General features: G+C 56.6%; 55 protein-coding genes and 1 pseudogene (2 of these 56 running past the window's edge). 33 read left to right on the top strand and 23 right to left on the bottom strand.

The features are described from left to right. The 3 genes in view from FHW17_RS11955 to FHW17_RS11945 are tightly spaced (at most 48 nt apart) and all read right to left on the bottom strand, a layout consistent with a single transcriptional unit that may run on beyond the window. A protein-coding gene (locus FHW17_RS11955) for a methyltransferase (RefSeq protein WP_182509930.1) crosses the window boundary here: on the bottom strand, positions 1-475 show its 5' portion. It extends 299 nt beyond the left edge of the window; only the first 475 of its 774 coding nucleotides appear in the window; the start codon lies at positions 473-475; its stop codon lies off the left edge, out of view. Between the two features lie 3 nt (positions 476-478). Further along, a complete protein-coding gene (locus FHW17_RS11950) occupies positions 479-700 on the bottom strand; it encodes a DUF2007 domain-containing protein (RefSeq protein WP_112525125.1) in 222 nt (73 codons plus the stop codon). A gap of 48 nt (positions 701-748) precedes the next feature. After that, positions 749-1324: a chorismate mutase gene (locus tag FHW17_RS11945; protein WP_182509929.1), complete on the bottom strand. Its 576-nt coding sequence runs from the start codon at positions 1322-1324 to the stop codon at positions 749-751. 200 nt (positions 1325-1524) lie between these two features. Between FHW17_RS11945 and FHW17_RS11940 the strand changes: the two genes are divergently transcribed. From FHW17_RS11940 to glyS, 5 genes are all read left to right on the top strand, one after another. Further along, a complete protein-coding gene (locus tag FHW17_RS11940; RefSeq protein ID WP_112525087.1) occupies positions 1525-2541 on the top strand; it encodes a polyprenyl synthetase family protein in 1017 nt (338 codons plus the stop codon). Positions 2542-2697: 156 nt separating this feature from the next. Continuing rightward, positions 2698-4509: a tetratricopeptide repeat protein gene (locus FHW17_RS11935; RefSeq protein ID WP_182509928.1), complete on the top strand. Its 1812-nt coding sequence runs from the start codon at positions 2698-2700 to the stop codon at positions 4507-4509. Positions 4510-4687: 178 nt separating this feature from the next. Then, positions 4688-5653 (top strand): glycine--tRNA ligase subunit alpha, encoded by a 966-nt coding sequence (locus FHW17_RS11930; protein WP_182509993.1) that lies wholly within the window; start codon positions 4688-4690, stop codon positions 5651-5653. A 9-nt stretch (positions 5654-5662) separates the two neighbouring features. After that, positions 5663-6217: a DUF559 domain-containing protein gene (locus FHW17_RS11925; protein WP_182509927.1), complete on the top strand. Its 555-nt coding sequence runs from the start codon at positions 5663-5665 to the stop codon at positions 6215-6217. Further along, positions 6210-8504, top strand: coding sequence for a glycine--tRNA ligase subunit beta (gene glyS / locus FHW17_RS11920; protein ID WP_182509926.1), 2295 nt, complete (start codon positions 6210-6212; stop codon positions 8502-8504). Before FHW17_RS11925 ends, glyS begins: the two co-directional genes overlap by 8 nt. A 41-nt stretch (positions 8505-8545) precedes the next feature. Here the strand turns inward: glyS and FHW17_RS11915 are convergent, their stop codons facing one another. The 3 genes from FHW17_RS11915 to FHW17_RS11905 form a co-directional block, all read right to left on the bottom strand. Further along, positions 8546-8803 carry a hypothetical protein gene (locus tag FHW17_RS11915; protein ID WP_113094851.1) on the bottom strand — a complete coding sequence of 86 codons (258 nt, stop codon included), beginning with the start codon at positions 8801-8803 and terminating at the stop codon, positions 8546-8548. A 40-nt stretch (positions 8804-8843) separates the two neighbouring features. Beyond that, positions 8844-9635 (bottom strand): thioredoxin family protein, encoded by a 792-nt coding sequence (locus tag FHW17_RS11910; protein ID WP_112525123.1) that lies wholly within the window; start codon positions 9633-9635, stop codon positions 8844-8846. Between the two features lie 188 nt (positions 9636-9823). Then, a complete protein-coding gene (locus FHW17_RS11905; protein WP_182509925.1) occupies positions 9824-10222 on the bottom strand; it encodes a hypothetical protein in 399 nt (132 codons plus the stop codon). Between the two features lie 166 nt (positions 10223-10388). Between FHW17_RS11905 and FHW17_RS11900 the strand changes: the two genes are divergently transcribed. Beyond that, positions 10389-11381, top strand: a complete 993-nt coding sequence (locus tag FHW17_RS11900; RefSeq protein WP_182509924.1) for an L-threonylcarbamoyladenylate synthase — start codon at positions 10389-10391, stop codon at positions 11379-11381. After that, entirely contained in the window at positions 11378-12793 is a 1416-nt protein-coding gene (locus FHW17_RS11895) for an FAD-binding oxidoreductase (protein ID WP_182509923.1), read from the top strand. Before FHW17_RS11900 ends, FHW17_RS11895 begins: the two co-directional genes overlap by 4 nt. Here FHW17_RS11895 and FHW17_RS11890 read toward each other — a convergent pair. Then, positions 12749-13807, bottom strand: coding sequence for a MerR family transcriptional regulator (locus tag FHW17_RS11890; RefSeq protein ID WP_182509922.1), 1059 nt, complete (start codon positions 13805-13807; stop codon positions 12749-12751). The genes FHW17_RS11895 and FHW17_RS11890 overlap by 45 nt on opposite strands. Before the next feature lie 318 nt (positions 13808-14125). On the opposite strand from FHW17_RS11890, the gene FHW17_RS11885 reads away from it, so the two are divergent. After that, positions 14126-14698, top strand: a complete 573-nt coding sequence (locus FHW17_RS11885) for a DUF6101 family protein (RefSeq protein ID WP_182509921.1) — start codon at positions 14126-14128, stop codon at positions 14696-14698. 90 nt (positions 14699-14788) lie between these two features. Next, positions 14789-16081, top strand: a complete 1293-nt coding sequence (locus FHW17_RS11880) for an aminotransferase class V-fold PLP-dependent enzyme (protein ID WP_182509920.1) — start codon at positions 14789-14791, stop codon at positions 16079-16081. A 4-nt stretch (positions 16082-16085) separates the two neighbouring features. On the opposite strand, the gene ubiA is transcribed toward FHW17_RS11880, so the two are convergent. Further along, positions 16086-17096, bottom strand: a complete 1011-nt coding sequence (gene ubiA / locus FHW17_RS11875) for a 4-hydroxybenzoate octaprenyltransferase (protein ID WP_182509919.1) — start codon at positions 17094-17096, stop codon at positions 16086-16088. 405 nt (positions 17097-17501) lie between these two features. Here ubiA and purD point away from each other — a divergent pair, with 405 nt between their 5' ends. The 3 genes from purD to FHW17_RS11860 all read left to right on the top strand — a co-directional run bounded on the left by purD (position 17502) and on the right by FHW17_RS11860 (position 20945). Beyond that, positions 17502-18785, top strand: a complete 1284-nt coding sequence (gene purD, locus FHW17_RS11870) for a phosphoribosylamine--glycine ligase (RefSeq protein WP_182509918.1) — start codon at positions 17502-17504, stop codon at positions 18783-18785. 164 nt (positions 18786-18949) lie between these two features. Continuing rightward, positions 18950-20281 (top strand): TolC family outer membrane protein, encoded by a 1332-nt coding sequence (locus FHW17_RS11865; protein ID WP_246706815.1) that lies wholly within the window; start codon positions 18950-18952, stop codon positions 20279-20281. A gap of 226 nt (positions 20282-20507) precedes the next feature. Beyond that, positions 20508-20945 carry a VOC family protein gene (locus FHW17_RS11860; RefSeq protein WP_113094844.1) on the top strand — a complete coding sequence of 146 codons (438 nt, stop codon included), beginning with the start codon at positions 20508-20510 and terminating at the stop codon, positions 20943-20945. Here the strand turns inward: FHW17_RS11860 and FHW17_RS11855 are convergent. From FHW17_RS11855 to FHW17_RS11835, 5 genes and pseudogenes are all read right to left on the bottom strand, one after another. After that, positions 20942-21301, bottom strand: a complete 360-nt coding sequence (locus FHW17_RS11855) for an SH3 domain-containing protein (protein WP_112525119.1) — start codon at positions 21299-21301, stop codon at positions 20942-20944. The two genes, FHW17_RS11860 and FHW17_RS11855, sit on opposite strands and share 4 nt — an antisense overlap. A 12-nt stretch (positions 21302-21313) precedes the next feature. Beyond that, positions 21314-21946, bottom strand: coding sequence for a LysE family translocator (locus FHW17_RS11850; RefSeq protein ID WP_091881200.1), 633 nt, complete (start codon positions 21944-21946; stop codon positions 21314-21316). A 98-nt stretch (positions 21947-22044) separates the two neighbouring features. Beyond that, complete coding sequence (locus FHW17_RS11845) at positions 22045-22443, bottom strand: VOC family protein (RefSeq protein ID WP_113094863.1); 399 nt, start codon at positions 22441-22443, stop codon at positions 22045-22047. A 15-nt stretch (positions 22444-22458) separates the two neighbouring features. Beyond that, entirely contained in the window at positions 22459-24000 is a 1542-nt protein-coding gene (locus FHW17_RS11840; RefSeq protein WP_112525061.1) for a cation:proton antiporter, read from the bottom strand. Positions 24001-24181: 181 nt separating this feature from the next. Further along, positions 24182-25795: pseudogene (locus tag FHW17_RS11835) on the bottom strand (penicillin-binding protein 2); the annotation flags it as partial. A gap of 606 nt (positions 25796-26401) precedes the next feature. Between FHW17_RS11835 and FHW17_RS11830 the strand changes: the two are divergent. From FHW17_RS11830 to FHW17_RS11820, 3 genes are all read left to right on the top strand, one after another. Beyond that, positions 26402-27463, top strand: a complete 1062-nt coding sequence (locus tag FHW17_RS11830) for a calcium-binding protein (protein WP_113094843.1) — start codon at positions 26402-26404, stop codon at positions 27461-27463. A 90-nt stretch (positions 27464-27553) separates the two neighbouring features. After that, entirely contained in the window at positions 27554-29245 is a 1692-nt protein-coding gene (locus FHW17_RS11825) for a calcium-binding protein (protein WP_182509916.1), read from the top strand. Between the two features lie 228 nt (positions 29246-29473). Further along, entirely contained in the window at positions 29474-29836 is a 363-nt protein-coding gene (locus tag FHW17_RS11820) for a TfoX/Sxy family protein (RefSeq protein ID WP_113094841.1), read from the top strand. Positions 29837-29857: 21 nt separating this feature from the next. On the opposite strand, the gene FHW17_RS11815 is transcribed toward FHW17_RS11820, so the two are convergent. After that, positions 29858-31096, bottom strand: a complete 1239-nt coding sequence (locus FHW17_RS11815; protein ID WP_182509915.1) for a GH25 family lysozyme — start codon at positions 31094-31096, stop codon at positions 29858-29860. A gap of 292 nt (positions 31097-31388) precedes the next feature. Between FHW17_RS11815 and FHW17_RS11810 the strand changes: the two genes are divergently transcribed. Both FHW17_RS11810 and FHW17_RS11805 read left to right on the top strand, forming a co-directional pair. Continuing rightward, positions 31389-33161 carry an acyl-CoA dehydrogenase gene (locus FHW17_RS11810; RefSeq protein WP_182509914.1) on the top strand — a complete coding sequence of 591 codons (1773 nt, stop codon included), beginning with the start codon at positions 31389-31391 and terminating at the stop codon, positions 33159-33161. A gap of 9 nt (positions 33162-33170) precedes the next feature. Beyond that, on the top strand, positions 33171-33923 hold the full coding sequence (locus FHW17_RS11805; RefSeq protein ID WP_112525045.1) for a crotonase/enoyl-CoA hydratase family protein: 753 nt from the start codon (positions 33171-33173) through the stop codon (positions 33921-33923). An 8-nt stretch (positions 33924-33931) separates the two neighbouring features. On the opposite strand, the gene pdxH is transcribed toward FHW17_RS11805, so the two are convergent. Next, on the bottom strand, positions 33932-34555 hold the full coding sequence (gene pdxH / locus FHW17_RS11800) for a pyridoxamine 5'-phosphate oxidase (protein ID WP_112525043.1): 624 nt from the start codon (positions 34553-34555) through the stop codon (positions 33932-33934). Between the two features lie 144 nt (positions 34556-34699). On the opposite strand from pdxH, the gene FHW17_RS11795 reads away from it, so the two are divergent. From FHW17_RS11795 to FHW17_RS11780, 4 genes are all read left to right on the top strand, one after another. Beyond that, positions 34700-35050 carry an RT0821/Lpp0805 family surface protein gene (locus FHW17_RS11795; RefSeq protein WP_112525113.1) on the top strand — a complete coding sequence of 117 codons (351 nt, stop codon included), beginning with the start codon at positions 34700-34702 and terminating at the stop codon, positions 35048-35050. Positions 35051-35196: 146 nt separating this feature from the next. After that, on the top strand, positions 35197-36117 hold the full coding sequence (locus FHW17_RS11790) for a J domain-containing protein (RefSeq protein WP_182509913.1): 921 nt from the start codon (positions 35197-35199) through the stop codon (positions 36115-36117). Positions 36118-36227: 110 nt separating this feature from the next. Next, entirely contained in the window at positions 36228-37046 is an 819-nt protein-coding gene (gene fabI, locus FHW17_RS11785) for an enoyl-ACP reductase FabI (RefSeq protein WP_091880942.1), read from the top strand. Between the two features lie 13 nt (positions 37047-37059). Then, complete coding sequence (locus FHW17_RS11780; protein ID WP_112525111.1) at positions 37060-37650, top strand: histidine phosphatase family protein; 591 nt, start codon at positions 37060-37062, stop codon at positions 37648-37650. A 32-nt stretch (positions 37651-37682) separates the two neighbouring features. Here FHW17_RS11780 and FHW17_RS11775 read toward each other — a convergent pair whose 3' ends face one another. After that, positions 37683-37937 carry a DUF1344 domain-containing protein gene (locus FHW17_RS11775; RefSeq protein WP_091880941.1) on the bottom strand — a complete coding sequence of 85 codons (255 nt, stop codon included), beginning with the start codon at positions 37935-37937 and terminating at the stop codon, positions 37683-37685. A 171-nt stretch (positions 37938-38108) separates the two neighbouring features. Between FHW17_RS11775 and aroC the strand changes: the two genes are divergently transcribed. Both aroC and ribB read left to right on the top strand, forming a co-directional pair. Next, positions 38109-39203, top strand: coding sequence for a chorismate synthase (gene aroC / locus FHW17_RS11770; protein ID WP_112525040.1), 1095 nt, complete (start codon positions 38109-38111; stop codon positions 39201-39203). Positions 39204-39218: 15 nt separating this feature from the next. Beyond that, positions 39219-40322, top strand: coding sequence for a 3,4-dihydroxy-2-butanone-4-phosphate synthase (ribB, locus tag FHW17_RS11765; RefSeq protein ID WP_091880937.1), 1104 nt, complete (start codon positions 39219-39221; stop codon positions 40320-40322). A gap of 185 nt (positions 40323-40507) precedes the next feature. Here the strand turns inward: ribB and FHW17_RS11760 are convergent, their stop codons facing one another. Continuing rightward, the gene (locus FHW17_RS11760) at positions 40508-40834 is read right to left on the bottom strand and encodes a hypothetical protein (protein WP_112525038.1); all 327 of its coding nucleotides are present in this window, start codon (positions 40832-40834) and stop codon (positions 40508-40510) included. Positions 40835-40928: 94 nt separating this feature from the next. On the opposite strand from FHW17_RS11760, the gene FHW17_RS11755 reads away from it, so the two are divergent. Next, the gene (locus tag FHW17_RS11755; RefSeq protein WP_112525036.1) at positions 40929-41150 is read left to right on the top strand and encodes a helix-turn-helix transcriptional regulator; all 222 of its coding nucleotides are present in this window, start codon (positions 40929-40931) and stop codon (positions 41148-41150) included. A gap of 185 nt (positions 41151-41335) precedes the next feature. Here the strand turns inward: FHW17_RS11755 and FHW17_RS11750 are convergent, their stop codons facing one another. Continuing rightward, positions 41336-41794, bottom strand: coding sequence for an Lrp/AsnC family transcriptional regulator (locus FHW17_RS11750; protein WP_112525034.1), 459 nt, complete (start codon positions 41792-41794; stop codon positions 41336-41338). A gap of 137 nt (positions 41795-41931) precedes the next feature. Here FHW17_RS11750 and FHW17_RS11745 point away from each other — a divergent pair, with 137 nt between their 5' ends. Next, complete coding sequence (locus FHW17_RS11745) at positions 41932-43215, top strand: cystathionine gamma-synthase family protein (protein WP_112525032.1); 1284 nt, start codon at positions 41932-41934, stop codon at positions 43213-43215. Positions 43216-43352: 137 nt separating this feature from the next. Here the strand turns inward: FHW17_RS11745 and FHW17_RS11740 are convergent, their stop codons facing one another. Genes FHW17_RS11740 through FHW17_RS11730 form a run of 3 tightly spaced genes read right to left on the bottom strand, consistent with a single transcriptional unit; the run spans position 43353 to position 45759 of the window. Next, positions 43353-44009 carry a hypothetical protein gene (locus tag FHW17_RS11740; protein ID WP_182509912.1) on the bottom strand — a complete coding sequence of 219 codons (657 nt, stop codon included), beginning with the start codon at positions 44007-44009 and terminating at the stop codon, positions 43353-43355. Beyond that, positions 44006-44704: a hypothetical protein gene (locus FHW17_RS11735; RefSeq protein ID WP_182509911.1), complete on the bottom strand. Its 699-nt coding sequence runs from the start codon at positions 44702-44704 to the stop codon at positions 44006-44008. Before FHW17_RS11735 ends, FHW17_RS11740 begins: the two co-directional genes overlap by 4 nt. Next, the gene (locus tag FHW17_RS11730; RefSeq protein WP_182509910.1) at positions 44701-45759 is read right to left on the bottom strand and encodes a hypothetical protein; all 1059 of its coding nucleotides are present in this window, start codon (positions 45757-45759) and stop codon (positions 44701-44703) included. The genes FHW17_RS11735 and FHW17_RS11730 overlap by 4 nt, the downstream gene beginning before the upstream one ends. Before the next feature lie 251 nt (positions 45760-46010). Between FHW17_RS11730 and FHW17_RS11725 the strand changes: the two genes are divergently transcribed. From FHW17_RS11725 to FHW17_RS11700, 6 genes are all read left to right on the top strand, one after another. Further along, positions 46011-46937: a histone deacetylase family protein gene (locus FHW17_RS11725; RefSeq protein WP_182509909.1), complete on the top strand. Its 927-nt coding sequence runs from the start codon at positions 46011-46013 to the stop codon at positions 46935-46937. Positions 46938-46941: 4 nt separating this feature from the next. Continuing rightward, positions 46942-47196, top strand: a complete 255-nt coding sequence (locus FHW17_RS11720; RefSeq protein ID WP_112525024.1) for an exodeoxyribonuclease VII small subunit — start codon at positions 46942-46944, stop codon at positions 47194-47196. A gap of 64 nt (positions 47197-47260) precedes the next feature. Then, on the top strand, positions 47261-48184 hold the full coding sequence (locus tag FHW17_RS11715; RefSeq protein ID WP_112525022.1) for a pirin family protein: 924 nt from the start codon (positions 47261-47263) through the stop codon (positions 48182-48184). A 91-nt stretch (positions 48185-48275) separates the two neighbouring features. Beyond that, complete coding sequence (gene dxs, locus FHW17_RS11710; protein WP_182509908.1) at positions 48276-50195, top strand: 1-deoxy-D-xylulose-5-phosphate synthase; 1920 nt, start codon at positions 48276-48278, stop codon at positions 50193-50195. Between the two features lie 6 nt (positions 50196-50201). After that, positions 50202-50948 carry a TlyA family RNA methyltransferase gene (locus tag FHW17_RS11705; protein ID WP_182509907.1) on the top strand — a complete coding sequence of 249 codons (747 nt, stop codon included), beginning with the start codon at positions 50202-50204 and terminating at the stop codon, positions 50946-50948. Between the two features lie 7 nt (positions 50949-50955). After that, a complete protein-coding gene (locus FHW17_RS11700) occupies positions 50956-52185 on the top strand; it encodes a class I SAM-dependent RNA methyltransferase (RefSeq protein ID WP_182509906.1) in 1230 nt (409 codons plus the stop codon). Between the two features lie 13 nt (positions 52186-52198). Here the strand turns inward: FHW17_RS11700 and tldD are convergent, their stop codons facing one another. Next, positions 52199-53611: a metalloprotease TldD gene (gene tldD / locus FHW17_RS11695; RefSeq protein ID WP_162700343.1), complete on the bottom strand. Its 1413-nt coding sequence runs from the start codon at positions 53609-53611 to the stop codon at positions 52199-52201. 80 nt (positions 53612-53691) lie between these two features. Next, a complete protein-coding gene (locus FHW17_RS11690; RefSeq protein ID WP_105736999.1) occupies positions 53692-54231 on the bottom strand; it encodes an invasion associated locus B family protein in 540 nt (179 codons plus the stop codon). Positions 54232-54593: 362 nt separating this feature from the next. Between FHW17_RS11690 and coxB the strand changes: the two genes are divergently transcribed. Next, on the top strand, positions 54594-55436 hold the full coding sequence (coxB, locus tag FHW17_RS11685; protein WP_112525109.1) for a cytochrome c oxidase subunit II: 843 nt from the start codon (positions 54594-54596) through the stop codon (positions 55434-55436). A 39-nt stretch (positions 55437-55475) separates the two neighbouring features. Next, a protein-coding gene (gene ctaD / locus FHW17_RS11680) for a cytochrome c oxidase subunit I (RefSeq protein WP_112525012.1) crosses the window boundary here: on the top strand, positions 55476-57045 show its 5' portion. 83 nt of this gene lie beyond the right edge of the window; only the first 1570 of its 1653 coding nucleotides appear in the window; its start codon is at positions 55476-55478; its stop codon lies beyond the right edge, outside the window.

The raw sequence follows: 57045 nt of genomic DNA, 5'->3' as shown, positions 1-57045 counted from the left end.
CCATCATGCCATCGGTCATGACATGCGCCTCCGCCTTGACCGGATCAGGCGTAGCGCGATCCGTTGGACGGTTGAATGGCGGGTTCATGATAACGAAGTCAAAACTGTTATCGGCAAGCCCTGCTGCAACCCGCGCCTTGCCGGTCAGGCTAACATCTGCCTGCAAAAGTTCGGCCCGTGCGGCAATATCCGCATTCTCGGGCAGGGCGAGAGACCGGCGGGCGAAATCCGCCATGAAATCCGAACGCTCGATCAGCACCGCTCTGGCTTTGGTGCAGCGGGCAAGCACTGCAAGTCCGGCAGCTCCGGCTCCGGCGCCAAGATCAGCGACACGCCCGGAAAAGTCATTGGGCACCGTGCTGGCCAGCACCATTGCATCAACGCCGGAGCGATGGCCCTTCAGCGCTGGCTGGAGCAGGTGGAACCTGCCGCGATGGAATGCATCCAGCGTGTGGGGTGTTTCCATCGATGACATGGATCAGCCGCGCAGCTCGCGTTCAAGGCATGCATCTTTCAACAGCTTGCGGGCTTCCTCTTCGCGGTCGGCATCAACAAGCACGCGGCGTGCGATGATACCGACGGAGCCTTCCAGGATGCTCATATTGGAATCCGCAATAAAATGGCTGATACGCGCATCCTTCAACAATGATTCGACAAAGGAGATCAGCACCGGGTCGTTCGTGCGCATGATTTCGATCATGAAGGTGCCCATTCCGTTCGGGGTTACGAGGATTCTTATATAGTCTCCTTATTGTTTTTTTACAGCTGTATCGGCGGCACATATACCTGCCAGTGCCCGATCAAGTGCGATTGCGTGAAGCACATCAAGCTTTTGCGCCTTCACCACATTGCCAGCCGCCTTCGCCAGATCGGCAGGGCAATCCTTGCTGCCCCGCAGGCTGGAGACGACTTCCAGTTCATGGACAAGGGTTTCCGTATAGCGGGCAAGGGTAGGGCGGATTTCCTTGACCAGATCGGGTCTTTCGGTTTTCGGAGCCTCGCCATTGCGGTGCCATTCGGCCAGAAGCTCATATTGGACAAGCTTGTTGGCTTCGATCTGATTGGCGAAGAAGGTTTGGATAAGGGCCGGGTCGAGTTTTTCCGCATTGGGCAGCGCTGCCACGCCTGCAATAACCTTTGCTTCCTGCTCCTTGTCCTCAACCGGCTTGCCGCTATCCCATTTTGACAGGGCAACCTTGTCGGCAAATTGCAACCGTCCGGCGACCGCCTGTGCAAGTGCGTCAAAAGATGGCGTTTGGGCAAAAGCGGGGATGCTCGGCAGTGCCAGAACAAGAGCGATCAAGCTGTAAGTTGCGATTTTCATGAAAAGAATCCTTTCAAAATCAGGATGGTCACCCCATCTGCATTACATCGACTGGTGGACAATGTTCGTAGAGGTTATAGCGATGCCCTATCACGAATTTGTAACCCGTGCCATTTCTGCGCGCCAATTCGCCGCTTGCGGGTTATAGCCTGTCAAAATAAGGTGTCGCCGCATTACGCGAGAAGTTTAGGAGTTTCGTTTTGGGCGTTGTTGTCAGTCTGGACGATAAGAAGAACAGCACGGGATCAGTGCAACCGCTGGTCGATCTCACCAAGGCGGACATGGCCAGGGTGAACGAATTGATCCTGTCCAAGGCAGGTTCTGACGTCGAGATGATTCCCGAAGTGGCGAACCATCTGATCTCATCAGGCGGCAAGCGCCTGCGCCCGATGATCACGCTCGCCGCAGCCCGCATGTTCGGTTATCAGGGCGATGGACACGTCAAACTCGCCACCAGCGTCGAATTCATGCACACGGCAACGCTGCTGCACGATGATGTGGTTGACGAGAGCGATCTGCGCCGTGGCAAGAGCACGGCCCGCATGATCTGGGGCAATCAGGCCAGTGTTCTGGTTGGCGATTTCCTGCTGGGTCAGGCCTTCAAGATGATGGTGGATGTTGGCTCGCTCGAAGCGCTTGACGTTTTGGCAACCTCCGCTTCAGTGATTGCCGAGGGCGAAGTCATGCAGCTTGCAGCTGCAAAAAATCTCGAAACAACTGAAGATGAATATCTGGCTGTTATCAAGGCCAAGACCGCGGCGCTGTTTTCAGCGGCTGCCGAAGTTGGTCCGATCATCGCGTCCACCTCGCGCACGGACCGCCAGGCACTGCGCTCCTATGGTCTCAATCTCGGTCTTGCCTTCCAGCTGGTTGATGATGCGCTGGATTATGGCGGCAATGCCAAGGATCTCGGCAAGAATACCGGCGATGATTTCCGCGAAGGCAAGATTACCCTGCCAATTATCCTGACCTATCGCCGTGGCACGGCAGAAGAGCGCCTGTTCTGGAAACAGGCCCTTGAAAACGGTGCCAATGATGACAAGGCGCTGGAAAAGGCAAAGGGCCTGATGACGCGCTACGGAGCGCTCAGCGACACAATTCAGCGTGCCCGGCATTTTGGCGGCATTGCCCGCGATGCACTGGCCCCGCTTGACCAGTCGCCGCAGAAGGATGCGCTTCTGGAAGTCATCGATTTTTGTATCAGCCGGGTTAATTGATAAATCTTGGATGAAATCCCGCCACGCTCTGAAGCGCTGCGGGCCTGCCTCGAATTCTTTCGATCAAACTTGAGCGAGGACCGTAAAAAGGCCATGCTTTTCTTGAGGATTCGGGCAATCATTTCATAATGACGACAATGAAGAGGGATTTTGCACATGCAGCGCAGTAAATTGCTTGGCTCCGTTATGGGCGCAACACTCGCTGCCTTGGCCATCGGTGTCGCTCCCGCACCCGCTTCTGCCGGTAAAGATCCCATTTTAGCAACCGGTTCATTGTCAGGTGCTTTTCTCTCGGCCCGCACCGCTGAGCGCAGCAATGACTTCGACAGCGCCATTTCCTTTTACCGGCAGGCTCTTGCCTATGACCCGAAGAACCAGGAACTGCGCCAGAGCCTTCTCCTTGTGCTTTTGACCGATGGCCAGTTCAAGGAAGCTTTGCCGATTGCCGAAGAGTTGAAATCCGTTCCGGAGATCGAACGCTTTTCGCGTCTGGCACTTGGCATCGATGCGATGAACAAGAAGCAGTATCAGAAGGTCGATACCCTGATGATGCTGTCGCTGCAGTCCGATCTCGACAAAATGATCACGGGATTGGTTTCGGCCTGGGCCAAGGCCGGGGCAGGCAAGCCCAATGAAGCGCTGGCCATGATCAGCAAGCTGCAGGGGCCGGATGGCTTTGCGCTGTTCAAGATTTACAACTCTGCGCTCATTGCCGATATGGCCGGACAGAAGGACAAGGCTGCGGCTTTCTATCAGAGCGCGCTTGATGACCGCCCCAGCCTTGCGGCTGCGCCTGATACCTATGAGCGGCTGGTTCAGGCCTATGCCTCTTTCAAGGTGCGCAATGGCGACAAGGCAGGTGCGGAATCCATGATCAAGGATGCATCGGAAGCTCTTTCCGGACGCATGGTTCTGGCTGAATTCGGCAAGCAGCTTTCGGCGGCCAAAGCGGTCAAGCCATTGGTGCAGACGCCGCAACAGGGTGCCGCGGAAGTGCTCTATACACTCGCGACGGCTATCAATCGCGGTGGCGCGGAAGCGTTCTCCAAACTCTATCTGCAAATGTCGCTGCCGCTGCGCCCGGAACATGACGCGACGCTTTTCCAGATTGGCGATATCAACGCCAAGCTTGAACAGCCCGAGAAAGCCGTCGAATACTTCAAGCGCATTCCAGCTGACTCGGCCTATAGCCGTGATGCGGAAATGCAGATTGCCATCAACCTTGCCATCCTGAAGCGCAATGACGAAGCGATCACGCATCTCAACGGTCTTCTGGCTGCCGATCCGAAGGATATCCGTACATATCTTGCCATTGGCAGTATTTACGCGCAGGACAAAAACTACGCCAAGGCTGCCGAAACCTATGACAAGGCAGTTGCGGCTATCGAGAAGCCCGAGCGCAATGACTGGATGATCTTTTATCAGCGCGGCATTTCCTACGAGCGGCTGAAGCAGTGGGACAAGGCAGAGCCGAATTTCACCAAGGCGCTTGAGCTTTTCCCGGATCAGCCGCAGGTGCAGAACTATCTCGGCTATTCATGGATCGACATGAACGTCAAACTGGAGCAGGGACTGGACCTGATCAAGAAGGCCGTCGCATCGCGTCCGCAGGATGGGTACATCGTCGACTCGCTTGGCTGGGCCTATTATCGCCTTGGCAATTTCAAGGATGCCGTGATCCAGCTGGAACAGGCTGTGAAATTGCGGCCTGAGGATGCGACCATCAATGACCATCTGGGCGATGCTTATTGGCGGGCCGGGCGCAAGCTGGAGGCTACGTTCCAGTGGGCCCATGCACGCGATTCCAAGCCGGAACCGGAAGATCTGGTCAAGATCGAGGCAAAGCTGAAGAACGGCCTTCCCGATGAGAAGGACCCGGGCGTTGCCAAGAATGGCGGTGAGGCTCCAAAGGCGCCGCCTGCGCCCGAACCGATGCCGCCTGCGCCGGTTCCCGGCAATAAGGGTTGATACGCATTGAAAGCAGGGATGCGCTGGCATCCTTGCACTTCTTCCCGTTGCGGGTGCTGCGAAAGCTGCTGCCAGGACTTCCTTTCTCTTGACCGGCCAGACCGCACGCCTTAGGACGGGCACTCCATTTCCGTTCGTCAAAAAGGCCTGACCGGTGACCGTTCCATTGCCCGATCATATGCACCCGACCCGCTCCTTTCAGGGTCTCATCCTGACGCTCCATAATTACTGGGCACAGCAGGGTTGTGTCATCCTGCAACCCTATGACATGGAAGTTGGCGCGGGTACGTTCCATCCGGCGACGACATTGCGCTCGCTCGGGCCCAAGCCGTGGAAAGCTGCCTATGTGCAGCCATCACGCCGCCCGAAGGATGGCCGTTATGGTGAAAACCCCAACCGGTTGCAGCATTATTACCAGTATCAGGTGATCATGAAGCCTTCGCCGCCCAATTTGCAGGAACTTTATCTTGGTTCGCTGCGGGCAATCGGGCTTGATCCGCTGTTGCATGACATCCGCTTCGTCGAGGACGACTGGGAAAGCCCGACGCTGGGTGCCTGGGGTCTGGGTTGGGAATGCTGGTGCGACGGCATGGAAGTCTCGCAGTTCACCTATTTCCAGCAGGTTTGCGGTATTGAATGCACGCCGGTATCCGGTGAACTGACAATTGGTCTGGAGCGCCTTGCGATGTACATTCAGGGCGTCGACAGTATTTATGACCTCAATTTCAACGGCCTTGAGGGCGATGAAAAGGTTACGTATGGCGATGTCTTCCTGCAGGCTGAGCAGGAATATTCCAGGCACAATTTTGAGCACGCCAATACATCGGTCCTGCTGCGGCATTTCGAGGATGCGGAAGCCGAATGCGCGGCGCTGCTGCGCGCCGGTGCGCCGAAGGATGGCGACAATAGCCCGATGCATAAGATGGTCCTGCCTGCCTATGACCAGTGCATCAAGGCTTCACACGCTTTCAATCTTCTTGACGCGCGCGGTGTGATCTCGGTGACGGAACGGCAAAGCTATATTCTGCGGGTGCGCAATCTCGCCCGGCAATGCGGTGAGGCATTCCTTTTGACCGAAGCCGGCGGCATAAACTACCTTCCTGCCGATGGAGGTAGTGCTGCTGGTAAGCCGAGTGGCGTGTGAGTAGTCGCGATGCCGGATATTTCGAGCTTCAAAACAGCCTCTGCCCGTAAGTTGCGAACGGCGATGACCGACGAAGAAAGAAAACTTTGGCGGCACCTTTGGTGTATTCCTTTGGAAGGGTCTCACTTTCGACGGCAAGCGCCGATTGGACCCTATTGCGCTGATTTTCTATCGCATCGTTTGAAATTGGTGATTGAGGTGGACGGATTTCAGCACGGGCTGGAGTCCCAACGCCGCCATGACGCAAAAAAAACCGCATGGTTGGGACAAAACGGCTATCGCGTATTGCGGTTTTGGACTCATGAAATTCGCAGCGAACTGGATAGTGTGCTCGATACCATTCATGCCGTGGTGCAGGAACAAAGGGTTCTTCACCCCACCCCGGACCTGCGGTCCGACCCTCCCCATCGAGGGGAGGGTGTAGATGGCAATGGCGTCACCACCTCCCCCTTTGATGGGGGAGGTCGCACCGAAGGTGCGGGTGGGGGTGATAAGCCTCTGCTAAAGAAATTCATCTCCCCCGAAATTTGGACCCCCATTGAGGGTAGGAGCCAATATGCCTGATCTTTTGCTCGAACTCCGCTCGGAAGAAATCCCGGCCCGCATGCAGCGCAAGGCTGCCGGTGATCTGAAGAAGCTCGTCACCGATGGTCTGGTTGAAGCTGGCCTGACCTATGAAGCCGCTGGTGAATATTGGACGCCGCGTCGCCTGACGCTGGATATTCGCGGGCTGACGGCACGCTCGAAGGATGTACACGAAGACCGCAAAGGTCCGAGCGTCAGCGCACCGGAAGCCGCAATTGCAGGTTTCTTGCGTTCCGCAGGTTTGACCGATATCGCGCAGGCGCATGTCCATACCGATCCGAAGAAGGGTGATTTTTACGTCGCCCATCTGACCAAACCGGGCCGCCCAGCCGAAGAGATCATCGCGGAACTCCTGCCAAAAATCATTCGTGAATTCCCCTGGCCAAAATCCATGCGCTGGGGTGCAGCCTCGGCCAAAGCAGGCAGTTTGCGCTGGGTGCGTCCGCTCCAGTCGATTGTCTGCATGTTTGGCGGCGAAACCGAAGAGCCTGTTGTCGTTGATTTTGAAATCAGTGGCGTGCGTTCCGGCAATGTTACCTATGGTCATCGCTTCCTCAGCGATAACAAGCCGATTACCGTGCGCCGCTTTGACGATTATGTCGCCAAGCTGGAAAAGGCCAAGGTCGTGCTAGATGCCGACCGCCGCAAGGAGATCATTCTCGCTGACGCGCAGAACATTGCTTTTGCCTCAGGGCTTGAACTGGTCGAGGATGAGGGCCTGCTCGAGGAGGTTTCGGGTCTTGTTGAATGGCCCGTCGTGCTTATGGGTGATTTTGAGGAAGAGTTTCTCGTCATTCCGCCTGAGATTATCCGCCTGACCATCAAGACAAACCAGAAATGCTTTGTGACCCGCAAACCAGATGAGACGGACAAATTGTCCAACAAGTTCATCCTCGTTGCCAATATCGAAGCCAGCGATGGCGGGAAAGAGATCGCCTATGGCAATGGCAAGGTTGTCCGCGCACGGCTTTCCGATGCCCTGTATTTCTGGACGACCGATCAGCATGATCTGCCTGACATGGAGAAGCTTGCCGCCGCAGCGATCCGCTTTGATCTTGATCTGAAAAAGCCGCTCGACCAGCGTATGGCCAGGCTTGACGCACTCAATGTCACCTTCCATGCCAAGCTCGGCTCGCAGGGCGAGCGGGTCACACGCATCAAGGTGCTGGCCCGTGAGATCGCAACTCTGGTGGGGGCTGATCCTGCTCGGGCAGCGCGTGCTGCCGTGCTGGCCAAGGCTGATCTGACGACGGAGATCGTTGGCGAGTTCCCGGAACTGCAGGGTGGTATGGGTCGCAAATATGCTGTGCTCCAGAACGAGCATCCGTCGGTTGCCGCCGCAATCGAGGATCATTACAAGCCGCAGGGACCATCCGATACGGTGCCCAGCGATCCCGTTTCGGTCGCTGTCGCGCTTGCGGACAAGCTCGACACACTGGTTGGATTCTGGGCTATTGACGAAAAGCCGACTGGCTCCAAGGACCCGTTTGCGTTGCGCCGGGCTGCCCTTGGCGTCATTCGTCTGCTGCTTTCAAGCGACTGGCAGATAGAGCTTCTGCCAGTGTTCCAGTCCGCATTTGCACAACAGCGCGAAGCGACAATTGAAAAGCACGTCGAGCGCTACGAAGCGCTTCAGGCCGCGCAGAACTCAGGCGATGTGGATGGCGAGGAAGATGTCACCAATGCAATTTCCGGTTTCGAAAAGCGCGTGCGCACCGAAGTTGCACAAAGTGCGCGGCCGGTTCTGCTTGATCTCCTCGCGTTTTTCCACGAACGGCTGAAAGTGCATCTGCGCGATCTTGGCGCGCGCCACGATCTGATTGATGCTGTCCTCACGGATGATGCTGATAATCTCCTCCTGATCGCCCGCCGCGTCGAGGCGCTGGTGGTCTATCTCAATTCGGAAGAGGGCAAGAACCTGCTGGCGGGCACCAAGCGTGCGGCCAACATCCTGAGCGCCGAAGAGAAGAAGGGCACAGTCGTCGCGGACAAGGTTGATGAAGCTCTGTTTGCGGTCGATGTGGAAAAGAAGCTCTTTGCTGCGATCAATCAGGCTGAGAAGGATGCCGCGCAAGCGATTCAAAAGCAGGACTTTTCCGGGGCGATGATTGCGCTTAGTGCTTTGCGTGAACCGGTTGATTCATTTTTTGAAGAAGTGCTGGTTAATGACGAGAATCCCGCAATCCGGACCAATCGGCTTGCTCTGCTTGCACGTATCCGGACGGCAACCAACACGGTTGCGGATTTCTCCAAAATCGCCGGATAATCAAGGCAAAGGCGCGAGAACTTCGCGCCTTTGTTTTTCTGTCAGTTCATCGCTGCTGTCACGGTCTCTGCCATTTGCGTGGTGCAGATTGGCTGCGCCAGAATTTCGGCCAGCACGCTGCGCTCATTTGCCTGCGCGCGCGTGGCGTAGTGATTGTAGTGGTGTGCTGCCAGCGCCGAGCCACTGATCAGCAGCGTTGCCAATGCGGCGTGGATTGCCGCTTGCCGTGCGACCGGTCGCCAGTCTTTCACCGCTTTAAGCCCGCGCCGCCATGCGGTCATGGCGGCGATAATCAGCATTCCGATTGCGCAGCACAAGGGCGGTTTCTCCACATATTGCTCAAACGGTTTCTTTGCTCTGGGACGAGCAGCCGCAATCCTCAGCCACCGGATGATAGCGACCGGAGGCTTCGACAACGCCGCCCTTGCCATACATGTTGTGCGGGCGCACCCAGTCGCCGAGCGAATGATTGGGCCCGGTTTCGTTGCGGCCCTTCGGCATGACATCGAGAAAACCATAAACACCCAGAAATTGCTCGCCGCCACGGTTGAAGGTCGAGTAGGTGTGATAGATCGTACCGTCATCATCCCTGTAGAAAATGCTGTCACCGGAAAGATCGGTCATGCCGATATCAGCCAGCCGGTAATTGTAATAGACCTTGCCCGTGGCAAGCTCCTGCGGGTGGAACGATACGTTGAAATCATAGTTGAAGTCATTGTTGTAGGACGAGACCCAGGGAAATTCCCAACCCATGCGCCGACGCACATTGTTGATCTCCTGAATGGGTGCGCGTGCCACAGCAACATAGGACACGTCATGGTTTTGCAGGTGGACGAGAATGCCCTTCAAATGATCCACTTCGAGCGAGCAGCCGACACATTGCTGCGCCTGACCCGGACCCATCATGAAATGTTTGATGAAAAGCTGACTGCGGCCATTGAAAAGGTCAGCCAACGACATTTTTCCTGAAGGGCCGTCGAAGATATATTCCTTTTCCACTTTCACCCACGGTAGTGCCTGCCGTTCTGCACTCAGTTCATCGCGCATCTTGGTGAAGGCTTTTTCCTTGGCCAGAAGGGCTGTGCGCGCCTGAAGCCATTCGTCACGCGTAACGGTCAGATGATTGGGCATTGTATCCTCCGTATTCGTATCGGGTTGATTTTTGCCCCGTGTCTTGGGCGGTTCCTGCGTCATTTGTATATTACCAAATAGTTAAATAACTTATTGGTTAAATACAACGGAAAAGACGGTTCGTCAAGACAGCTGGATATCCGGCCGCCGGAACGATCAGCGTTTCAGGGACGTTCAGAAAATATGGCCTATTGGATGGTGGCGCGCAGGGGTGTTGCCCCGATATCCGCAATCGGGCCTGCGGGAGGCTGCGCGACGGGAGCATCCGTTTCCGACGGCAATGTTGCTGCATTCGCCGCCGTGACAAGAGCGTCTGGTTTGGGTCCATTGCCCTGCAGGCGGGCCATATATTGACGCGAACGTTCGCGCCGCTCCAGATAGGCCTTGAGCTTGGCGGCTTCCGCAGCTTTCTGCTCGATGCAGGGCGTACAAACCGGGTTTCCGTCGACATCGAAACTGTCATAGCCGATATAGGAAACCGAGTTTGGCCGGGCTGATGGGCCTTTGAGCCTGATCGAGTCGCCCGCATGCGCAATGACCGGTGTAAGAAAGGCAGCAGCAGTGAGGGCAAGCAAACGGCGGAACATGGGCTCTATCCTTGTGATCCACCCAGCTTTACCAGCCAATCCTTGCCAATTCCCACCATGGTTGGATTCAATTTTACGCATCACCTCATATGGTGAGTTCATCAGCACAGGCTTGCGGCAGGCCCCGCCCATCGTGTAGGCAATGCGCTCTATCGGAGATGTGCCCTTGGCCGAGACAATAGCATCAGATGAGCAGGCAATTTTGCAGGCAGCCCAGACGCTGGCTGCGGGCAAGCTCGTCGCCATCCCGACCGAGACTGTCTACGGCCTTGCAGCGGATGCCACGAATGGCGATGCCGTTGCCGGTATATTCGAGGCGAAGGGCAGGCCGCATTTCAACCCGCTGATCTGCCATGTCTCGGATATCGCCATGGCGGAGCGCTATGCGGTCATTGATGCACTCTCGCGCAAATTGATGGATGCGTTCTGGCCCGGCCCGCTGACATTGGTCTTGCCGCTGCGCCCTGATACCCATATTCATCCACTGGTTGCGGCAGGTCTCGACACGGTGGCGCTGCGTATGCCGCGCGGTATCGCCGGAAAGATCATTGCGGCGCTTGGCCATCCGCTGGCCGCACCCAGTGCCAATACATCGGGCAAGATCAGCGGCACCAGCGCACAGGCCGTCGCGGATGATCTGGGGGAAAAGATCGCGCTGATCCTTGATGCCGGACCTTCGGAAGTCGGGCTGGAATCGACCATTCTCAAGGTGGATGGTGACGCGGTTCTGCTGCTTCGTCCGGGCGGCCTTGCGGCGGAAGACATCGAAACCCTGATTGGCCATTCCTTGCAGCGCATGGACCAGCGCGCGGCTATTCAAGCGCCGGGTATGATGGCCTCACACTATGCCCCGTCAGCCGGAGTGCGGCTCAATGTGCATGAGGTGCGTGATGGCGAGGCACTGCTGGCATTTGGTCCTGAACGTGCCGCCGATGCACACAAGGCAAGCGCCCGTCTCAACCTCAGCGAGACGGGTAATCTGCGCGAGGCCGCCACCAATCTTTTTGATTACATGAAGCGCCTCGACCGTCTTGGCGGCGCAGTGATTGCCGTCGAGCCAATCCCTTTCACCGGACTGGGCGAAGCCATCAATGACCGCCTTGTCCGCGCCGCTGCGCCGCGTGTGCCTCCCATTGAAGAGTTGGAACAGATCAAATGACCCTGACGCCGGAACTTGCTGCCCGCTTTATATCCATTGTCGGCGAGAAGAATGCCCTGCGCGATGCGCATGACATCGAACCCTATCTGATTGAACCGCGTGAGAAATTCGGCGGCAAGACGACGCTGGTCCTGCGCCCGTCGGAAGTGGAAGAAGTCTCGGCCATTCTGAAGCTCGCGACCGAAACCGGTACAGCCATTGTCCCGCAGGGCGGCAATACCGGCCTCGTCGGCGGCCAGATGCCCGATGCGTCAGGCGAGCAGGTCATCCTGTCCCTGTCGCGCCTCAACAAAATCCGCTCCGTTGAACCATCGGGCAATCTGATGATTGTCGAGGCCGGCGTTGTCCTGCAAAAAGTGCAGGAAGCAGCGGAAAAGGCGGGACGCCTGTTTCCGCTGTCGCTGGGCTCGGAAGGCTCCTGCCAGATTGGCGGCAACCTTTCGTCCAATGCGGGCGGCACGGCTGTGCTTGCCTATGGCAATACGCGCGAGCTTTGCCTCGGCGTCGAAGTGGTTTTGCCAACAGGCGAGGTGCTCAATGATCTGCGCTACGTCAAGAAAGACAATACAGGCTATGATCTGAAGGACCTGTTTGTCGGTGCGGAAGGCACGCTTGGCGTCATCACCGCTGCCGTATTGAAACTGTTTCCCCTGCCCAAAGGCAAAGGTGTGGCCTATGTCGGGCTGAACAGCCCCGATGATGCGCTGAAACTGCTGGCATTGGCGCAAAGCCATGCGGGCGCGTCGCTGACCGGTTTTGAACTGATGCCGCGCGTTGGCGTCGAGTTTTCCGTCGCCCATACGGAAGGCGTGCGCGATCCGCTTCAGGGCGTACACAACTGGTATGTGCTGATTGATATTTCCTCATCACGCTCGGCTGAAGACGCGCGCGAAACGATTGAGGCTATTCTGACGGAAGGTTTTGAAGCCGGACTGGTGGAAGATGCGACGATTGCCGACAGCACCGCGCAGGAAAAATCCTTCTGGCATATGCGCGAAGCCATGTCGATGGCACAGAAACCCGAGGGCGGCTCGATCAAGCACGACATTTCCGTGCCGGTGGCGCGCATCCCCGAATTCATTACCGAGGCCGATGCAGCGGTGCTCGAAATGATCCCCGGTGCCCGCATTGTTTCCTTCGGGCACATGGGCGATGGCAACCTGCACTATAATATCACCCAGCCCAAGGGCGCTGACAAGGAAGCCTTCCTTGCGCGCTGGGGCGAGGTGAATGCGCGTGTTCATGGCATTGTCCGCGCCTATAAGGGGTCAATCTCTGCCGAACATGGCATTGGCCAGCTGAAGCGCAAGGAACTGTCGGAAACCAAGTCACCCGTGGCGCTCGATCTGATGCGCCGGATCAAGACATCATTTGATCCTGCTGGCATCATGAACCCCGGCAAGGTGATCTGACCGCCTTTGCGGTCGCCATGCAATGACGCCTTCGGTTCGCGCCCGCACGTCGGGTGACGCCAGACAGGTGGCAACGGCCTCATATCCGGGCGCGCCCGTATAAGGAGCCACACATATGGGCGGGCTGTGATTGGCGGGGCAGAAGATGATGGTTTCATCACCGCCAACAGCAGCCAGATCCAGAATCACACTGGAGCGCGTCATCAGGAACAGCGGTTTGGCATCGGGGCCGCGCCGTTTGAGATAAGCGCTAAGAGCTTCTTGTGTTGCCTGATCCAGCCCCTGTTCCACCATGTCGATCACCAGCATGGCGGCGGCGGAAGTCTCCATTGCAACGAGAAGTGCGGTCAAAGCCTGTGACGCCGTGGCACCATCCTCGACAAGCCACGCTACAATCCCGTCTACACGTTGTTTGAGGACGGGGTGAGTTTCCGCGACACCATCTGCCGACCTGTCCAACCCGATGAATTCTGCGTTCGGCAAAGCTTTGGCTATGGCAAGCGCCAGCTTTGTCTTGCCGCTGCCGAGCGGGCCAATAATGTAGTTCAATGTCCGGATATCGGACAACGCAAATTGTTCACCACCCCACGGCCATGGCAGATCGAATGAAACTTCGATTTTCGGGGCAGGGCGGATCAGTTGAACCAACTCTGCAGTATCAGGCGTGCGGCCAGCGGCAATATTCGTTCGCATAGCGGATACTTTTTCAATCGTACCGGCGAGATGGTGTAGCTGCCTTTGGAGCACTGCCTGATGTGCTGTTAATGCCGGTTCCAGAGCTTGCCGATCGCCTTTGAGAACCCTCGCTATCTGCGCGAGGCTTAAACCCAGTTGGCGCAGGGCAGCGATCTCGCCAGCCCGTGCCATCTGAACCGGACCATATGTCCTCCATCCTGCTTCCGTGCGGACAGGAGCGATCAGGCCCCGTTGCTCGTAAAGGCGAAGTGCCTTGGTGGAAACGCCGAGGCGTCGTGCTGCTTCGGAAGGGTTCAGGAACTGTGCGGAAGAATTCACGACTCACCTCGTTCGTTGTTGACCGCTCTCCTTATCGGGGCAGCCCCAAGGGCCGGGTCAAGAGCAGGCTCACACAAACCGGCAGTTTATGCTCTGTCAGTGTTTTGTTTATCTCTCTTTTCGAAACCTTACCGATGGTCGAATTTCGATAACCATTCCCCGCGATGAGAATTGATTAACCGCGTTCGTTAAGCGGAACCGGGGGGATTGGCGCCTATTGTTTCCCCATACGAGACCAGAAAAAATTGGTCCGCTCTACAGGGAAATACAAAAGAGAAGACCGGAAAACCGGCTCTCAGGATCGACAGAAGGCGTCACATGAAAAAAGCCGGAGCAAAGCCGGTTTGGGCAGGCCAGGAATTCAGGCTCGACCCATTCCACCTGCCACAGACCGTAACCTACGCCACGCGCGATGATCGCGGCGATATCACCTTCTCGCTGCATGAGCGGGGCGCGGTGGTCAAGCGGGTGCTGCCAAACAGCAACCTGCCCATCTCGCTGGCTCTGCCAGCCTGTGCCTTTCAGGGGGTCACGGCCCGTGCCGCCGAGGACGAGCTTGGCGACATCACCGTGACGCTTGAGCTGATGCATAGCGATCCGCACCTTTCAGTGCCCTTGCTGGTGGCGCATGATCTCAACGACATTGCTGCGGATTGGCGCGCCTGGTCTTCGCTTTTCAAACTGCCGATGATGCTTGTCGAGGAAGACGGCGAAGCCCGTCAGCTTGAACAGAGCATTGGGCCGGTGGCCGTGGCGGAACCGAAAGAACGCCGTCAGGGACGGGAACCGCGCCGCCGCCGTCCACGCTTTCTCGCCCGCCGCAAGATGGGTGATCTCGGTCTGCGCCTCGTCGTGGGCGGTGAAGAAATCATCAGCTCGGGCAGACGCTAACGAATATTCAATCGGTGATTTCCTTCATGCAGTTGTGACATTAGGGTCCTAATCAGAAACCCAGGCAACACTGTATGAGGGGGCTCTTCGATGTCGGGTATTGAACGTCGTCATTTTCTGATCGGCAGCGCTGTGACCGCGCTCGCCGCAACAGCAGTCAATGCATCCGCAGCGGAAACCACTATGCTTCCAGCCGCCAATGACATGGCCATTGCAACCGATCAGTCCTATTGGGCGGCGGTTGGCGATCTCTACGATGTCGAGCGTTCCATCGCTAATCTCGAGAACGGCTATTGGGGCATTATGGCCCGGCCAGTTCTGCAGGCCTACCTGGAAAATACCCAGCGTGTGAACAGGCAGAACACCGTTTATGCGCGCAATGTTTTCAGCAAGGATGCCGAGGACGTGCGCAACCGCGTTGCGGCGGCAGTTGGCGCGGCACCGGAAGAGATCGCACTGACACGCGGCGCGACCGAAGCCCTGCAAAAGCTGATCACTGGCTATAACAGGCTGCAGCCGGGCGATAGCGTGATCTATTCCGACCTTGACTATGATTCCATGCAATATGCCATGAATGCGCTGGCCAGCCGTCGCGGTGTTGAGGTCAAGACCTTCGCCATACCCGAACCCGCAACGCGGGAAGCCGTGCTTGACGCCTATCGCGCGGTGCTGGAAGCAAACCCGAAGGCGAAACTCCTGCTCTTGACGCATTTGTCCCACCGGACAGGTCTTGTCATGCCCATTCGCGAGATTGCCGACATGGCGCGCGCCCGCGGCGTGGATGTGGTTGTTGATGCCGCCCATTCATGGGGGCAGATGGATTTCAAGGTCGCTGATCTGGGTGCGGATTTCGTCGGTTTCAACTTGCACAAATGGATCGGCGCACCTGTTGGCATGGGCTTTTTCTATATCCGCAAGGAAAGGCTCGCCGATATTGACCGGGATCTGGCCGATGAAGACTGGCCAAAGGATGATATCCGTTCGCGCGTTCACACCGGCACAACCAATTTTGCCGCGACCCTGACGGTACCCGCTGCGCTTGATCTGCACGAGATGATCAGTTCAAAACGCAAGCAGGCGCGTCTGACCCATCTTCGCAATTACTGGGTGAACAAGGTTCGGGCCATTGAAAGCATCGAAATCCTCACGCCTGACGATGACACCATGCATGCGGGGATCACCTCGTTCCGCATCAAGGGCAAAATCAGCAAGGATGACAACACGGCCCTGATGACGGCATTGCGCGACAAGCACCGCGTGCTGACGGTGCGCCGCGCGGGGATAACCAAGGGCCAATGCCTGCGTGTGTCGCCAGCGCTCTACACGACCGAAGCGGAACTTGACCGGTTGGTCGAGGGGCTGGGTGCTATCAGTTCGACCTGACAGGCTAGAAGAACGGCTTCACCACCGTCCACAGCGCGCCAAGCACCAGTCCGGCAAAGATCAGCCAGCCGACGACCTTGTTTGAATGGAACAGGCGCAGACATTGTGCGGGGTCGTCAATGTCCAGCACCATGATCTGGCGATACATATGCGCGCCTGCCGCCAGAAGGCCAGCGACGGCAGGCATCGGCACTTCCGCCATGGCAAAGGCCCAGAGGAACAGCACGAGCGCGCCACCATACAGCACCATCAGCGCCTCGCGGGTACGGCTGCCGAACAGTCTTGCGGTTGAACCCACACCGACCAGCGCGTCGTCTTCCTTGTCCTGATGCGCGTAGATGGTGTCATAGCCGATCACCCAGAGGATAGACCCGGCATAGAGCAGCAGCGGCGGAAGGAAATCTTTCAGCGTTGCGGGTGCGCCGAAATGCGCCGACCAGCCAACGAGTGCGCCCCAGGAAAAGGCAAGACCCAGCACCAGCTGCGGCCAGTTGGTGAAACGTTTCATGAAGGGATAGATGGCGACAATCACCAGCGAGGCAATGGACAGAAGAATGGTGAAACCATTGAACTGGATAACCACCAGCAGGCCGACAAGCGCTTGCAGGGCGATGAATATTTTCGCCTGTTTGCGTGTCACCTGACCCGAAGGCAGTGGCCGCGACCGGGTGCGCGCCACCTGATTGTCAATATCCTGATCCGCAAGATCATTATAGGTACAACCAGCCCCACGCATGGCTACCGCGCCAATAAGCAACAGCGCCAGATGCCAGGGTGAGGGGATGATTGACCAGACGCTGTCGCCGACCTTGGCTCCCGCGCTTGAAGCCAGCGCAACGGACCACCAGCAGGGCCAAAGCAGCAGCCACCAGCCGATTGGCCGGTCCCAGCGCGCCAATTGCGCATAGGGCCATAGCCATGCGGGAAGCGCCCGATAAACCCAATGCCCAGACGGCGCATCGAAAACGCGGCCTTGGCCTTCGCTTGACTGGATAATGTCTTTTTCTGATGTCATGGCGTGACCTTGCAGCGAGCGCTTTGCCAGTCAAGTAAATATTGCAGGAAATTGTGGGTTGGGGTGGTTTGAAAGGCCAACCTTCAGCATTGGCACGAGGCAATCACCCCCTCTGCCTTATCGGACTACCGGGGCGAGCACTTGGCGGAAAAGTGTCCGTGGTTCGACAAGCTCACCATGAGGGAGATTGGGGATGCAACGCTAATCGCCAGCATTCCAAATTACAAAGGTTGCAGAACTTAGCTCCCTTACATCCTCACTCTCCCTCATGGTTGTTATGTCGAACCACGAACCACCACCCATCCCCCCACAGCTTTTCCGGGCAAATCTGTGATTGCGTGCTTGACCCCCGGCGCTCAAGGCCATACCGACACAGCAACCCCCTATGCACGGAGCAGAAAAACGATGAACGTCTTGCTTATTGGTTCCGGTGGCCGTGAACATGCTCTGGCGTGGAAGATTGCCGCGTCCCCCGTGCTGACCAAGCTTTACTGCGCGCCCGGCAATCCCGGCATTGCGCACGAGGCTGAATGTGTGGCGCTTGATCCGGCTGATCATGCGGCCATTATTGCCTTCTGCAAGGAAAAGGGTGTCGATTTCGTCGTGGTGGGCCCGGAAGCACCGCTGGTTGCGGGGATTGCCGATGAGCTGCGCGCGGCGGGTATTTCCGTGTTTGGCCCGTCCAAGGCGGCAGCACAGCTCGAAGGCTCAAAAGGCTTTACCAAGGACCTGTGCGCCCGCTTCAATATTCCAACCGGTGCCTATGGCCGCTTTACCAATGCTGCTGCTGCCCGCGCCTATGTGGAAAAACAGGGTGCCCCCATCGTGGTCAAGGCGGATGGTCTTGCGGCGGGCAAGGGCGTTGTGGTTGCCATGACCGTGCAGGAAGCGCTCGATGCGGTGGATGCCTGCTTTGACGGCGCATTCGGCGGCGCCGGTGCCGAAGTGGTGGTGGAAGAATTCCTTGATGGTGAGGAAGCCAGCTTCTTCTGCCTCTGCGATGGCAAGACGGCGCTGCCATTCGGCACGGCGCAGGATCACAAGCGCGTCGGCGATGGCGATACCGGTGCCAATACTGGCGGCATGGGTGCCTATTCACCGGCGCCTGTCATGTCGCAGGCAATCATCGAGCGCACCATGCGCGAACTGATTGAGCCCACCATGCGCGGCATGGCTGAGATCGGTGCGCCATTCAGTGGCGTTCTGTTTGCCGGACTGATGATCACCAGGGATGGCCCGAAACTGATCGAATACAACACCCGCTTCGGCGATCCGGAAACGCAGGTGCTGATGCTGCGGTTGAAGGATGATGTGCTGCTTTTGCTGAAGGCTGCCGCTGACGGTGCGCTGGATCAGGTGTCGGTGCGCTGGAATGACGATCCCGCGCTGACCGTCGTCATGGCGGCGAAGGGCTATCCTGCTTCTCCGGAAAAGGGCAGCGTCATTAAAGGCGTTGATGCGGCCCAATCGGACAATGTTCAGGTTTTCCATGCGGGGACTGCCGAGAAGAACGGTGAACTCGTTGCCAATGGCGGGCGTGTGCTTAATGTCACATCGACTGGCAAAACTGTACAGGAGGCACAGGATGCTGCCTATGCGGCAATTGCCCGGATTAACTGGCCAGAAGGCTTTTACCGGCGCGATATTGGCTGGCGTGCCATTATCAGGGAGAAGGGTGCAGTGCAGTAAAAACTTTGTTGATCGGGTTTTCAACATTGACATCGGCGGTTCGTAGCGCAATGTCTCTTTCAAATCGGAACGAGTGGTTCGCTGAGCCGTACCCTCTGTTTAAACTGTCGGAGAAATTCACCGTGTCCATAACAGCCAAGCGAAGCCTTACTGCGATCCTGCTGATGACTTCGGTTCTGACGGCAACGCCTTCCATGGCCGAAAATCTTTTCGGTGCCATGTCCAAGGCCTATCAGAACAATTCGACGTTGAATGCCAACCGCGCCGGTGTGCGGGTTACCGACGAGAATGTAGCGATTGCAAAATCCGGCTATCGCCCGACTGTTACAGGTCAGGCCAGTGTAACCGCAAACCGCACCAAGCTTGATGGCCGCAAAAGCTCATCAAGCGACACGGCCACCGAAGGCGTTGAAGTCGATCAGATGCTCTTCGATGGCTTTCAGACGAAAAACAATGTTGCAGCTGCAGAGACAGGCGTGCTCGCAGCCCGTGAAGATTTGCGCGGAAGCGAGCAGACAACACTCGCCGCAGCCGTGCAGGCCTATATGGATGTGTATCTCAACCGCCAGATCGTAGCCTTGCGCGAAAAGAACCTGGCGTTCCTGAGCGAACAGGTGCGGTCGAACCGCGCACGGTTCGATGTGGGTGAGGGCACGCGCACTGACGTTGCACAGGCGGAGGCATCACAGGCTACCGCGGTCAATGACCGCAATACTGCCCGTGCCAATGTGAAAATTGCGGAAGCCACCTATATCCAGACCGTTGGTGCCGCTCCGGGCTCGCTGACGGCTGCCGCACCGGCAAAATCTTTGCCAAAATCACTTAAGCAGGCCTATGCGATTGCCGAAGCCAACCATCCCTCGATTGGCTCTGCCAAGCTGAACACGGATGTCGCTGGCTATCAGGTCAAGGTCAGGGAAGGTGTATTGCTGCCGCAGGCGGGTGTCACGGGTACCGTCAGCCGGACAGATATTTTTAACGGCACGTCGCTCACCTCAACCAACAATACCTCTGGCTCGGCGCAGCTGAAGGTTACTGTACCTATTTACGGAGCGGGCAAAACGGCGGCCAATGTTCGCCAGTCCAAGGAAAATCTTGGCCAGCGCCGCATCGAAGTGAATGTGTCCGAGGACAGCGTCCGGCAGGCTGTTGCTTCCGCATGGGCACAGCTGGATGCCGCGCGCGCGTCGATCACGGCGCAAAGAAGCGTTGTTTCTGCCGCACAGCTCGCACTCAATGGCGTGATCGAAGAGCGCAAGGTCGGACAGCGTACAACCCTTGATGTTCTGAACGCTCAGGCTGACGTGATTACCGGCCAGCTCGCACTGGTTCAGGCAGAACATGACAGCGTTGTGCAGAGCTATCAGGTTCTCTCCGCGATGGGCCGTCTGACAGCCAGGCAGGTTGGTCTGCAGGTGGCCGAGTACAAGCCGGAAGAGCATTTTGATGCTGTGAAGGACAAGTGGGGCGGCACGAGAACACCTGACGGCCGCTAAAATCCAGTTTTAGAGGAAAAAACCGGAGTATCCCGAGAAGGATGTTCCGGTTTTTATTTGTGACGCGCGTGTCAGTTGACGACGTGATAGCGCGATGCCGATTTAGTGGTCCTCGAGGCGACCATTCGCTTCGTGTCAGCATAGGCACCAAAATGATCTGATCGGTGGTGACAGACCCGGGTTTTTCCGTTCTTTATTGGGCGCACCAGAACCGGAGGAATTATTCATGTCATCGGCAAATGTTCCGTTTTCCCTTGTGGGGATCGATCATGTGGTCTTTCTCGTCGATGACATGCCGTCTGCCCTGAAATTCTATTACGATGTCTTGGGATGCCAGCCCGGCTATGTCTACCCCGCATTGGGCATGGAGCAGGTGTGGTGCGGCTCGGCCCTGATTGTCCTGTGGGATATCACCCATCCCGGCGCGACAAGCGCCGTGCCGCCGGTTGCGGGCGGGCGCAATGTCGATCATGTCTGTATCGCAACGGGGCCGTTCGACCATGATGCCCTGCGGGCGCATCTTCATAGCCATGGGGTCGAGATCGAGCGGGAAGCCATGCATGGCGGCGCGCGCGGTATGGGGCACTCATTTTACATCCGCGATCCCTTCGGCAACAAGATCGAGATCAAGGGACCAGCGGTTTATCCGGATGGCAGAGACTAGCTCTCGATGACCTCTTGTGGAGACAGATTGCGCAGAGGTATCCAACCTTCCATGCCTTTAAGAGAACGGCACCATGCCCAACCGTGCGTCTCATCCAGTATCAACACCGTTTCACCGGTTGCACAGGTAAGTTCCATGGCTGAATAGTTGCGGCAAGCAATCGATTGCCCCCGAAAGTTTTTCTCAACCGCCGTATCAGGAAGCCAGCCAGTTTTGCCGTCGGGGCCTTTTGCCCATAGCCACGTATGCCCATCCCAGCAATCCGTTTTGCCAGTGAGGATCACTTCATCTCCGACTTTAAGAGTGATCGGATCTGGATATGTCGCGTCATGTCCAAGCGTCACAACTTTCCGCATGACAAGCATTTCCTAACTCTTCTGCAAAGCGAGATGCACGCCAAGGCCGACCAATATTGTGCCACCGGCGCGTTGCATCAGTCGCTGTGCGTGGTTTGAGCGCTTCAGCCGTGTAATCACCGCGCCCGCCAGAAAAACACAGACAAGATCGGCGGAAGAGAACATCAGATTGACGATGGTCCCGAGCAGAACGAATTGCAGCCACACCGGAAACGCCGCCGAAGCATCGATGAATTGCGGCAGGAATGCCATGAAGAAAATGGCTGTCTTCGGGTTGAGAACCTCGACGCTGATGCTTTCGAAAAAGGCGCGGCGGGCAGATTTCTGCGCGACGTCAGGCATGGTTACATCGCCGTTGACCTTGGCGCGAAACAGGGAAATGCCGAGCCAGACCAGATAGGCCGCGCCGCAGAATTTGACCGCGAGATAAAGCATGGGCACCGCGTGGAACAGCACCGACAACCCGGCAGCCGCAGCGATCACATGCACATAGCCGCCAAGATGAATGCCAAGGGCCGCCATCAGCCCGGACCAGCGGCCACGCGCAATGGTTTGCGCCGCTGCGTAAAGCATTGCGGGGCCGGGAATATAGGCAAAAATCGCTGTGGTCAGGAAGAAGGCGATCAGCAATTCGGTCGATGGCATTGGATGCTCCAGACAAGAGGCCACGAGAATGAGAAGCGCAATATAAACAACGTAACGCTGCCTCATACAAGTCAGGATCATTTGCGTTCTGGCGGTAATTATTCCGCCTTATTCAAAACCGCTTCGATGTGATGTCCATCCGGGTCTACAACGAAGGCAGCATAGTAATGCGGGCCGTAATGGGGCCGCAGGCCCGGTGCGCCATTGTCAATGCCACCATGGGCGAGGGCTGCCGCATGGAAGCTGTCAACGGCCAGCTTGTTTGGAGCGGAAAATGCCAGGTGGAAGCCGGGGCCGGGCGCGCATTGACCCTTCGGGCGATGCTTGATCGCAAGCTTGTCGCCACCACCGGGGCTTCCGTAGCCAACGGCCTGATCCGGCTCGCCTGATCGTAAATCCTCCCAGACCCTGACATATCCGAGCGGGGCAAGCACCGCGTCGTAGAATGCAGCCGCGCGTTCAATATCGGAAACACCCAGCGAAATATGGTGGAGCATATGCATGGCCAATTCCTAACCGTCGATGATCTCAAGTTTTTCGGGGGGTGATGCGGCAAGTTCGGCAAAATCGAGATCCTGCTCAAGCGCATGATAAACGTCATCATCAATGATGCCGCTGTGCCGCATGATATTCAGCTTGGCCCGTTTTGCCGCGATGATGGTCAGCCGAAGCTGATCGGTCTTGCTGACGGCGCGGGGATGGTGACCGTCTGCCACGAGATCACGCTCCTCCTCGTAGAACTCGCGCAGGCTGACCGCCGCGTGATCATCCCGTGTATTAAGCTCGAAGAGGGCCGTATCGATAAGCGCAAGCCGGGCGTTGGCGAGATCCTTTTCCAATGACGTATCCGGCGGGAAGCCGAGGAAGCGAATGAGAGGGCCGAGCGTCAGGCCTTGCAGGATCAGTGATCCCAGAACAACGGCAAGGGCGCTCAGGACAATCAGTTCGCGCGAGGGGAATGTGGCTGGCAAGGCCAATGCGGTGGCAAGCGTTACCAGCCCGCGCATACCGCACCAGGATACGATCAGACTCATTCCAAGCGGCGGGCGCGGAAAGCGGGTCTGCGATGGATTGATATAGTGGATAAGGCGATTATAGGCGAGAACCCAGGCAACGCGCACGACCACGACAGTCGCAAAAACCGCCGCTGCGAAGCTCAGCGCAAATGAAAGCTCCTGCGGATCAAGATCGCGAACGATCGTGCGCGCCTGCAGGCCCATCAGCAGGAATGCCAGAACATTGAGCAGGAACACGGAGGTTTGCCAGACGGAATAGGAATGCAGCCGGTTGCGCGGTGCCTGCCGGGCAGGCACGTAATGGGCAATGGTCATGGCAAAGGCGACGACAGCAAGGACTGCCGACAGGTGCAGGCGCTCCGCGATGATCCATGTGCCGAACACAGCGACAAACTCAAACAGCGTTCCACCCAGTGTCCCGGCTAGTCGCGGCGCGAACAGCATGGATGTTCTGGCAAGGAGAAAACCGATGATCAGTCCGCCCGGTACGGCAATGATCAATTGCGGGATGAGGCTGGTGAGCGACGCCGCGCCAATCGCAACACCGACGGCGGCACTGAAGATGAGCAGGGATACGGCGTCATTGAGCAGGCTTTCGCCCTGAAGGATCGCGACAGCGCGCCTCGGCAGTGCAAATCGCCCAAGCATGGCGGCTGCAGCTGCTGCATCTGGCGGGGCAACGATGGCACCCAGTGCGATCGCAGCGGCAAGTGGCAACCCGCCCAATGATACACCAACCCAGGCAACCGCCGCCGTGGTGAGGATGACAACCCAGACAGCAAGCGAGAGGAGGGGCAACCAGTCCCGGCGGATCGTTCGCGGAGGCAGATCATAGGCCGCGTCAAGCAGTGCCGGGGCGATGAACAACGCCATGGCAAGGTGCGGATCAATTGAGATTTCCGGCGCCCATGGCAGTGAAGCAACGATAACACCGGCCACCGCCAGCATCGTTGGATAAGGCACCGCCAGCTTTCTCGACAGCTGGAGAAAGATGATCGCCACCAGCATCAGAACCAGCATGTTTTCAAACAACGCCATCGGCGGACTTTCCGTTAAAGGCGGCTCATCTGTGGGCTCCACAGCAGACCGCGAACACACAAGATGTGATGAAATGGTATGGGGCTGTTTGTCCGGATACAAGCGCTGTTATGCGGTGTTGGATATCTGCGGCACAAAACCGAAATTTGTCGCCGGGTGATCGGCTTTTGACTTCACCGATCTAGTCTGCTGCTGTCTCAAACACCGGAAGCACGCCCAGAATATTGGCCGAGCGGCGGATAATTTCAGCAGCCATCGGCGCGGCGTTGAGACCCGCACCGGCGGCGACCTGCCCGTCGACAGGTTTCGGTTCATCGATGATCGTCAGGACGATATATTCAGGATTTTCAATCGGAAAGGCCGCGATGAAAGTGTTGAAGCGCACATCCTTGGAATAGCGCCCATTGATGACCTTTTCGGCAGTTCCCGTTTTGCCGCCAACACGATAACCGGGAACCTGTGTCCGGCTGGCGGAACCACCGGTGCCTTTTTGCGCATTGAGGCGGTAGAGATAGCGCAGATCGTCGCTTGTCCGCTTGCTCACAACCCGCTTGGCGATGGTCTGCGCCTCCTCGATGGTGCGGGGCAGGAAGGTCGGTGCGATCAGCATTCCGCCGTTGAGGAGGGCAGCCGCGCCAACGGCTGTTTGCAGCGGCGTGGTTGCCATGCCATGGCCGAAGGAGATCGTGATTGAATGAACCTTCTTCCAGACTTTTGGCTCAGTTGGACGCGCCACTTCGGGCAGTTCCGTCTGCATGCGGTCAAGCAGGCCGAGCCGCACCAGAAATTCGCGGTGTCCTTCAATACCAACGATGTCCGCTTCCTTGGCTGAACCGATATTGGAGGAGAACAGAAAAACCTCCGGCAGAGTGAGAACACGGCGCTTGCCATGGAAATCGTGGACTGTCTGACGACCGATTGTGATCGGGCGGGTGGCATCAAACGTACTGTTCAGGTCTGCCTTGCCGGAATCCAGCGCCATGGCCGTGGTAAAGGTCTTGATGGTCGAACCCATTTCGTAGACGCCAGCGGACATGCGGTTGAGCCGGTCTTTTTCCAGCGCATTGAACGGGTTGTTCGGGTCAAAATCCGGCACGGAACCCATGGCGAGTATCTCGCCCGTCCTGGCGTCGAGCACCACGGCACCCGCCGCGATGGCGCGATAGCGCTCGATGGCATTCACCAGCACATCGCGCACCACATGCTGGACGCGCAGGTCAATGGAGAGCTTGACCGGAGCAAGCTTGCGTCCATGCGCAAGGCCAACATCGCGCAGATCAGTCAGGCCCTGTCCATCAATATACTTCTCCATACCGGCAATGCCCTGATTGTCGATATTCACAAGCCCGAGAATATGTGCGGCGGTCGGTCCACCCGGATAGAAACGGGACTTTTCGGTGCGAAAGCCAATGCCGGGAATGCCAAGCGCCATGATCTGGTTTTTATGCTTCGGTGTCAGGCCGCGCCTCAGCCACGCAAACCCGGCATTGCCTTTCAGTCGGGCATAGGTCTGTTCAAAATTAAGGTCGGGCAGCACGGTGGACAGCAGTTCGAAGGCTTCATCCGGATCGATGATCTTGCGCGGTTCCGCATAAAGCGAGACGGAGTTGATATCCGTTGCCAATACAGCGCCATGGCGATCCACAATATCGGGGCGAGAGGCGAGAACAGAGCCGGTTGGCCCGGTATAGTCAACCGGATCGTCCTTCATGCCGTAAAACACCAGCCGCCCGCTGATAACGCTGAAAATCCCGATGAAACAGGCCATGACGATCAGGATACGGTTTTGGGCGCGTGGGCGGCGTTGGGTCATTATCGCGTTGTGAAACTCTGGGCGAAACGGTGAATTGCGGCTGATGGCGCCAAACTAGCATCGTTTCTTCAGATGCAATTCTCACGATTTCCGGAATGTCTTGTTAACCTGAACAGATGATTAATTTCGATTTTTAGCGGGGATAACCGCCTGATGAAACGGGGCGCGTCCATACAGGATTGGAGCGTGGCTTTTTTCGCCGCAACGGACAGGCAGGGGCGGCAACAGGGAGCAGACAGCCCGATCGAAAGCCTTTTACTACGCCGGATTGATGGTCACTAAAATTTCCTGACACACTGTGGCTTTAAGGTCGCATCACCACATCGTCGCCCATGTCGCGCGGCGTATGAATTTATATTACCTGTTGCGCGGGGAATAACTGACAGAAACATCGAGAATATACGTGTCGTTGGTAATATATATTCAAATATACTATTCCTGCGGAAGTGGACAATTTTACTTCTAAATTTGAAATAGTTTGCTAGTAAAACTAGCATATTTATTCTTTATTACATATGAAAAACGACACTTGCTTGTCATTAATCCTTACATATACTCCGCCATCGCAAGTTGTTGGGAGACAAATCAATGGCGAAAATAGTTGGTGGTGGTGCGAGTGATACGCTGCAGGGAACCGATGAGAACGACAATCTCTGGGGCCTTGGCGGCAATGATATTCTCGATGGTGGTGCTGGAAATGATTATCTCTATGGCGGGGCTGGCAACGACATCCTGACCAGCTCAAGCGGTTTCGACCAGCTTGAGGGCGGCGATGGTGATGACCGTCTGTCGTTTATCGGCGTTGGCGGTGCAGCGCGCGGCGGTGCCGGTACGGATACGCTGGCGGTTGATGTTTCAAATTCTTCTGAACCGGTCACATTGAACAGTTCCGCCGGTCACATTGTTTTCGGTGATCCGACGATAGCGGCGAACCATCTTTATTTCGTTGATCTGGAGCGCCTCGAACTGACGACCGGTGGCGGCGCTGACAAGATCATCGCCACGAACTTTGCTCAGGTCGAGGTCAACACAGGTGCAGGCAATGACCACGTCGAAACCGGCGAGGGCAATGACACGGTGTTTGGCGGTTCCGGCAATGATGTCATTTATGGCAATGGCGGCAATGACGAGTTGCATGGCGATGCGGGCAATGACTTTGTCGATGGCGGCAATGGCAATGACAGCATCTGGGGTGATGACGGCAAGGACAATCTGAATGGCGGCCGCGGCGATGACCATATTGATGGCGGCGCGGGCAACGATACGGTGAATGGCGGCGACGGCAATGATGTGCTGCTCGGCGGTACTGGCGACGATATTCTCAAGGGCGGTTCCGGCAGTGATCATCTCGATGGCGGTGCAGGCGCTGATCAACTGATTGGTGGCACTGGCGCAGATACGTTTGAGTTCGATGGAAATACCATTGGCGGCGTTGATCACATCGTTGATTTCAACGTGGCGGAAGACGTGATCAATCTGCACGATTTCGCCGCGAGCGGCACTGGCATTCATGATTTTGACAGCTTCCTTGCTGCCGCGCATGACACCGCCGATGGCGTTTATGTGAGCTTCGATGGCGATTCCAGCGGCATTCTTATCGAGCATGTCACGCTTGCCGACCTCTCGCCCGACGATGTTGTTTTTTCGTGAGCATGAGGTCTGATGCGTCGCCCCTGATGGGGCGGCGCAATGCAGTTGGAGGATAGTTAAACACAGGTGACGTCAGGGAGGACGAAGGCAATGGCTAAGATAGTTGGTACTGGTGCAAGCGATAACCTGCTTGGAACGGATGAGAACGACAACCTCTGGGGACTTGGCGGCAATGACACACTCGATGGCGGTGCTGGTGATGATTTCCTCTATGGTGGTGCTGGCAATGATGTCCTGACCACTTCAAGCGGTTTCGACCAGCTTGAAGGCGGCGACGGCGATGACAGGCTGGCTTTCATTGGCGTAGGCGGTGCCGCACGCGGCGGTGCCGGTACGGATACGCTTGCTGTTGACCTCTCAAGCTCCACGCAGGCGGTAACATTTAACGGCTCCAGCGGCCACTTCGTCTTTGGCGATCCGGCTGTTCAGACCAATCATCTCTATTTCGTCGATATCGAACAGCTGGAACTGAAGACTGGCGGCGGCAATGACACGATCATTGCGACCAATTTTGCCCAGATCAACGTCAATGCAGGTGCTGGCAATGACCGTGTTGAAGCCGGAGAAGGCAATGATGTCATCTCCGGCGGCGATGGCCGGGACATGCTGTTCGGCGGTGGCGGCAATGATGAAATTCATGGCGATGCGGGCGATGATTATGTCGATGGCGGCAACGGCAACGACAAGATCTGGGGCGATGCGGGCAATGATAGTCTGGCCGGTGGTCGCGGTGATGATTGGATCAGCGGCGGTGATGGCAACAATAATCTCAACGGCGGCGACGGCAACGACGTTCTTTACGGTGGTTCCGGCAACGACATTATCAAAGGTGGGGCCGGAAACGATTATATGGGTGGTGGCTCCGGCGATGATCAACTGTTTGGTGGTGACGGTAATGATAGCGTTTTCACCAATGGTGGATGGGATGTCCTCCTCGACGGCGGTAATGGCGACGATTCTTTGACGGATGGCAGCTCGGACGAGCCTTATTTGGGAGGCAATGCCAACCTTCACGGTGGCGCCGGGAATGATCGTCTCACTGTTTATTCAGAAGGCTGGGTCGGTGGCCTGGATGGCGGAGATGGCTACGATAAAGCTTATCTGCATTTTTCCTCCACGTCGCAAGGATATACATTCGACGCTGCGCGTTACTCAACGGTTGAGGAGTTTCACATCTCGGTATTCGGCGGTTATCAAGGCGTTAAACTATATGGCGCTGATGGCAATGACGAGCTGGGAAGCTATGATGCTTACAGACCCGGCGCCAGCGGCAATGACTATATCGATGGGCGTGGCGGGGATGATGTGCTGAATGGCGGTGGCGGTGCTGATCATCTGATCGGCGGTACTGGCAATGACACGCTTAACGGTGAAGATCTCGTCACAATTCCGAGTGCCTACAACGACATTCTGGAAGGCGGCGAAGGCAATGATATCTTGAACGGCATGTACGGGCAGGACACTCTGGATGGTGGTGTTGGCGCGGACATCTTGAAGGGCGGCAGTGACGCCGACACCTTTGTCTGGGACGAGGCAACGGCACGCCTGAATGGTGGCATTGACCACATATCAGACTTTGACACTGCTGGCGGCGATGTCATTGGCCTGCGTGGATTTGGTCCGGGCGGCGCGACCGGCATCCACGACTATGCAAGTTTTCTCGCGGCCTCCCATGATACCGCCGGGGGTGTCTATGTCAGCTTTGGCAGTGACACCAATGGCATCCTTATCGAAGGCGTGACGCTTGCCAACCTTTCGGCGGATGACGTCGTGTTCTCCTAAGTTTGGTGCTGATAGTGATCTGTGAAAACAGGCGTCTGGTGACAGGCGCCTGTTTTCGCACGTTTCGCTCATACAATGATTCATGCGGCAAATTCTCAGCCCTGATGTCCGTGCCAAAGACATTCCTGCGGCTGTACTGGAACGTTGTGCAAGTGACCGGTATAGGTGTCTTGAGGGCAGCGTTAGCAACTGAACTTCCGCGAAGCGGAACAGTGGGAAGAGTTTGGCATGAGTCTTTTGTCGGCGCGCGAGAAAGCGCTGGAAGTGGCGCAGCGCCTCGTGGTTATGGGGCCAGTTGAAGTAAAGCGTTTCTTTGGCGGAGCAGGGCTTGCGCTGGATGATATCCAGTTCGCTTTTGTCATGAAAGGCGCGCTGTATCTGCGCGTGGATGATCAGACACGTCCAAAGTTTGAGGCCATGGATGCCTTGCCATTCACCTATGCCGGACAGTCGCAAACCGTAAGGGTTGCGAGTTATTACACGCTGCCGGATAAAATTATCGACGAGCCGGACGAATTGCTGAACTGGGTCAAGGCGGCATACCGTGCCGCCGTCAATGCCAAGCGCGCTACGCGCCGACGTTCCAAATGATATTTTGAGCGCCCGCGGAATTCAGCGCTGCATTGCATAGGCGGGCCAGCGGCCAAGGGAAGCTTTGGCGTCATCAAAACAGAAACGCACCATTGCGCTGATCAATTGGCTGTCGGGGCGTTCGTCAGCCGTAGCCTTAGGCTGCTGCAGACTGATTTTCATTGTCACCACCGTCAGCTTTTCAACCGGCAGAGCGGTAATGGAGGCGGTCAGCATGGTGTCGATTGCTTCAGGGGTTTCGTCCATATGGTCAAGATAAGACTGCACATCTGCAAGCAAACGGCCAGCTGCACCCGCCAGCAACCGCGGTGCATTCAGAAGTGCGCGATAATCGACAAGCGGCGGTTCCATTGATGCCATCAATATATCATCGGTAAGGGGTGGCCGTTCGCCGGGCCTCGGCATGTCGTCAGGCACTACGGCTGGAATGAGATTATCGAACGGCCATGCCTGTTTGAGCTGTGCTACGGTCATATCGGCAATATTGACGTCGATATCGCGGTTTGTACCATTCGGGCGATAGGGGCAGCGTGTTTTTGTGCAATTGCTTTGCGAGGTAAATTGCCAGAGCGCATAATCCTGCCAGTTACCCTTGGGAAAATGCGGAGCGATATCGGTTTCATAGCGCGCATACCAGAGCGGCAGGCGGGAGAGAATTGGGAATTGAAGCCGGTGATCGGCAATGTATTTTGCCGTGGTGCCATTGGTATAGAGCACGGGATAGCGACCGGTGCGCAGCTTGATCTGTTCGGCAAATATCTGGCCATCCTGCAATGACATGAAACGGGTAGGGTCATTGTCCTCGATATCGAGTGCCATCAACTCATCGCTGGTTGGCTCCGCATAATCGATAAAGTGATTTGCCTGTTCGACAGGGTTGCCAGGACGGGCGAGATGGTAGGAACCCCATTTCAGCCCGAGCGCCTTGGCCAGCGCGCGCCGCGTTTGGTAAAGCTCGCGCGACACCGCATAGTTGCGCCAGATGCGCCGGCATATCTCCTGATCCTTCACATCGGCGATCCGCCCGCAATGATAATTGGCGGGCATACCGTCGGAGCCCTTGTGGATGAAGGCGGCAACGCGCGGGTCCTTGATGATTTCAGGCAGATTGAAGGAATTATGCTCGTAACCATCAAGCACGATGGCACGGTCCTGATTGGACCAGGGTGTCTGGAATTGCGAGTCCGCACGGGAAGGGGCGCTGGAAAGCAGCGCGGCGACAATGGCAGCAAGGGCAAAAACCTGCGCACGGATCGTCAAATGGGTATCCCTTCACACCTCGTTGTCTGGCACTTCAGATACAAGAGCGTATGGTCGCCGGTTTATGGTTAAAATGCCGTAAACCATGTCCTGTGCATGACAATTTAGGTCAGAGGCCGATTGTCAGGAATGCGGACCGGCAGGCTCAATAGATCCAATGATACCAATTGCGAGCTTGCCGAAAAATGAATTTTCTTACGTTTACGTAAAAATCCACTTGCCTTGCCTCGCCGGGGGTTGCAATGTCCTGACACTACGACCCAGCATCACTGGATGAGGAGACATGTGATCAATGTACCGGGCGCCCGTCGAGGAAATCGCACATACTCTCAAGAAAATTGCCGGATTGGATGAGGCCATCGCTGCAGGGCGTTTTGGCGATCTCTCCGATGATCTTGTGGATGCCATTCTGGAAGAAGCTGGCAAGTTCGCGTCAACCCGCGTTGCGCCACTTCTGGAGGTTGGCGACAGATATGGAACACCGCTGAAAGATGCCGAAGTGACCATGCCGCCCGGCTGGAAGGACGTTTACAGCGACTGGATCGGCGCGGGCTGGAATGGATTGACCGGCAAGGAAGAGTTTGGCGGGCAGGGCCTGCCGATGATGCTGGCGATAGCGGCGCTGGAAATGTGGAATGCCGGTTCCATAGCCTTCGGCCTTGGCCCAATGCTGACGCTTGGTGCCATTGAGGCGCTTGACGCCCATGCCACGGACGAGCTGAAAAACACCTATCTACCAAAGCTGGTTTCCGGCGAGTGGATGGGAACCATGAACCTGACCGAACCGCAGGCGGGTTCCGATGTAGGCGCGCTTCGTTCGCGCGCGGAGCGGGCCGATGACGGCACCTATCGCATTTTTGGTCAGAAGATTTTCATCACCTATGGCGAACATGACCTGACCGACAACATCATCCATCTGGTTCTGGCGCGTCTGCCCGATGCGCCCGCGGGAACCAAGGGGATTTCGCTGTTTCTCGTGCCGAAGTTCCTGGTGAATGCCGATGGATCGCTTGGCGCGCGCAATGATGTCTTCTGCAGCGGTGTCGAGCATAAGCTCGGCATTCATGGCTCGCCCACCTGCACCATGATCTATGGCGATGGTTTTGCGAAAGATGCAAAGCCCGGCGCTATCGGCTGGCTGATCGGTGAGGAAAACCGTGGTTTGGCCTGCATGTTCACCATGATGAACAATGCCCGGCTTGCCGTGGGCATTCAGGGCGTTGCGGTGGCGGAAGCTGCCTATCAGAAGTCGCTTGCCTATGCGCAGGAGCGCCGCCAGATGCGCGCGCCCGGCTGGACCGGCGAGGGTATGAGCCCGATCATCGAGCACCCGGATGTACAGCGTAATCTTTTGACCATGAAGAGCCTGACCGGCGCTGCCCGCTCCATCTCCTATGCCTGCGCCCATGCGCTGGATATGTCCCATACGGGCTCCGGCGATGATGCGAGGCACTGGGCCGACCGTGCCAATCTGCTGACGCCTGTTGCCAAGGCCTTCTCCACCGATGTGGGCGTGGATGTGGCGTCAATCGGCATCCAGATCCATGGCGGCATGGGCTTTATCGAGGAAACCGGTGCAGCGCAGCTTCTGCGCGATGCCCGCATTGCGCCGATTTATGAGGGTACCAACGGCATTCAGGCCATTGATCTTGTCCAGCGCAAGCTGCCGCTTGGCGGCGGCAACCATGTGAGGGATTACATCGCTGAGTTGCGCAAGGTCGCTGAAGCCGTATCGGCCAGCAACAGCACTGATTTTGGTGAGACGGGTGAGCGCTTGCAGGCTGGTCTTGACGATCTCGAAGCCGCAACGCTCTGGCTGCAAAAGGCGCTTGCCGATGGCGAAGTCAGTGATGCGCTGGCTGGCGCGACGCCGTATCTGCGCCTTTTCGGCCTTGCTGCCGGGGCGACCTATCTCGCCAAGGGTGCGCTCGGCGGCGACAATGCCGGACGCACGGTTCTGGCGCGGTTCTTTGCGGAAAATCTTTTGAATGAAACCTCGGCGCTGAAAGATCGCGTCCTCACCGGTGCGCCGAGCCTGCTTGGCGCCCGCGCTGCTCTTCAATAAGGAAACACCATGTCAGACCATATCCTCATCGAGCGCCATGGCGCCGTCCAGACCATCCGGATGTTCAGGGCCGACAAGAAGAATGCGCTGACCCGCGCCATGTATGCAGCGATGACCAAAGCGCTGGTGGAAGGTGAAGCGGACCCGGAAATCCGCACCCATGTCTTTTTTGGTGTGCCGGGTGCATTCTCATCGGGCAATGACCTGCAGGATTTCATGGCTTTTGCCACCTCAGGCACCATGGGCACCGAGGTTTTTGATTTTCTCCTCGCGCTGGCCAATGGCAAAAAGCCAATTGTTGCCGGTGTGGATGGCCTTGCCATCGGTATCGGCACAACGCTGAATTTCCATTGCGACCTGACATTCGCCACACCGCAATCCCTGTTCAAGACACCCTTTGTTGATCTGGGCCTCGTGCCTGAGGCTGGCTCAAGCCTGCTTGGACCAGCCCTGATGGGCCGTCAGCAGGCTTTTGCCTTTCTGGCCGTGGGTAACGGATTGAGTGCGGCGGAGGCCAAGGAAGTTGGCCTCGTCTACAGGATTGTTGAAGCGGACCAGCTGGAAAGCACTGTTCTGGCCGTTGCCACAGAAATCGCCGCCAAGCCGCCGGAAGCCATGCAGATATCGCGTGATCTTCTGCGTATGCCGCGTGCCGAGACTGTGGAGCGCATCAAGCTGGAAGCCGGGCATTTTGCCGAACGGCTCCAGTCTGAAGAGGCGCGCAACGCCCTGATGGCCTTTCTCACCCGCAAAAAGGCCTGAGCAAGCCCTTACGGATAAAGCCGGGTCTTGCTGCTCCAGTTGCTATCAGGCGTCTCGCGGCTGAAGACCACCCGGTCATGCAGCCGGAAGGGCCGGTCGTGCCAGAATTCGATCGAGGTCGGGCGGATGCGGAAACCCGACCAGTGGGCTGGACGCGGTATATTGCCGATGGCGTAGCGGGCAGTGTATTCCGCCACGGCTTTCTCCAGCGCAAAACGGCTTTCCAGCGGGCGCGATTGCCTGGAAGCCCAGGCACCGATACGGCTGCCGCGTGGGCGTGTGGCATAGTAAGCATCGGCCTCCGCATCGCTGACAATTTCCACAGGGCCGCGTATGCGCACTTGACGGCGGAGCGTTTTCCAATGAAAACACATAGCAGCTTTCATTGAGCCAAGTATTTCCTGACCCTTCTGACTTTCAAAATTTGTATAAAAAACAAAGCCTTGTTCGTCAAAATCTTTGAGAAGAACCATGCGAACATCAGGCAGGCCATCACTATCGACCGTTGCCAGCGCGACAGCATTGGGATCATTGGGTTCCGTTTTGGTGGCGTCCTTCAACCATTCGTCGAAGAGCGCGAAGGGTTCGTTTTTTTCCGTGAAGTCATCGGTTGTTAACTTCATTTCACCCATAGTCATTGCTGGTTGACCTTGTTAAAGAGAGATATGCGTTTGGCACTGGCAATACCAGATATCAGGAACCTTGGGGCGAAAATTTCGGTGCGCGTAGCGCCGATTTCTGCTGTTTTTGCACTTTGCCTCCTCTCCGGTTGCGCCATGAAAAGCTTTAGTATCGAGAGCGCGGTGCCTGACAAGGCGACCGTAACAGGCTCGGTTGCTCCGGCGCCACAGGTCGATGCCAAGGGTGCTGCCGACCAGTCCACTGTTCGCAACATCGTATCTGCCCTGAATTTCACCCAGTGGGGCAACAAGCCGCTGCCGTGGTCCAACCCGGAAACCGGCAGTCAGGGTACGATCACAGCCATTGCCGAGAAAAAGACCGAAACGGGCCTTTGCCGCGAATTCCAGACTTCGCGCGAATCCTTTGATGGTGTCATGCTCTATAAGGGCGAAACCTGCATGCAGAATGGCGGGCAATGGACATTGAAATCCTTCGCTCCATTGTAATTTTCTGCGACTGAATGATATTTTCGATAGAATCGGGTGGTAATTGCAGATTTCTTGATGGAAACTCTGGAATTTCTTCCTATTGATGGGCATATACAGGGCAACTCCCAACGCACTTCCGTTTATGCCAGTGGAAAGGCACACACATGCGCGATCCCTATACCGTGCTGGGCGTCGCCAAGACGGCGAAGCCTGAAGAAATCAAGTCGGCGTTTCGCAAGCTCGCCAAAAAGTATCATCCTGATCAAAATCAGGATGACCCGAAGGCGCAGGCAAATTTCTCTGAAATCAATCAGGCCTATGAAATCATCGGCGACAAGGAACGTCGCGGTCAGTTCGACCGTGGCGAGATCGATGCCGAAGGCAAGCAGCGTGCGCCACAAGGGTTTGAAGGCTTTTCCGGCGGGGGCGGTGATCCCTTTGCCGGGTTTGGCAATGCACGCGGCGCGCGCTCGGGCGGGTTCGATTTCCGCAGCGGCAGCGCCGGTTTTGATGCGGAAGATATTCTGAGCAACCTGTTTGGCGAGGGCGCCGGCGGCTTTGGTGGCGGAGCGCGTCGCGGCGGGCCACGCAAGGGCACGGATCTGCAGGCAACGATTGATGTGACGCTCGAACAGGCTGTTGGTGCCGAGAAGGTCGAGGCTGTCTTTCCGAACGGCAAAAGACTGGCGATCAAGCTTCCCGCACAGGTTGAAAACGGTCAAACGATTCGCCTGAAGGGTCAGGGTGAGGCAATTCCGGGCGGAACACCTGGCGATGCGCTGGTCACAATCCGTTTCAAGCCGCACCCAAAGTTCAAAGTGGAAGGCCACGACCTGCATATGGATTTGCCGGTGGCGTTGCGTGATGCGGCGCTTGGTTCGCGTGAGGAAGTTGAGACTTTGAATGGTCGTGTGGCGGTAAAAATCGCGCCTTGGACCAGTTCTGACCGGGTTTTGCGGCTGAAAGGCAAGGGTTTGCCGAAGAAGCCGGATGGTCATGGCGATCTTTTTGTTCATGTTCGCGTCATGTTGCCCGAGCATGGTGACGCCGCATTGGAAGCATTTCTGCGCGATTCGAGTCTCTGAAAATCAACGGTTCCCGAAAATCCTTGACGAAACTGACACGATGCTTGAAGCCCGGCGCGGGCTGTGCGATACCGCAAATCAATCATATGTCTTTCGTGAAGGGTTGGTAAATGACCGCCAAAACTGGTTTGATGCAAGGTAAACGCGGACTTATTATGGGCGTTGCCAATAATCGGTCGATCGCCTGGGGCATTGCCAAGGCTGCCCATGATGCCGGTGCCGAACTTGCTTTTACCTATCAGGGTGATGCGCTGAAGAAGCGTGTGGAGCCTCTGGCTCAGGAACTTGGCGCTTTTCTCTGCGGCCATTGCGATGTTTCTGATGCCTCGACCATCGACGCGTGTTTCGCGGCGTTGGAAGAAAAATGGGGCAAGATCGACTTTCTGGTGCATGCCATCGGCTTCTCCGACAAGGATGAACTGACTGGTCGCTATGTCGATACGTCGGAAGCAAATTTCACCAAGACCATGCTGATCTCGGTATTTTCGCTCACCGCCGTTGCCAAGCGCGCTGAAAAGCTGATGACCGATGGCGGCTCGATCCTGACGCTGACTTATTACGGCGCGGAAAAAGTCATGCCGAACTACAATGTCATGGGTGTCGCCAAGGCAGCACTGGAAGCCAGCGTGAAATATCTGGCTGTCGATCTTGGTCCGGATAATATCCGCGTCAACGCGATCTCCGCTGGCCCTATCAAGACGCTGGCAGCATCAGGTATTGGCGATTTCCGCTATATCCTCAAATGGAACGAGTACAACGCGCCGTTGCGCCGTACCGTGACTATCGAGGAAGTTGGCGATGCCGGTCTTTATTTCCTCTCTGATCTGTCGCGCTCGGTAACGGGCGAAATTCACCATGCCGACAGCGGCTATCATGTCGTTGGCATGAAAGCCGTGGACGCACCGGATATCTCTGTCGTCAAGGACTGACCTTAAAGTGCATTTGCCGGACTCGATTGTTTATTTCTCGCGTCACGGCGAGACAGACTGGAACGTGTCCGAGCGCATTCAGGGGCAGGAAGACGTTGATATCAATGAACGCGGCCAATTGCAGGCCGTGCGCAATGGTGATCTGCTGAAATCACTGATCGGTGAGGGTGCAGGCTTTGATTTTGTCGCCAGCCCCCTGCGCCGCACACGCGACACGATGGAGCGGATCAGAACACGCATGGGCATTGACCCATGGGCCTATCGCACCGATGCCCGCCTTATGGAGGTGAATTTCGGCGAATGGCAGGGCTATATGATGGAGGATATTGAACTCCGCTCGCCCGAAATGGTCGCCGCACGCGCCAGAGACAAATGGAATTTTATTCCACCCGGCCCAACGGCCGAAAGCTATGCAACATTGGCAAAGCGGATCGGAAACTGGCTATCGGAAGTCCGGGAGCCGACCGTGTGCGTGACGCATGGTGGCTGTATGCGGACGATTTTTCAGATGGTCGAAGGGCTTGATGGCCACGATGCAGCGAATCTTTCCATCACTCAGGATAAAATTCTGCGCCTTGAAAAGGGCCGCCTGACCTGGATGTAGCCACCCAGGTCTCAATCATTGCAAACAGACGCTTATTGCACCGTCTCTTCAATATCGGTGATGAAGCGCTCTTTGTTGACCAGATCAAACATGATTGTGACCTTCATGCCCTTGTCGATGGCGCTGAAATCGAACTCGCCCGGCAGTTTGTAGACCTTGCCATCATCAAGCGTAATGGTCGAATTGACTTCATCGATTTTGGTGATCGTGCCCTGCGCATCGTCGGCAAGCGCGCCGACTGGAAGCAGGGAAGCGACAAACATGAATGTTGCGACGATGAAACGCATTTTGATATCCTCTTTAATCAAAATCTGGTGGTCGATTTGTTCCGCAACTTAGAGCGTCCAACTGTGGCAAAACAATTGCTTTTTTCGTGGTGGAAGAAGGAATTTCAGCGGCGGGTTTGACCACAGGCGTAAACGCTCATAAAACCCCCTGACGCAACACCGGATACCCTCATGTCGCATAATACTTTCGGTCATCTTTTTCGTGTCACAACCTGGGGTGAAAGCCATGGAATCGCGCTTGGTTGCGTGGTTGACGGTTGTCCGCCCGGCATCAGCTTTAGCGAGGCCGAGATTCAGGCCTATCTCGACAAGCGCAAGCCCGGCCAGTCGAAATACACCACCCAGCGCCGTGAGCCCGATCAGGTAAAGGTCCTGTCCGGTTTCATGCTGCAGGATGATGGCGTGACAATGATCTCAACCGGCACGCCGATTTCGATGATGATCGAGAACACCGATCAGCGCTCCAAGGATTATGGCGATATTGCCCGCCAGTATCGCCCCGGTCATGCGGATTACACCTATGATGTGAAATATGGCATTCGCGACTATCGCGGCGGTGGCCGCTCATCAGCCCGCGAAACCGCAGCGCGCGTTGCCGCCGGTGCTATTGCCCGCAAGGTCGTGCCCGGCCTGATCGTGCGCGGCGCGCTTGTCGGTATGGGTATTCACAGCATCGACCGCGACCGCTGGGATTGGGACGAGGTGGATAATAACCCGTTCTTCACGCCGGACCCCGGCTCCGTTGATCTCTTTGCCGGATATCTCGACGGTATCCGCAAGGCGGGTTCCTCCATTGGTGCGGTTGTCGAAATCGTTGCGGAAAATGTGCCTGCCGGTCTCGGCGCTCCTGTCTATGGCAAGCTTGATCAGGATATTGCCAGCTATCTCATGTCCATCAATGCGGTGAAGGGCGTTGAAATCGGTGACGGTTTCGAATCGGCCAAGCTGAGCGGCGAGGAAAACGCTGACCAGATGCGCATGGACAATCACGGCAAACCGATTTTCCTGTCGAATCATGCGGGCGGCATTCTCGGCGGTATTTCCAGTGGGGCACCCGTTGTTGCGCGCTTTGCCGTCAAGCCCACCTCATCAATCCTCACCCCGCGTCAGAGTATCGATGCCGATGGCAAGCAGGTGGATGTGATGACCAAGGGCCGCCACGATCCCTGTGTTGGTATCCGCGCTGTACCCATCGGCGAAGCCATGGTTGCCTGCGCAATTGCCGATCATTATCTCAGACATCGCGGCCAGACCGGTCGCATTTAAGCAAGAGGCGCAACTATGGCTTACAATCAAAAACGGGTCGTCGATGCGCTGCGCGCTTTCGAACGCGGTGAAATCGTCGTCGTCATGGATGATGATGGGCGCGAGAATGAGGGCGATCTGATCGTTGCTGCCGTTCATTGCACCCCGGAAAAGATGGCGTTCATTGTGCGCCACACGTCAGGCATTGTCTGCACGCCTATGCCGCGCGAACACGCCAAGCGCCTGAACCTCACACCCATGGTGGCTGAGAATGATGCGCCGCATTCCACCGCCTTCACCGTGACTGTCGACTATAAGCACGGCACCACCACCGGCATTTCCGCCGATGACCGCACCTTGACCGTGCGCAATCTGGCTAACCCCAATGCGGGCGCGACTGACTTCGTGCGTCCCGGCCATATTTTCCCGTTGATCGCGCGCGAAGGCGGCGTGCTGATGCGCTCCGGTCATACGGAAGCGGCTGTTGACCTGTGCAAGCTTGCCGGTCTGCCGCCGGTTGGCGTGATCTGTGAACTCGTCAATGATGATGGTTCGGTGATGCGCGGCCCGCAGGTGGCAAGCTTTGCCGAAACCCACACATTGCATCAGGTGACGGTCGCCGACCTCATCGCCTATCGCCAGCGCAAGGAAACGCTGATCGAGCGCATTGGTGAATATGAGATCGACACCTGCGCCGGAAAAGCAAAGGCCATCACCTATGCCCTGCCATGGGAGCCGATGCACCACGCGGCCATTGTCTATGGTGATATCCGTGACGGTGAGGATGTGCCTGTACGCCTGCAGCGTGAGGATATTCTGAGCGACGTGTTCGGCACCCGCAACACGCTTGACAGCATCATGAAGCGCATTGCCGAGGAAAAGCGCGGTGTGATTGTTTATCTGCGCGAAGGCTCTGTCGGTGTTGGCCGTGATGACGACCGCAACCGGGCCACTTTGCAGGAGCGCGAAGCCCACGCGGAAGCCAAGGTCCGCGAGGAAGAATGGCGCCAGATCGGTCTTGGCGCGCAGATTCTGAAAGACCTCGGCATCACCTCAATCCGGCTCCTGTCATCGCGCGAACGGCACTATGTCGGCCTTGAGGGCTTTGGTATCCAGATTACGCGGACGGATATTATCTGAGGTTGAAGCAAATCCAGAATGGTTTGCCCTTTTTGATAAGCTGCAAAACGGGTCATGCGTGGTTCGACATAACTACTATGAGGGACCCACCTCTCCCCGTCATCCTCGGGCTTGACCCGAGGACCCACGACTACAGAAATCAGATGAATCCGGATGTTCAGGACTTTGAATTATAGGTCCTCGGGTCAAGCCCGAGGATGACTGCGTGGGTGGTTTGCGTGGTTAAACGCATTGCTCTCACCCTGATCGAGAAAAAGCAGTGGCGGATTATCGCCCGCCTGCTTCACATGGCTGACGATATGAACCCGGTTTTGCGCATCACGAAGGACTGAATAAACCAGTTCACCACCAAGCCCTTTATCTGCCCGCTTGCTGTCAATCTTGAACCGCAGTGTCAGTACCACCAGCCCCAGCATGAAGAAGGGAGGTGTGAGCAGCCATATCGCCTTGATCAAATCTGGCGAGGCTTGAAATGTGTCGAGCAGATGGGCCCAGAAATTATAATCGTTCATTATATGTACTCCGCTGATCGGTCCAATCCGTTAGCTCAAAAATATGTATTAAAATACATGGAAGAAATCGCTGTCAACCGGCTTCGTGCCACCTATGGATATCAAAAAGCGATTTGGGTTGGCGGTGAAGGAACGACGGGGTGCTCTTGGCATTTCGCAGGAAGAACTGGCCATGCGAATAGGCGCAGACCAAGCCTATGTCAGCCGCATCGAAGCCGGGCAGATGAATGTTACTCTGGAAACCGCGGAGCAGATTGCGTTGGCACTTCAGTCCGACGTTGCAGAATTGCTTGGTGGTTCAACAGGCTCACCATGAGGGGGAGTGTGGATGCAGCGCTAATCACAAGCGAAGAGTAGTGGATGCAACGCTAATCTCCAACGTTGCAGAACGACCTACCTTACAGAACTAGACTCCCTTTCATCACCCATCTCCCTCATGGTGAGCCTGTCGAACCACGCACCACGAACTACGCGCCAACAACCCTGCAACAGGAAAAATCTTTAAACCCGTCGTTCCTTGATCGTGTTCATAACAAAACTCGTCTCAATGGAGGCAACGCATTTCAGCCGGGCGATTTTTTCCTTGATGAAGCGCTCATATTGTTCCAGCCCGGCGCTCATCACTTTCAGAACATAATCGCGCGAGCCGGTGACGAGGTGGCATTCCAGCACTTCGTCCCAGCCGCGAATGGCTTCCTCGAACATGACGATCTCATCCTCATGCTGGCGGCTGAGGCGGATCGTGGCAATGGCCGCCATGGTCCAGCCCTCAATCACCGGGTCGATAAGCGCCGTATAGCCCCGGATGATTCCGGCTTCCTCCATGCGCCGCAAACGCCGCAGGCAGGGCGAAGGCGACAGGCCGACGCGCTCGGCCAGGTCGTTGTTGGTGATCCGCGCATCCGCCTGCAATTCCTTCAGAATGCGCCTATCGGTCTCGTCAGCAATTTTCTGCGTCATATCTTTTCATTCTTGGCAATTGTTTGCCGCAATCAATGCAATTTGATCGCAAAAAGCAAGGATTGATCACTGCATTTGATATAATTTGCTTGAGACACTCCACCTCTCATACCCAAGATTCGCCCAAGGAGATTCGCATGGCCGCTCCCCATCCGTACAAGACCCACATCGGCAACCACAAATTACATCCTGAAACATTGATGCTGAACTACGGATTTGACCCTGAATTGTCGGAAGGCGCGGTCAAGCCGCCTGTTTTCCTCACCTCAACCTTCGTGTTCAAGAACGCCGAGGAAGGCCGCGACTTTTTTGATTTCGTCTCCGGCCGCAAGGAGCCGCCAGCGGGCGTGGGCGCCGGTCTCGTCTATTCGCGCTTTAACCATCCCAACAGCGAGATCGTCGAGGATCGTCTGGCCGTTTATGAGCGCACGGAAAGCTGCGCGCTTTTCTCCTCCGGCATGTCGGCGATTGCCACGACACTGCTGGCGTTTGTGCGCCCCGGCGATGCGGTGCTGCATTCGCAGCCCCTCTATGGCGGCACGGAAACGCTGCTGGCCAAGACATTCCTCAACATGGGTGTGGCTGCAGTTGGCTTTGCCGACGGGGTCAACGAAGCCTCCGTACAGGCCGCCGCTGACGAAGCCATGACCAAGGGACGCGTTTCCATCATCCTCATCGAAACGCCCGCCAACCCGACCAACAGTCTGGTGGATGTGGCGATGATCCGCCGAATTGCCGATGCGATCGGGAAGAAACAGGGGCACACGCCGGTTATTGCCTGCGACAACACCCTGCTTGGGCCAGTGTTCCAGCGTCCGATTGAACATGGTGCCGACATCTCGCTCTATTCGCTGACCAAATATGTCGGCGGCCATTCCGATCTCATTGCTGGTGCTGCGCTTGGATCGAAAGCCGTGATGAAACAGGTCAAGGCGCTGCGCGGTGCCATTGGCACCCAGCTTGATCCGCATTCCTGCTGGATGCTGGGCCGCTCGCTGGAAACGCTGAGCATCCGCATGGAGAAGGCCAACAACAATGCGCTGGCCATCGCCGATTTCCTGCGTGATCATCCGAAAGTGGAAAAGATCCACTATCTGCCCTACCACGATGCAAACTCGCCGCTTGGCCGCACATTTGCCGCGCAATGCACGGGGGCTGGTTCCACTTTCTCCTTTGATATCAAGGGCGGCCAACCCGCCGCCTTCAAATTCCTCAATGCGCTGCAAATTCTCAAACTGGCAGTCAGCCTTGGCGGAACAGAATCCCTTGCCAGCCACCCGGCGACCATGACCCATTCGGGCGTGCCTGTGGATGTCAGGCAGAAGATCGGCGTTCTGGATTCGACTATCCGGCTGTCCATCGGCATTGAACATCCGGATGATCTGATCGCTGACCTCACTCAGGCTTTGAGCGTCGCCTAACAAACCGCCCGTCAATTCTGCCCCGCCGCTCATCTGACGCGGTTTTGTGCTTCCAGTGCTCGCGTACTTACATACGCTGCGCTCCGGTTCTCGAAACCACGTCATATGTCCCGGCGGGGTAAAGTATCAGGCAGCTTCTAAGGCGGCGGGGTCTCCTGCAGCTCCAGCGGGAAGGGCGTCTGTTCCCAGAATTTCTCCAGCTTGTATGTCTTGATCGTTTGGGCTTCCCATGCGTGCAGGATTTTTGCGATTTCTGTGCGATCCCTCGCCAACAGAGCCGGATAAAACGACGGTGCCAGCTCTCCAAGATAAAGCTGTACATCGGGCTGTGGCTCAACAATGGATTGAGCAAGGTCGAAATTGCCAACCGCCGTTGCAATCAGCATTTCAAAGAAGCGATCCCTGTCATAATAATCACCCGAAGCGCGATATTGTTCGGTCAATATCCGATAATGATCGAACGTCGTCGTGGAGCGCAGTTTCGGTAGAATTTTATCTTCGAGCAAATCGAAAAATCGTTCAACTGAGTCTGGATTTGTCGCGTCCCAATAACCCGTTTTAGGGTCTGAGAGATGGTCTCCAAGCCCCAACAATCCGATATTACGTGGTGGTATGAAGATATCGACCACGGTTCGCGGGTCGAACATCCAGGGGTTTCTATAGTAGTCGAGGTAAATTCCGCGCCGAAGGTGATGAATGGGTCCGACGACCATGAAACGGCCCACCATTGCCAGATCGCTATGACGTACAAGCAATGGCTTTACCATTTTGCGAATTTGTGCCCCAGTGGTCATTGGGTCGCCTTGCGTTCCAGCGGGAAGGGCGTCGGTTCCCAGTATTTCGATAGTTTGAGGTTTTTGATCGTCTTGGCTTCCAGTTCATGCAGGCATTTGGCCACTTCTGCCCGGTCCTCGGCAATGAGGGCCGGACAGAGCGAGGGGTAATGAGCTTCCAGACTCAGCCGCATTCCCTCTCGTTTTTCGATGATATGTCTTGCCGTTTCAAAGTCGCCAATGGCCGCTGCCAGCAGGAACCGCGCATAATACATGAACTCGAATGGGGTAAGATTATTCTCGGGGCGTTGGGCAAAAGCCATCATCTGCTCGAAGGTGGTCATCTCACGCAGTGGCTCCAACGAAGCCTCGATAAAGCGCAGCATCAACTCGATATTTTCAGGGTAGCGGGTATCCCATTTGCCAAAGCGGGGATCATTTCTCCTTTTATACAACAGATCGGGATCAGCCTCTTCGAAAGAGAGATAGATTAAATGGTCTCCCCATCCGATACCCTGTGTGGCATCTCCATCAAATGTGAGGCAGACACTCGTGGCAGGGACGAAAATGTTCCGATCACCACTGGCATCAATCAAGACACCGCGAACGAAATGCCGCACCGGCGTCAGGATAAGGTATCGTCCGACCAACGCTAAATCAGCATGACGTGCGAGGAGGGGTTGGACAGTTTCTTTGACTTGTTTGATTGTAGTCATTCGAATGGTTTCATCCCCATAACAAAAAATTGTGTGCCTTCGCCAAAATATCTTGCGACTGTTCTGCCAATTTCGCCCAAGCGCGGAACTGTGATGTCACTTTCTCCGGTTTTCGCGTCGTAGACGCAGACAAGCTTCTCTGAGGCTCTGTCATAGACATCCACACGGACGGAGCCCTTCGTGCCGTACTTTACCCATCTTGAAGCGTCTGGACTTGATGGGTGAACACGATCTGAGAGCGAGCCGCTGAGCGATTTAAGGAATGATATCTCAGCTCGAAGATTGGGGCTTCCGACGCTTTTAACTTTCTCCCTGAGCAAGGAGTGGATGGCAGTGCCGCGAAGAGTCATCGAACCATAATTCGAGACTGGCCCTGCCTCTCGCGTGGCCTCGTTCAACATGTGCTGAACTCGCATGAAGTAAGGGCAGTATTTTGCGGCCTCTTCACGGGAAAGCGCAGCGACTGCAGCCCAAGTTTTCGCGTCGTCTTTTCCCTTGGTGTATGCCTGCGCGCGAGACGATATAATTGGGACAAGGCGGCTATCATTTCCAACGTCCGCAACAAGTTCGTTGTATTCTGCAATATGGCCGCCAATATCATCGGTCCATCGCATTCCATTCAAGATTTCGGTGAGTGCCGCAGCGGCTGGAATCTTGTTCACTAATGGGCGCAGTGCATTTGCAGCACTACCGAATGCATTAGCAGCACTATCTATCCAGGACGTTCCTGATGCGCGCCCCTGACTATTATCATTCGTAGTGACAGCGGCCGTCACAGCGACGCCAGCACCCCCGCCATCGATCCACCTCCCGCCTTCGCGCGTTCCCGCAGGCTCGCGCGGCTGGTCCGGGTCATACTTTCGCCAGAGGTCGATTCCCGTCTGAAGTCGGAGTTCCGCCTCCAGCATTGCCCGCTCATTTTCAAGCTGGCGATATTGCCTGCTGCGCAGAGTGCTATGCGGCGCTATCTTCAGCGCTTTGAGTTGCAGTTCATTGGCGGAAATGTGCCATCGGAGCCGGAGATTTCTGGAAGAATGTTCACCATGCAATGTCATGAATACTATCCCTTAAAAGGATAATATTCCTACAATGAGCAAGTCGTCGTCAATTAGACGTTGGTTGGAATTTTTGATGAAATTTCAGAGATTCTTACCATCGTGGGTTGAATGAGCCCGGCTTTGCCACCGGAGAAAGAGGCGCACTCATCTGCCCTTTGCCTCTTGTGCAAAGCGCGGCGTCTGTGCAAATTCTCTCCATGCGACCTTAGGGTTGTGCTGATGTCCATTCACAGTTGCAGAAAGCCGATATGGTCACCCGTCTTTATTCGCACCCGATCTATCTGGAACATCTAACGCCTGTCGGCCACCCCGAACGGCCGGACCGCTTGCGTGCGCTTAGCAAGGTTTTGGAGGACAGTGCTTTTGATGCGCTGGATCGTACGCTATCGCCGTTGGGCGATGAAGCGACCATCCTTTATGCGCACCCCAGGCATTTCGTCGAGCGGGTCCGCCAGGCTGTGCCGGAGGAGGGGATGACCCGCGTTGATGCGGATACATCCGTCAGCCCGAAGAGCTGGGAAGCGGCGCTGACCGCCATCGGCGCGGCCAATGCGGCTGTCGATGATGTGTTTGCGGGCCGGGCGGATAATGTCTTCGTGGCATCGCGTCCGCCGGGCCATCATGCGGAACGCAACCGCGCCATGGGGTTCTGCCTGTTCAACAACGCAGCCATCGCCGCCCGCCACGCGCAGAAGGCGCATGGGGCTGAACGCGTTGCTATTGTTGATTGGGATGTGCATCACGGCAATGGCACGCAGGATATTTTCTGGGACGATCCGTCAGTGCTCTATTGTTCCACGCATCAGATGCCGCTTTATCCCGGCACGGGTGCCAAGGATGAAACCGGTGCAGGCAATATCGTCAATGCACCCTTGGCGCCGCAGACCGGAAGCGAGGATTTCCGCGAGGCGTTCAACATGCGTGTTTTGCCGTCCATCGACAGTTTCAAACCGGATCTGATTATCATCTCAGCCGGTTTTGATGCGCACCATCGTGATCCTCTTGCCGAGATCAATCTGGACGAGGATGATTTTGACTGGGCGACCGGCGTTTTGCTCGAAAGAGCTGGGAAGTATGCGTCGAACCGGGTTGTCAGCCTGCTGGAAGGCGGATACGACCTCAAGGGCATGTCGCTATCCGCCGGCGCACATATCAAACGTTTGATGAAAGGTTGAAACCATGGCCGATGCACAACCCAACTCCGATATCGCCGCCATGAGCTTCGAGCAGGCGCTCGATCAACTGGAAAAGATTGTGGACGATCTGGAGCGCGGCGATGTGCCGCTTGAGCAGTCCATCCGTATCTATGAACGCGGTGAAGCCCTGAAAAAACATTGCGATACGCTGCTGCGTGCCGCTGAAGACAAGGTTGAGAAGATCAGGCTGGGCCGCGATGGCCAGCCTGTCGGCACCGAGCCGCTCGACCCGGAATAGGCGCGGCTGTTCAGGCAGGTTGCAAGACGCTATGATGCGGCTCCAATAGGTTGGAGCAGCATTGATGAGCTTTTTCCCCGGCAATGATCCACAACCCGGTGACACCACGGCGGTTGATTCGATTGAGACGCTGATCATTCCGCGCACCAGCGATATCGGTGGTTTTCAGGTTCGCCGCGCCCTGCCGACGGCAAAGCGGCGACTTGTCGGACCGTTTATTTTCTTTGATCGCATGGGCCCCGCGATCCTGCGACCCACCGACGCGCTGGACGTGCGCCCGCACCCGCATATCGGCCTGTCGACAGTGACCTATCTCTTCGACGGCAATATCCGCCACCGCGACAGTCTTGGCACGGAAATGGTCATCCGTCCGGGTGACGTTAATCTGATGACGGCGGGACGCGGCATTGTCCATTCCGAACGCTCGCCGGAGGAGTTGCGCACCCAGCCCTTGCCCATATCCGGTTTGCAGACATGGCTGGCGCTGCCCGATCATCTGGAAGAAATAGACCCGACCTTTGCCAATACGGCGGCGGGGGAATTGCCCGTCCTGCATGAGGCCGGGATGGAAGCGCGTGTGGTCATGGGCGCGTTTCATGGGGCGGGCTCATCGGTCAAACAACACGCGGAAACGCTCTATGTCGATATCCGCCTGCAACCGGGCGGGCATATCCAGATACCTGCTGATGCGGCGGAAGAGCGGGCGATTTATACGCTGGACGGATCGGTAGAGATCTCAGGTGAAAGTTTTCCCGCCGACCGCCTGCTGGCCTTCCGAACTGGCGATGAAATTATCATATCAGCACCCCAAGGCGCGCATTTCATGCTGTTTGGCGGTGCAACCATGCCATCGAAGCGCTATATCTGGTGGAATTTCGTTTCATCTTCAAAAGAGCGGATTGAGCAGGCCAAGGAAGAATGGCGCTCAGGCCGCTTTGATATCGTACCCGGTGATGAGGAAGAGTTCATACCCCTGCCTGAAAATTGACATGGGTAAGGAGAAAGCTGCACTTCTTGCTGCTTGCCCCGAATTCATCTAGGAAACCGCAAGAAGTGACCCTGGAACTGGAACCTGTGCTTTGGCGAAGAAACTGGAAACACCGCTGCTCGATCGCGTCATAATCCCCTCGGATTTACGCGCCCTGCCGGAATCGGATTTGCCGCAACTGGCACAGGAGTTGCGGGCGGAACTGGTGGACGCTGTTTCGACCACCGGCGGTCATCTCGGTGCGGGTCTGGGCGTGGTGGAACTCACCGTTGCCTTGCACCATGTTTTCGATACGCCCGATGACCGGATCATCTGGGATGTCGGCCATCAGGCCTATCCGCACAAGATATTGACGGGCCGCCGTGACCGTATCCGCACCTTGCGGCAGGAAGGCGGACTATCCGGGTTCACCAAGCGCAGCGAAAGCGAATATGATCCCTTCGGTGCGGCGCATTCGTCCACGTCCATTTCAGCCGGGCTTGGCATGGCTGTTGCCAGCGATCTATCGGGCATCAAGCGCAATGTAATCTCGGTTATCGGTGATGGCGCCATGTCGGCTGGCATGGCCTATGAGGCGATGAACAATGCCGGAGCGCTTGATGCGCGGCTGATCGTCATCCTCAATGACAATGATATGTCGATTGCTCCGCCCACGGGTGCCATGAGCGCCTATCTGGCCCGGCTGGTATCAGGCCGCACCTATCGCTCCATCCGCGAGACCGCCAAGCAACTGGCGAAGAAACTACCGAAATTCCTGCAGGAAAAGGCGCGGCTTTCCGAAGAATATGTGCGCGGCTTCTGGACCGGCGGCACCATGTTCGAAGAGCTTGGCTTTTACTATGTCGGGCCTATCGACGGGCATAATCTCGACCATCTTCTGCCGGTTCTCAAAAATGTCCGCGATACGATGAACGGGCCTGTGCTCGTGCATGTGGTCACACAGAAGGGCAAAGGCTATGCCCCGGCGGAAGCTGCCGCCGACAAATATCACGGCGTCAACAAGTTCGATGTCATCACGGGCGCGCAGGCAAAACCACCCGCAAATGCACCAAGCTATACCAAGATTTTCGCAACCAGCCTGATTGAGGAAGCGCGCCACGACGATAAGATTGTCGCTGTGACTGCCGCCATGCCGGGTGGAACCGGACTTGATCTCTTTGGTGAAGTTTTTCCCGAGAGGGTGTTTGATGTCGGCATTGCTGAACAGCATGCGGTGACTTTTGCCGCTGGACTGGCATCGGAAGGATTCAAGCCGTTCGCTGCGATCTATTCCACCTTCCTGCAACGCGGTTATGATCAGGTGGTACACGACGTTTCCCTGCAAAATCTGCCGGTGCGTTTCCCCATTGACCGGGCAGGGCTGGTGGGGGCTGACGGTGCCACCCATGCGGGTTCGTTTGATACGGGCTTCCTTGCGGCATTGCCGGGCTTTGTCGTCATGGCCGCATCGGATGAGGCGGAACTGCGCCATATGGTTCGCACCGCTGCGGAATATGACGAAGGCCCGATTTCTTTCCGCTACCCGCGCGGCGATGGCGTTGGCATTGATCTGCCGGAACGCGGTGAGATATTGCAGATCGGCAAGGGCAGGATCATCCGCGAGGGCTCCAAGGTCGCGCTGCTTTCCTTTGGCACGCGCCTGCAGGAATGTCTGGCCGCTGCCGACGAACTCGATGCGGCAGGACTTTCGACAACTCTTGCCGATGCCCGTTTTGCCAAGCCACTGGATGAAGACATGATCCGCCGTCTGGCGCGAGAACATGAGGTTCTCGTCACGGTGGAAGAGGGCGCTATCGGCGGCTTTGCCTCCCATGTCCTGCACTTCCTCAGCCGCGATGGCTTGCTTGACCATGGTTTGCGGGTTCGCACGCTGACGCTGCCAGACCTTTATCTTGACCATGCCAAGCCGGAAGCCATGTATGCACGGTCAGGGCTGGATCGGGCGGGCATTGTTCAGACCGTATTCGCAGCGCTTGGCCGCACCACTTTGGCCGCTCCGGCGCGCGCTTAACTGGCAATGGCATCGCTGCGGTTAGATCAACTGCTCGTTGAAAAGGGCCTGTTTGCCAGCCGCTCCCGGGCGCGGGATGCGATTGTGCGTGGCACGATCACAGTCAACAATGCCGTTGTCACCAAGCCAGGCGCGACCTTCAACGAAACAGTTGATATCAGTGTCAACGATCCGGCAAGCACCTATGTTTCGCGCGCCGCGCTGAAACTGATTGCCGGGCTCGATCATTTTTCCATTGATGTGAGTGGTGTGAATGCGCTGGATATCGGTGCATCCACCGGCGGTTTCACGCAGGTCCTTTTGGAACGCGGTGCGGCGCATGTCATTGCCGTTGATGTCGGCCATGGCCAACTGCATGACAGTTTGCGTACTGATATCCGCGTGACCAACCTTGAAAATTTGAATGCACGGGAGCTTTCCCGCGCGCATCTGGCTGATAGGACAATTGGTCTTGTGGTCTCGGATGTCAGTTTCATCTCGCTGAAACTCGCCCTGCCACCGGCACTTGATCTGGCCGAGCTGGGCAGTCATTGCGTTCTTCTCGTCAAGCCGCAATTCGAGGCCGGGCGCGAGGCAATCGGCAAGGGCGGCATTTTGCGCGATCCAATGGATGGCGAACGCGTTGCAAATGCTCTAAGGAACTGGCTGGATGGATTGCCGGGCTGGAAAGCCCTGGGGCTTTGCCCTTCGCCTATCGAAGGCGGCGATGGCAATCGCGAATATCTTCTGGCCGGTTTGAAGAGAAAAGATTGAAGAGCTGATGAGCACGCGCGTAACAATTGAGCGGATGGGCGCCGGGGGCGATGGCATTGCTGCAACAGCAGCAGGCAGCGTCTACGTGCCATTCTCTCTGCCCGGCGAAACCGCCAATGTCGCGCTGGAAAATGGCCGCGCAACCATGATGGCCCTGCTTGAACCATCGCCTGAGCGGATTGCTCCGGCCTGCCGCCATTTTGAAGAGTGCGGCGGCTGTGCCCTCCAGCATTGGCAGGACAGCGCCTATCAGGATTGGAAGCGCGCGCTGGTACAGGAAGCGCTTGGCGGTCGCGGTCTGCAATTCAAACTCGATCCATTGATAACGTGCCCGCCCCATACGCGGCGGCGCGCGGTTTTTGCCGTGCGTACCAGCGACCATGGTGCTGTGCTTGGGTTTAACCGGCACCAGAGCCATGAACTCATCGACATTACCGAATGTGCAGTCACCACGCCGGAAATCGTCTCCCGGCTGGATGATCTGCGCGAGGTTGTGGCGGTGCTTGGCGGCGGCATGAAACCCTTCAAGCTTACCGTGACGGCGACAGCTTCCGGGCTCGATATCATGGCCTCGGGCTGCGGCGCACCGGATGCGGGCAAGCGCCATGCGCTGACCAATCTTGTTCTGAAAAAGGGTTTTGCGCGGTTAAGCTTTGAAGGCGAAATCATCGTCGAGCCGAAAAAGCCGCTGGTGCATTTCGGCAAGGTGCCTGTTTACATTCCCGCGGGCGGCTTCCTGCAGGCGACGGTTGAGGCCGAGGAAGCCATGTCGGCACTGGTGATGGCGCATTTGGGCAAAGCCAAAAAATCTCTCGACCTGTTCTGCGGCTCCGGCACATTCGCATTGCGCATTGCTGAAAAATCAGCGGTTCATGCGGTAGAAAGCGAGCAGGTGGCCCTTGATGCGCTGGATCGTGGTGCACGCCATGTTCAGGGTCTGAAGCCGGTGAGTGTGGAGCGCCGTGATCTGTTCCGCCGGCCGTTCCTGGCGCGTGAACTCGCGCCCTTCACCGGTCTGGTTTTCGATCCGCCGCGCGCGGGTGCCGAAGCACAGGCCATCGAGATTGCCAAATCCAATGTACCGAAGGTGGCAGCCGTATCCTGCAATCCGGTGACGCTTGGCCGTGACCTCAGCATCCTTGTCAAAGGCGGCTACAAGATCGACCGCGTTGTGCCGATTGACCAGTTTCTCTGGTCCTCGCACGTCGAAGCTGTCGCGCTGCTGTCAAAGAAATAAGGGGAGGCGGTCGTTAGACCGCCGTTCCACCCACGGTCATCTGGTCCATGCGCAGATGCGGCTGGCCGACGCCAACAGGCACCCACTGGCCGCCCTTGCCGCAATTGCCCATGCCCGTATCGAGTTGCAGATCATTGCCGATCATGGAAATGCGCTGCATGGCATCGGGGCCATTGCCGATCAGCATCGCGCCTTTGACAGGTGCGCCGATCTTGCCGTTTTCGATCATATAGGCTTCGGTGCAGCCGAAGACGAATTTGCCGGAGGTGATATCCACCTGACCGCCGCCGAACGAAACCGCATAGATGCCGTTCTTCACCGAAGCGATGATTTCCTCAGGCGTCTTGTCGCCGTCGAGCATATAGGTGTTGGTCATGCGCGGCATGGGCGCATGGGCATAGGATTCACGCCGTCCATTGCCCGTCGGCTGCATACCCATCAGGCGTGCATTCTGCCGGTCCTGCATATAGCCGACAAGAATACCGTCATCGATCAGCACTGTCTTGTTGGTCGGCACACCCTCATCATCCACGGTGAGTGAACCGCGACGTTCGGAAATCGTGCCGTCATCGACAACGGTCACACCTTTGGATGCAACCTTCTGGCCGAGCAGACCGGCAAAGGCCGATGTCTTCTTGCGGTTGAAATCACCCTCCAGGCCATGGCCGACGGCTTCATGCAGCATCACGCCGGGCCAGCCGCTGGAGAGAACAATGTCGAATGTTCCTGCCGGGGCGGGGATGGCTTCCAGATTGACCAGTGCCTGACGCAAGGCTTCATCGGCCGCATGCTGCCATTTTTCGGCAGTGATGAATTCACCAAAGCCGCGGCGGCCACCGGCCCCATAGGAGCCGCTTTCCTGCCGGTCGCCATTGCCGACGACAACGGAAACATTGAGGCGCACCATCGGGCGGATATCCCGGACGAAATGACCGTCAGCCCGCAGGATTTCCACCTGCTGCCACGATCCCGCCAGTGAAACCGAGACCTGCCGCACTTTCGGGTCCTTGGCACGCAGATAAGCGTCAATTTCCTGCAGCAATTTAACCTTGGCTTCAAAACTGGGCGAACCGATCGGGTTTTCGTCGCTGTAAAGGCTGCGGTTGGTTCCGGGAGGGGCTGCCGTATAGGCGCCGGTATAACCGGTGCGCACAGCCGAGGCGGCATCAGCCGCACGCTTGAGCGCGCCCAGCGAAAGCTCGCCCGCATGGGCATAGCCGACAGCTTCACCAGCAACAGCACGCAGGCCAAAGCCCTGATCCTGATTGAATGTACCGTTCTTCAACCGGCCATTATCGAAGGAAAGGCCCTCCGATTCGCGGTATTCGATGAAAAGCTCACCATCATCGGCACCATCAAGGCTTTGCTTGACGGTTTCGAGGATTTTTTCGCGCGGTGCGTCAAAACTATCGATGAGGCTTTTCATAATGGATCATCCGTTCACGTTATTACGAAGCGGATGTAGGGCCTCGCCCGGCCCGCTACAACAGAAAACTTGTTGGCAGATCAGGGGAGGGCGTCGAAACCCTCACCAAATCCATTGAGTTCGACGGGAATGCCGATGCCTTCTTCCGGGGTCTGGAAGACGATGAAGGTGGCAGCCTTGCCTGTCTTGAAGGTCTGGACGAGCTGGTCTTCCAGAATGACCTCCGCATAGCAGCCATCTTCGAAGCAGCGGACGAAATAGGCGCGGCCAATATCCTTGCCATCGACATTCAGGCCAAGACCATTGGGCAGAAGCACACCGAGCGGTGCAAGCACGCGCAGGATTTTCGCCTTGTTGTCAGCGGTTTTGAGAACCACCACCGAAAGCCCCATCTCCGGACGATCAGCCGCGACGACATTCTGAATGAGAGCACATTGCTCTGATTTTGCCCCTGCCGGGGTGTCGCACAGGATTGACCATGCGCCATGGGTGGATTTGACGGTGCCGCTCTGCTGCGCCGCCATGGCACCGCCGGAAAAACCGGCAATAGACAGGGAAAGCAGACCAAGGGCGATGCTACGTAGCGCGAAAGAGGACATGTAGGCTCCAAAACGAATCATCCAGACGTTAAACCGCCGAGGCCCGGATGAAAAGAATACCGCTCAAACACTCCCCAGCATACAGCGGCTCTCATATGTCTGGTGTAATGTAAAAATGGCCGGATTGTGAGCCATGCGCTCTTCATGCAGTAAAATCACAGTGAAAGTCAAAAAACATACGTCTTTACAAGATGCTGTCATCCACAGGAGGCACGCTGCGCGCAAAAATGCCGCACGGGATCACGTTCGCCTTCCTTGCGATGTAGGCTAATGTGTGATTTGAACGCGGCATATCACCGGGCCACAATGAAGCCCGGTATTAACGTATGGAATTGAAGCTTCATTCGGGAGATTTCTAGGTGAAGAAGAACTTTGTCACGCTGATGGGTGTCCTGGGAAGCCTGTTAAGTGCCGGTACTGCATATGCTGCGCAGCCTGAGCCTTGGCAGATGACGTTCCAGCCGGCTGCTTCTGCCATTATGGAGCAGATCGTCTGGTTTGAGCGCTATACATTGTGGTTCATCGTCCCGATTACACTGTTCGTAATGGCTCTTCTGGCCTGGGTCATGGTGCGCTATCGCGCCAGTGCCAACCCGGTTCCATCAAAGACCAGCCACAATACGGCTGTGGAAGTTGTCTGGACCGTTGGCCCGGTTGTCATTCTTCTCTTCCTGGCAATTCCATCCTTCCAGCTTCTGACCGCGCAGTATTCGCCTGAAGAAGCCAAGATGACAATCAAGGCGACCGGTTACCAGTGGTATTGGGGTTACGAATATCAGGCAGATGCGCCTGTTTCTTTCGACTCCGTCATGCTCAAGGATGGTGATCGTGCTGCCGCAGGCAAGGAAGACCGCAAGGCCTATCCGCGTTTGCTCGCAGTTGACAATGAAATGGTCGTTCCTGTGAACACAACCGTCCGCCTTCTGGTGACGGGTGCTGACGTGATCCACTCCTTCTCCATGCCTGCTTTCGGCGTGAAGATGGACGCTGTCACCGGCCGCAGCAACGAAACATGGTTCAAGGCTGATAAAGAAGGCATGTATTATGGTCAGTGCTCGCAGATTTGCGGCAAGGATCATGCGTTCATGCCAATTGCGATCCATGTGGTTTCGCAGAGCCAGTATGATGCGTGGTTTGCTGCTGCCGGGAAAGATCTTCCGGGCGCATACAAGACACTCACCGCTAAAATCGACGCAGACAAGAACGTAAACGTCGCCGGCAACTAAGCTGGTTGACGCGAATTATTGAGGAACGGGAGCACTTTGATGGCAGGTTCTGCAGCTCACGAGGCCCATGACGCTCATAAGCCGACAGGCTGGACGCGCTGGGTTTATTCGACGAACCACAAGGATATCGGCACGCTTTATCTGATCTTTGCGATCATTGCCGGTATTATCGGTGGTTGTCTTTCGATCGCCATGCGCGCCGAGCTGCAGCAGCCCGGCATTCAGATTTTCCATGGCCTTGCATCCATGGTTTACGGTTTCGAGGGCGATGCAGCCATCGATGCCGGCAAGCAGATGTACAATGTGTTCTCGACGGCACATGGTCTGATCATGATCTTCTTCATGGTCATGCCTGCGCTGATCGGTGGTTTTGCCAACTGGATGGTCCCGATCATGATCGGTGCGCCTGACATGGCTTTCCCGCGCATGAACAACATTTCGTTCTGGCTGCTCCCGCCAGCGCTGCTTCTGCTGATCCTTTCCATGTTCGTTCCCGGTCCTGCCGGTGGTTTCGGCACGGGTGGCGGCTGGACGATCTATCCGCCTTACTCCACATCGGGTCAGCCCGGTCCGGCGATGGATTTTGCCATCCTGTCGCTGCACATTGCCGGTGCGTCCTCGATCCTTGGTGCGATCAACTTCATCACCACGATCTTCAACATGCGCGCTCCCGGCATGACGCTGCACAAGATGCCGCTGTTTGCCTGGTCCGTTCTGATCACTGCATTCCTGCTGCTTCTGGCTCTGCCTGTGCTGGCTGGCGGCATCACAATGCTTCTGACCGACCGTAACTTCGGTACAACGTTCTTCTCACCGGAAGGCGGCGGCGATCCGATCCTGTTCCAGCACCTGTTCTGGTTCTTCGGTCATCCGGAAGTGTACATCATGATCCTGCCGGCATTCGGCATCATCAGTCACATCGTCTCGACCTTCTCGCGCAAGCCGATCTTCGGTTATCTCGGCATGGCCTATGCCATGGTCGCCATCGGCGTTGTCGGCTTCATCGTCTGGGCGCACCACATGTACACTGTTGGTCTGTCGCTCGACACACAGCGCTACTTCGTCTTCGCGACGATGGTTATCGCCGTGCCGACAGGCGTGAAAATCTTCTCGTGGATCGCCACCATGTGGGGCGGTTCCATCGAGTTCAAGCCGCCAATGGTCTGGGCAATCGGCTTCATCTTCCTGTTCACCGTTGGCGGTGTGACGGGCGTGCAGCTCGCCAATGCCGGTCTCGACCGTGCCATGCATGACACCTACTACGTCATTGCGCACTTCCATTACGTGCTGTCGCTGGGTGCGGTGTTCGGAATTTTCGCGGGCTGGTACTACTGGTTCCCGAAGATGACCGGCTACATGTACAACCACACCATTGCGCACACGCACTTCTGGGTCATGTTCATCGGCGTCAATCTGGTGTTCTTCCCGCAGCACTTCCTCGGTCTTGCCGGTATGCCGCGCCGTTACATCGATTATCCCGATGCATTCGCAGGCTGGAACGAAGTATCGTCAATCGGTTCCTACATCTCCGGTGTGGCCGTGCTGATCTTCCTCTTCGGCGTCTTTGAAGCCTTTGCCAAAAAGCGCGAAGCCGGTGCCAACCCTTGGG

The organism is Phyllobacterium sp. P30BS-XVII (assembly GCF_014138335.1).
Classification (GTDB): domain Bacteria; phylum Pseudomonadota; class Alphaproteobacteria; order Rhizobiales; family Rhizobiaceae; genus Phyllobacterium; species Phyllobacterium meliloti.
The sequence above is the reverse complement of the archived record's forward strand: the minus strand, read 5'-3'. Positions and strand labels throughout refer to the sequence as shown.

Bases quoted from the DNA above. Each gene is read 5' to 3' on its own strand.
- FHW17_RS11850 (WP_091881200.1), bottom strand. From the start codon at position 21,946: ATGCCATCGACCGAATTGCTGATCGCCTTCTTCCTGACCACAGCGATT.
- FHW17_RS11915 (WP_113094851.1), bottom strand. From the start codon at position 8,803: ATGCTGATTATCGCCGCCATGACCGCATGGCGGCGCGGGCTTAAAGCG.
- FHW17_RS11775 (WP_091880941.1), bottom strand. From the start codon at position 37,937: ATGCGTTTCATCGTCGCAACATTCATGTTTGTCGCTTCCCTGCTTCCA.
- fabI (WP_091880942.1), top strand. From the start codon at position 36,228: ATGACCGCCAAAACTGGTTTGATGCAAGGTAAACGCGGACTTATTATG.
- FHW17_RS11745 (WP_112525032.1), top strand. From the start codon at position 41,932: ATGGCCGCTCCCCATCCGTACAAGACCCACATCGGCAACCACAAATTA.
- FHW17_RS11880 (WP_182509920.1), top strand. From the start codon at position 14,789: ATGTCGGGTATTGAACGTCGTCATTTTCTGATCGGCAGCGCTGTGACC.
- ubiA (WP_182509919.1), bottom strand. From the start codon at position 17,096: ATGACATCAGAAAAAGACATTATCCAGTCAAGCGAAGGCCAAGGCCGC.
- FHW17_RS11715 (WP_112525022.1), top strand. From the start codon at position 47,261: ATGAGCTTTTTCCCCGGCAATGATCCACAACCCGGTGACACCACGGCG.
- FHW17_RS11725 (WP_182509909.1), top strand. From the start codon at position 46,011: ATGGTCACCCGTCTTTATTCGCACCCGATCTATCTGGAACATCTAACG.
- FHW17_RS11945 (WP_182509929.1), bottom strand. From the start codon at position 1,324: ATGAAAATCGCAACTTACAGCTTGATCGCTCTTGTTCTGGCACTGCCG.
- FHW17_RS11855 (WP_112525119.1), bottom strand. From the start codon at position 21,301: ATGCGGAAAGTTGTGACGCTTGGACATGACGCGACATATCCAGATCCG.
- glyS (WP_182509926.1), top strand. From the start codon at position 6,210: ATGCCTGATCTTTTGCTCGAACTCCGCTCGGAAGAAATCCCGGCCCGC.
- FHW17_RS11950 (WP_112525125.1), bottom strand. From the start codon at position 700: ATGATCGAAATCATGCGCACGAACGACCCGGTGCTGATCTCCTTTGTC.
- FHW17_RS11735 (WP_182509911.1), bottom strand. From the start codon at position 44,704: ATGACTACAATCAAACAAGTCAAAGAAACTGTCCAACCCCTCCTCGCA.
- FHW17_RS11700 (WP_182509906.1), top strand. From the start codon at position 50,956: ATGAGCACGCGCGTAACAATTGAGCGGATGGGCGCCGGGGGCGATGGC.
- FHW17_RS11925 (WP_182509927.1), top strand. From the start codon at position 5,663: ATGCCGGATATTTCGAGCTTCAAAACAGCCTCTGCCCGTAAGTTGCGA.
- FHW17_RS11805 (WP_112525045.1), top strand. From the start codon at position 33,171: ATGTCAGACCATATCCTCATCGAGCGCCATGGCGCCGTCCAGACCATC.
- FHW17_RS11795 (WP_112525113.1), top strand. From the start codon at position 34,700: ATGAAAAGCTTTAGTATCGAGAGCGCGGTGCCTGACAAGGCGACCGTA.
- purD (WP_182509918.1), top strand. From the start codon at position 17,502: ATGAACGTCTTGCTTATTGGTTCCGGTGGCCGTGAACATGCTCTGGCG.
- FHW17_RS11825 (WP_182509916.1), top strand. From the start codon at position 27,554: ATGGCTAAGATAGTTGGTACTGGTGCAAGCGATAACCTGCTTGGAACG.
- FHW17_RS11840 (WP_112525061.1), bottom strand. From the start codon at position 24,000: ATGGCGTTGTTTGAAAACATGCTGGTTCTGATGCTGGTGGCGATCATC.
- FHW17_RS11910 (WP_112525123.1), bottom strand. From the start codon at position 9,635: ATGCCCAATCATCTGACCGTTACGCGTGACGAATGGCTTCAGGCGCGC.
- FHW17_RS11810 (WP_182509914.1), top strand. From the start codon at position 31,389: ATGTACCGGGCGCCCGTCGAGGAAATCGCACATACTCTCAAGAAAATT.
- FHW17_RS11730 (WP_182509910.1), bottom strand. From the start codon at position 45,759: ATGACATTGCATGGTGAACATTCTTCCAGAAATCTCCGGCTCCGATGG.
- FHW17_RS11755 (WP_112525036.1), top strand. From the start codon at position 40,929: ATGGATATCAAAAAGCGATTTGGGTTGGCGGTGAAGGAACGACGGGGT.
- FHW17_RS11820 (WP_113094841.1), top strand. From the start codon at position 29,474: ATGAGTCTTTTGTCGGCGCGCGAGAAAGCGCTGGAAGTGGCGCAGCGC.
- pdxH (WP_112525043.1), bottom strand. From the start codon at position 34,555: ATGGGTGAAATGAAGTTAACAACCGATGACTTCACGGAAAAAAACGAA.
- FHW17_RS11830 (WP_113094843.1), top strand. From the start codon at position 26,402: ATGGCGAAAATAGTTGGTGGTGGTGCGAGTGATACGCTGCAGGGAACC.
- FHW17_RS11750 (WP_112525034.1), bottom strand. From the start codon at position 41,794: ATGACGCAGAAAATTGCTGACGAGACCGATAGGCGCATTCTGAAGGAA.
- FHW17_RS11935 (WP_182509928.1), top strand. From the start codon at position 2,698: ATGCAGCGCAGTAAATTGCTTGGCTCCGTTATGGGCGCAACACTCGCT.
- FHW17_RS11885 (WP_182509921.1), top strand. From the start codon at position 14,126: ATGAAAAAAGCCGGAGCAAAGCCGGTTTGGGCAGGCCAGGAATTCAGG.
- FHW17_RS11760 (WP_112525038.1), bottom strand. From the start codon at position 40,834: ATGAACGATTATAATTTCTGGGCCCATCTGCTCGACACATTTCAAGCC.
- FHW17_RS11895 (WP_182509923.1), top strand. From the start codon at position 11,378: ATGACCCTGACGCCGGAACTTGCTGCCCGCTTTATATCCATTGTCGGC.
- FHW17_RS11690 (WP_105736999.1), bottom strand. From the start codon at position 54,231: ATGATTCGTTTTGGAGCCTACATGTCCTCTTTCGCGCTACGTAGCATC.
- coxB (WP_112525109.1), top strand. From the start codon at position 54,594: ATGGGTGTCCTGGGAAGCCTGTTAAGTGCCGGTACTGCATATGCTGCG.
- FHW17_RS11705 (WP_182509907.1), top strand. From the start codon at position 50,202: ATGGCATCGCTGCGGTTAGATCAACTGCTCGTTGAAAAGGGCCTGTTT.
- FHW17_RS11845 (WP_113094863.1), bottom strand. From the start codon at position 22,443: ATGCTCCACCATATTTCGCTGGGTGTTTCCGATATTGAACGCGCGGCT.
- tldD (WP_162700343.1), bottom strand. From the start codon at position 53,611: ATGAAAAGCCTCATCGATAGTTTTGACGCACCGCGCGAAAAAATCCTC.
- FHW17_RS11905 (WP_182509925.1), bottom strand. From the start codon at position 10,222: ATGTTCCGCCGTTTGCTTGCCCTCACTGCTGCTGCCTTTCTTACACCG.
- ribB (WP_091880937.1), top strand. From the start codon at position 39,219: ATGGCTTACAATCAAAAACGGGTCGTCGATGCGCTGCGCGCTTTCGAA.
- FHW17_RS11740 (WP_182509912.1), bottom strand. From the start codon at position 44,009: ATGACCACTGGGGCACAAATTCGCAAAATGGTAAAGCCATTGCTTGTA.
- FHW17_RS11860 (WP_113094844.1), top strand. From the start codon at position 20,508: ATGTCATCGGCAAATGTTCCGTTTTCCCTTGTGGGGATCGATCATGTG.
- FHW17_RS11930 (WP_182509993.1), top strand. From the start codon at position 4,688: ATGCACCCGACCCGCTCCTTTCAGGGTCTCATCCTGACGCTCCATAAT.
- FHW17_RS11865 (WP_246706815.1), top strand. From the start codon at position 18,950: ATGACTTCGGTTCTGACGGCAACGCCTTCCATGGCCGAAAATCTTTTC.
- FHW17_RS11790 (WP_182509913.1), top strand. From the start codon at position 35,197: ATGCGCGATCCCTATACCGTGCTGGGCGTCGCCAAGACGGCGAAGCCT.
- aroC (WP_112525040.1), top strand. From the start codon at position 38,109: ATGTCGCATAATACTTTCGGTCATCTTTTTCGTGTCACAACCTGGGGT.
- FHW17_RS11720 (WP_112525024.1), top strand. From the start codon at position 46,942: ATGGCCGATGCACAACCCAACTCCGATATCGCCGCCATGAGCTTCGAG.